General features: G+C 53.9%; 54 protein-coding genes (2 of these 54 running past the window's edge). 18 read left to right on the plus strand and 36 right to left on the minus strand.

From position 1 onward, the window contains the following. Together ruvC and aspS are read right to left on the minus strand one after the other, a co-directional pair. Window positions 1-502, minus strand: partial view of a crossover junction endodeoxyribonuclease RuvC gene (ruvC, locus tag DS878_RS05520; protein WP_113814981.1) — the 5' portion only. The gene continues 26 nt to the left of window position 1, outside the view; only the first 502 of its 528 coding nucleotides appear in the window; the start codon lies at window positions 500-502; its stop codon lies beyond the left edge, outside the window. Between the two features lie 13 nt (window positions 503-515). Then, on the minus strand, window positions 516-2,318 hold the full coding sequence (aspS, locus tag DS878_RS05525; protein ID WP_113814982.1) for an aspartate--tRNA ligase: 1,803 nt from the start codon (window positions 2,316-2,318) through the stop codon (window positions 516-518). A gap of 287 nt (window positions 2,319-2,605) precedes the next feature. Between aspS and fabR the strand changes: the two genes are divergently transcribed. After that, window positions 2,606-3,229 carry an HTH-type transcriptional repressor FabR gene (gene fabR, locus DS878_RS05530; protein ID WP_113814983.1) on the plus strand — a complete coding sequence of 208 codons (624 nt, stop codon included), beginning with the start codon at window positions 2,606-2,608 and terminating at the stop codon, window positions 3,227-3,229. A 21-nt stretch (window positions 3,230-3,250) separates the two neighbouring features. Here fabR and DS878_RS05535 read toward each other — a convergent pair whose 3' ends face one another. Genes DS878_RS05535 through tadA form a run of 4 tightly spaced genes read right to left on the minus strand, consistent with a single transcriptional unit; the run spans window position 3,251 to window position 6,590 of the window. After that, complete coding sequence (locus DS878_RS05535) at window positions 3,251-3,682, minus strand: HIT domain-containing protein (RefSeq protein ID WP_113814984.1); 432 nt, start codon at window positions 3,680-3,682, stop codon at window positions 3,251-3,253. Window positions 3,683-3,701: 19 nt separating this feature from the next. Continuing rightward, entirely contained in the window at window positions 3,702-5,045 is a 1,344-nt protein-coding gene (locus tag DS878_RS05540; RefSeq protein WP_113814985.1) for a UDP-glucose dehydrogenase family protein, read from the minus strand. A gap of 39 nt (window positions 5,046-5,084) precedes the next feature. Beyond that, window positions 5,085-6,080, minus strand: a complete 996-nt coding sequence (galE, locus tag DS878_RS05545; RefSeq protein WP_113814986.1) for a UDP-glucose 4-epimerase GalE — start codon at window positions 6,078-6,080, stop codon at window positions 5,085-5,087. 6 nt (window positions 6,081-6,086) lie between these two features. Then, the gene (gene tadA / locus DS878_RS05550) at window positions 6,087-6,590 is read right to left on the minus strand and encodes a tRNA adenosine(34) deaminase TadA (RefSeq protein WP_113815430.1); all 504 of its coding nucleotides are present in this window, start codon (window positions 6,588-6,590) and stop codon (window positions 6,087-6,089) included. 245 nt (window positions 6,591-6,835) lie between these two features. Between tadA and DS878_RS05555 the strand changes: the two genes are divergently transcribed. Further along, complete coding sequence (locus DS878_RS05555; protein WP_113814987.1) at window positions 6,836-7,867, plus strand: zinc-dependent alcohol dehydrogenase family protein; 1,032 nt, start codon at window positions 6,836-6,838, stop codon at window positions 7,865-7,867. Between the two features lie 532 nt (window positions 7,868-8,399). On the opposite strand, the gene DS878_RS05565 is transcribed toward DS878_RS05555, so the two are convergent. The 15 genes from DS878_RS05565 to DS878_RS05635 form a co-directional block, all read right to left on the minus strand. Next, window positions 8,400-9,086, minus strand: a complete 687-nt coding sequence (locus DS878_RS05565; RefSeq protein ID WP_113814989.1) for a response regulator — start codon at window positions 9,084-9,086, stop codon at window positions 8,400-8,402. A 1-nt stretch (window position 9,087) separates the two neighbouring features. Continuing rightward, window positions 9,088-10,536: an ATP-binding protein gene (locus DS878_RS05570; RefSeq protein ID WP_222837441.1), complete on the minus strand. Its 1,449-nt coding sequence runs from the start codon at window positions 10,534-10,536 to the stop codon at window positions 9,088-9,090. 20 nt (window positions 10,537-10,556) lie between these two features. After that, on the minus strand, window positions 10,557-12,296 hold the full coding sequence (locus tag DS878_RS05575) for an FAD-binding protein (RefSeq protein WP_222837442.1): 1,740 nt from the start codon (window positions 12,294-12,296) through the stop codon (window positions 10,557-10,559). Window positions 12,297-12,319: 23 nt separating this feature from the next. Next, window positions 12,320-12,535 (minus strand): ferredoxin family protein, encoded by a 216-nt coding sequence (locus DS878_RS15720; protein ID WP_113814992.1) that lies wholly within the window; start codon window positions 12,533-12,535, stop codon window positions 12,320-12,322. Window positions 12,536-12,558: 23 nt separating this feature from the next. Beyond that, window positions 12,559-13,941 carry a ferric reductase-like transmembrane domain-containing protein gene (locus DS878_RS05585; RefSeq protein ID WP_113814993.1) on the minus strand — a complete coding sequence of 461 codons (1,383 nt, stop codon included), beginning with the start codon at window positions 13,939-13,941 and terminating at the stop codon, window positions 12,559-12,561. Window positions 13,942-14,159: 218 nt separating this feature from the next. Then, window positions 14,160-15,545: an efflux transporter outer membrane subunit gene (locus DS878_RS05590; protein ID WP_113814994.1), complete on the minus strand. Its 1,386-nt coding sequence runs from the start codon at window positions 15,543-15,545 to the stop codon at window positions 14,160-14,162. A gap of 9 nt (window positions 15,546-15,554) precedes the next feature. Further along, the gene (locus DS878_RS05595; RefSeq protein WP_113814995.1) at window positions 15,555-17,516 is read right to left on the minus strand and encodes a MacB family efflux pump subunit; all 1,962 of its coding nucleotides are present in this window, start codon (window positions 17,514-17,516) and stop codon (window positions 15,555-15,557) included. A 3-nt stretch (window positions 17,517-17,519) separates the two neighbouring features. After that, on the minus strand, window positions 17,520-18,740 hold the full coding sequence (locus DS878_RS05600; protein WP_113814996.1) for an efflux RND transporter periplasmic adaptor subunit: 1,221 nt from the start codon (window positions 18,738-18,740) through the stop codon (window positions 17,520-17,522). 87 nt (window positions 18,741-18,827) lie between these two features. After that, on the minus strand, window positions 18,828-20,231 hold the full coding sequence (locus DS878_RS05605; RefSeq protein ID WP_113814997.1) for an ATP-binding protein: 1,404 nt from the start codon (window positions 20,229-20,231) through the stop codon (window positions 18,828-18,830). A 9-nt stretch (window positions 20,232-20,240) separates the two neighbouring features. After that, window positions 20,241-20,924 (minus strand): response regulator transcription factor, encoded by a 684-nt coding sequence (locus DS878_RS05610; protein WP_113814998.1) that lies wholly within the window; start codon window positions 20,922-20,924, stop codon window positions 20,241-20,243. Window positions 20,925-21,024: 100 nt separating this feature from the next. Then, the gene (locus DS878_RS05615; RefSeq protein ID WP_113814999.1) at window positions 21,025-21,654 is read right to left on the minus strand and encodes a DUF6515 family protein; all 630 of its coding nucleotides are present in this window, start codon (window positions 21,652-21,654) and stop codon (window positions 21,025-21,027) included. Between the two features lie 13 nt (window positions 21,655-21,667). After that, entirely contained in the window at window positions 21,668-22,240 is a 573-nt protein-coding gene (locus tag DS878_RS15725; RefSeq protein WP_113815000.1) for a glycine zipper 2TM domain-containing protein, read from the minus strand. A gap of 233 nt (window positions 22,241-22,473) precedes the next feature. Next, window positions 22,474-23,181, minus strand: coding sequence for a metallophosphoesterase (locus DS878_RS05625; protein ID WP_113815001.1), 708 nt, complete (start codon window positions 23,179-23,181; stop codon window positions 22,474-22,476). Between the two features lie 21 nt (window positions 23,182-23,202). After that, the gene (locus DS878_RS05630; RefSeq protein WP_113815002.1) at window positions 23,203-24,111 is read right to left on the minus strand and encodes an ATP-binding protein; all 909 of its coding nucleotides are present in this window, start codon (window positions 24,109-24,111) and stop codon (window positions 23,203-23,205) included. A gap of 185 nt (window positions 24,112-24,296) precedes the next feature. Beyond that, window positions 24,297-25,091: an AraC family transcriptional regulator gene (locus tag DS878_RS05635; protein WP_113815003.1), complete on the minus strand. Its 795-nt coding sequence runs from the start codon at window positions 25,089-25,091 to the stop codon at window positions 24,297-24,299. 108 nt (window positions 25,092-25,199) lie between these two features. Here DS878_RS05635 and DS878_RS05640 point away from each other — a divergent pair, with 108 nt between their 5' ends. Continuing rightward, the gene (locus DS878_RS05640) at window positions 25,200-25,703 is read left to right on the plus strand and encodes a 6,7-dimethyl-8-ribityllumazine synthase (protein ID WP_113815004.1); all 504 of its coding nucleotides are present in this window, start codon (window positions 25,200-25,202) and stop codon (window positions 25,701-25,703) included. A 103-nt stretch (window positions 25,704-25,806) separates the two neighbouring features. On the opposite strand, the gene guaA is transcribed toward DS878_RS05640, so the two are convergent. Further along, window positions 25,807-27,384, minus strand: coding sequence for a glutamine-hydrolyzing GMP synthase (gene guaA / locus DS878_RS05645; RefSeq protein WP_113815005.1), 1,578 nt, complete (start codon window positions 27,382-27,384; stop codon window positions 25,807-25,809). Window positions 27,385-27,446: 62 nt separating this feature from the next. Next, a complete protein-coding gene (gene guaB / locus DS878_RS05650) occupies window positions 27,447-28,910 on the minus strand; it encodes an IMP dehydrogenase (RefSeq protein WP_113815006.1) in 1,464 nt (487 codons plus the stop codon). 220 nt (window positions 28,911-29,130) lie between these two features. Here guaB and xseA point away from each other — a divergent pair, with 220 nt between their 5' ends. From xseA to DS878_RS05665, 3 genes are all read left to right on the plus strand, one after another. Then, a complete protein-coding gene (gene xseA, locus DS878_RS05655) occupies window positions 29,131-30,489 on the plus strand; it encodes an exodeoxyribonuclease VII large subunit (RefSeq protein ID WP_410003455.1) in 1,359 nt (452 codons plus the stop codon). Between the two features lie 34 nt (window positions 30,490-30,523). Next, the gene (locus DS878_RS05660) at window positions 30,524-32,494 is read left to right on the plus strand and encodes a propionyl-CoA synthetase (RefSeq protein ID WP_261977683.1); all 1,971 of its coding nucleotides are present in this window, start codon (window positions 30,524-30,526) and stop codon (window positions 32,492-32,494) included. A gap of 132 nt (window positions 32,495-32,626) precedes the next feature. Then, entirely contained in the window at window positions 32,627-32,836 is a 210-nt protein-coding gene (locus DS878_RS05665) for a cold-shock protein (protein ID WP_113815009.1), read from the plus strand. A gap of 80 nt (window positions 32,837-32,916) precedes the next feature. Here the strand turns inward: DS878_RS05665 and leuA are convergent, their stop codons facing one another. Beyond that, window positions 32,917-34,611: a 2-isopropylmalate synthase gene (leuA, locus tag DS878_RS05670; protein ID WP_113815010.1), complete on the minus strand. Its 1,695-nt coding sequence runs from the start codon at window positions 34,609-34,611 to the stop codon at window positions 32,917-32,919. Between the two features lie 148 nt (window positions 34,612-34,759). On the opposite strand from leuA, the gene DS878_RS05675 reads away from it, so the two are divergent. Next, window positions 34,760-35,257 (plus strand): Lrp/AsnC family transcriptional regulator, encoded by a 498-nt coding sequence (locus DS878_RS05675; RefSeq protein WP_113815011.1) that lies wholly within the window; start codon window positions 34,760-34,762, stop codon window positions 35,255-35,257. Between the two features lie 99 nt (window positions 35,258-35,356). Then, window positions 35,357-37,084 (plus strand): proline--tRNA ligase, encoded by a 1,728-nt coding sequence (locus DS878_RS05680; protein WP_113815012.1) that lies wholly within the window; start codon window positions 35,357-35,359, stop codon window positions 37,082-37,084. A gap of 48 nt (window positions 37,085-37,132) precedes the next feature. Here the strand turns inward: DS878_RS05680 and murB are convergent, their stop codons facing one another. The 9 genes from murB to DS878_RS05725 form a co-directional block, all read right to left on the minus strand. Next, a complete protein-coding gene (gene murB, locus DS878_RS05685; RefSeq protein WP_113815431.1) occupies window positions 37,133-38,149 on the minus strand; it encodes a UDP-N-acetylmuramate dehydrogenase in 1,017 nt (338 codons plus the stop codon). Window positions 38,150-38,169: 20 nt separating this feature from the next. Then, window positions 38,170-38,649 (minus strand): low molecular weight protein-tyrosine-phosphatase, encoded by a 480-nt coding sequence (locus DS878_RS05690; RefSeq protein WP_113815013.1) that lies wholly within the window; start codon window positions 38,647-38,649, stop codon window positions 38,170-38,172. Beyond that, window positions 38,646-39,461, minus strand: a complete 816-nt coding sequence (gene kdsB / locus DS878_RS05695; RefSeq protein ID WP_113815014.1) for a 3-deoxy-manno-octulosonate cytidylyltransferase — start codon at window positions 39,459-39,461, stop codon at window positions 38,646-38,648. The genes DS878_RS05690 and kdsB overlap by 4 nt, the downstream gene beginning before the upstream one ends. 26 nt (window positions 39,462-39,487) lie before the next feature. Further along, window positions 39,488-39,676 carry a Trm112 family protein gene (locus tag DS878_RS05700; RefSeq protein ID WP_113815015.1) on the minus strand — a complete coding sequence of 63 codons (189 nt, stop codon included), beginning with the start codon at window positions 39,674-39,676 and terminating at the stop codon, window positions 39,488-39,490. A 19-nt stretch (window positions 39,677-39,695) separates the two neighbouring features. Continuing rightward, window positions 39,696-40,733 carry a tetraacyldisaccharide 4'-kinase gene (lpxK, locus tag DS878_RS05705; RefSeq protein WP_113815016.1) on the minus strand — a complete coding sequence of 346 codons (1,038 nt, stop codon included), beginning with the start codon at window positions 40,731-40,733 and terminating at the stop codon, window positions 39,696-39,698. Continuing rightward, window positions 40,730-42,508, minus strand: a complete 1,779-nt coding sequence (msbA, locus tag DS878_RS05710; RefSeq protein WP_410003456.1) for a lipid A export permease/ATP-binding protein MsbA — start codon at window positions 42,506-42,508, stop codon at window positions 40,730-40,732. Before msbA ends, lpxK begins: the two co-directional genes overlap by 4 nt. Beyond that, window positions 42,505-42,930 (minus strand): ExbD/TolR family protein, encoded by a 426-nt coding sequence (locus DS878_RS05715; RefSeq protein WP_113815017.1) that lies wholly within the window; start codon window positions 42,928-42,930, stop codon window positions 42,505-42,507. Before DS878_RS05715 ends, msbA begins: the two co-directional genes overlap by 4 nt. A 5-nt stretch (window positions 42,931-42,935) precedes the next feature. Next, a complete protein-coding gene (locus DS878_RS05720) occupies window positions 42,936-43,562 on the minus strand; it encodes a MotA/TolQ/ExbB proton channel family protein (protein WP_113815018.1) in 627 nt (208 codons plus the stop codon). A gap of 72 nt (window positions 43,563-43,634) precedes the next feature. Further along, a complete protein-coding gene (locus DS878_RS05725) occupies window positions 43,635-46,070 on the minus strand; it encodes a DNA internalization-related competence protein ComEC/Rec2 (protein ID WP_113815019.1) in 2,436 nt (811 codons plus the stop codon). An 81-nt stretch (window positions 46,071-46,151) separates the two neighbouring features. Between DS878_RS05725 and DS878_RS05730 the strand changes: the two genes are divergently transcribed. Continuing rightward, window positions 46,152-46,700, plus strand: coding sequence for a DUF2062 domain-containing protein (locus DS878_RS05730; protein WP_113815020.1), 549 nt, complete (start codon window positions 46,152-46,154; stop codon window positions 46,698-46,700). Here the strand turns inward: DS878_RS05730 and lolD are convergent. After that, the gene (lolD, locus tag DS878_RS05735; RefSeq protein WP_113815433.1) at window positions 46,688-47,377 is read right to left on the minus strand and encodes a lipoprotein-releasing ABC transporter ATP-binding protein LolD; all 690 of its coding nucleotides are present in this window, start codon (window positions 47,375-47,377) and stop codon (window positions 46,688-46,690) included. The two genes, DS878_RS05730 and lolD, sit on opposite strands and share 13 nt — an antisense overlap. Before the next feature lie 13 nt (window positions 47,378-47,390). Beyond that, on the minus strand, window positions 47,391-48,632 hold the full coding sequence (locus DS878_RS05740) for a lipoprotein-releasing ABC transporter permease subunit (protein WP_113815021.1): 1,242 nt from the start codon (window positions 48,630-48,632) through the stop codon (window positions 47,391-47,393). 121 nt (window positions 48,633-48,753) lie between these two features. Here DS878_RS05740 and DS878_RS05745 point away from each other — a divergent pair, with 121 nt between their 5' ends. The 9 genes from DS878_RS05745 (at window position 48,754) to infA (ending at window position 55,677) form a co-directional block, all read left to right on the plus strand. Continuing rightward, window positions 48,754-49,341: a PilZ domain-containing protein gene (locus DS878_RS05745; protein WP_113815022.1), complete on the plus strand. Its 588-nt coding sequence runs from the start codon at window positions 48,754-48,756 to the stop codon at window positions 49,339-49,341. Between the two features lie 104 nt (window positions 49,342-49,445). After that, window positions 49,446-49,748, plus strand: a complete 303-nt coding sequence (locus tag DS878_RS05750) for a hypothetical protein (RefSeq protein WP_113815023.1) — start codon at window positions 49,446-49,448, stop codon at window positions 49,746-49,748. A 109-nt stretch (window positions 49,749-49,857) separates the two neighbouring features. After that, entirely contained in the window at window positions 49,858-50,910 is a 1,053-nt protein-coding gene (locus tag DS878_RS05755) for an agmatine/peptidylarginine deiminase (protein ID WP_187298744.1), read from the plus strand. Then, on the plus strand, window positions 50,907-51,842 hold the full coding sequence (locus DS878_RS05760; protein WP_113815024.1) for a carbon-nitrogen hydrolase: 936 nt from the start codon (window positions 50,907-50,909) through the stop codon (window positions 51,840-51,842). Before DS878_RS05755 ends, DS878_RS05760 begins: the two co-directional genes overlap by 4 nt. Window positions 51,843-51,849: 7 nt before the next feature. Further along, the gene (locus DS878_RS05765) at window positions 51,850-52,761 is read left to right on the plus strand and encodes an AAA family ATPase (protein ID WP_113815025.1); all 912 of its coding nucleotides are present in this window, start codon (window positions 51,850-51,852) and stop codon (window positions 52,759-52,761) included. A 142-nt stretch (window positions 52,762-52,903) separates the two neighbouring features. Then, window positions 52,904-53,857 (plus strand): thioredoxin-disulfide reductase, encoded by a 954-nt coding sequence (gene trxB, locus DS878_RS05770; protein ID WP_113815026.1) that lies wholly within the window; start codon window positions 52,904-52,906, stop codon window positions 53,855-53,857. Window positions 53,858-53,878: 21 nt separating this feature from the next. Further along, the gene (aat, locus tag DS878_RS05775) at window positions 53,879-54,592 is read left to right on the plus strand and encodes a leucyl/phenylalanyl-tRNA--protein transferase (protein WP_113815027.1); all 714 of its coding nucleotides are present in this window, start codon (window positions 53,879-53,881) and stop codon (window positions 54,590-54,592) included. Beyond that, a complete protein-coding gene (locus DS878_RS05780; RefSeq protein WP_113815028.1) occupies window positions 54,593-55,306 on the plus strand; it encodes an arginyltransferase in 714 nt (237 codons plus the stop codon). Window positions 55,307-55,458: 152 nt separating this feature from the next. Then, entirely contained in the window at window positions 55,459-55,677 is a 219-nt protein-coding gene (gene infA, locus DS878_RS05785; protein WP_096781506.1) for a translation initiation factor IF-1, read from the plus strand. A gap of 92 nt (window positions 55,678-55,769) precedes the next feature. Here the strand turns inward: infA and clpA are convergent, their stop codons facing one another. Beyond that, window positions 55,770-57,671: the 3' portion of an ATP-dependent Clp protease ATP-binding subunit ClpA gene (gene clpA / locus DS878_RS05790; protein ID WP_113815029.1), read on the minus strand. 369 nt of this gene lie beyond the right edge of the window; 1,902 of the gene's 2,271 nt are visible here — the last part of the coding sequence; the start codon falls outside the window, past its right edge; its stop codon occupies window positions 55,770-55,772.

The following is a 57,671-nucleotide window of genomic DNA, read 5'->3' on the forward strand; positions in this document are numbered from 1 at the left end:
GAGCCTTACCCGCACCACCGGCTACTCTCAGAATGCTTTGATTCATGTGCGCATGGCACAGAGCGATTGCCAGAGCATCGGCTGCATCTGCCTGGGGTTTGCGGGAGAGTGACAGCAACACCTGAACCATGTGCTGCACCTGAGACTTGTCGGCACCGCCCTTTCCTACCACAGCCTGCTTGACCTGCCGGGCCGAGTATTCATGGACAGCCAGCCCACTGGTGGCAGCACCAACTATCGCAGCACCCCGAGCCTGCCCAAGCTTGAGGGCTGAATCGGGATTACGTGCCATAAAAACCTGTTCTATAGCGAATTCTTCTGGCCGGTATTCACCAATCAGACTAACCAGGCTCTGAAATATGATTCGCAGGCGCTCCGCCATGGGCTTTTCACCCACGCGGATGCACCCGCTGTCGATATATTCTATGTGCCGACCTTCAGCGCGGACAATACCGTAACCGGTGATCCTTGAACCCGGGTCAACACCCAGAATAATCGCCACATCACTGCCCTTTTTACTTTTCGCCGGTGTCGGACGTGTTACCTTCTGCTGTCTTTACGGGCTTGCGAAGACGGATATGCAGTTCACGCAGCTGTTTTTCATCCACAGCACCTGGTGCCTGAGTCATCAGACAGGTCGCGCTCTGGGTTTTCGGGAAGGCAATCACATCGCGAATCGAGCTGGAACCGGTCATCAGCATAATCAAACGATCCAGACCGAAGGCCAGGCCGCCGTGAGGCGGGCACCCATACTTGAGCGCATCAAGCAGGAACCCGAATTTGGCGCGGGACTCTTCCTCACTGATGCCCAGAATGCGGAACACTTCCTCTTGCATCTGTTCGCTGTGAATACGAATGGAACCACCACCCAGCTCAGTACCGTTCAGAACCATGTCATAGGCACGGGACAAAGCCTTTTCCGGGTTTTCAGCCAACTCTTCCGGGGTGCAACTTGGCGCCGTGAACGGGTGATGGATGGCAGTAAGACCTCCATCCGGCAGTACTTCAAACATCGGGAAGTCTACGACCCACATCGGAGCCCAGTCGCAGGTCAGCATATTCAGGTCGTGACCAACCCGAATACGCAGCGCTCCCAGGGCTTCGTTAACGACGGTGGTCTTATCCGCACCAAAGAACACAATATCGCCGTCTTCAGCACCCGTACGCTCCATGACCGCCATGGCCACATCGGCACCCAGGAATTTGACGATTGGCGACTGCAGGCCTTCTACGCCTTTCGCCAGTTCGTTCACCTTGATGTAAGCGAGACCTTTCGCTCCATAGACACCAACAAATTTGGTGTATTCGTCAATCTGCTTGCGGCTCAGCTCACCACCTTTTGGAACACGCAGTGCTGCTACGCGACCTTTCGGGTCCTTCGCCGGGCCGGCAAATACTTTGAAATCGACACCGGCGACCAGATCCCCAACATCCTGCAGCTCCAGCGGAATGCGCAGATCGGGCTTGTCACTACCGAAACGATCCATGGCTTCGGAATAAGGCATACGCGGAAAGGCCGGAAGTTCCACACCCATGACGTCTTTGAACAAAGCGCGAATCATGCCCTCATTGAGGTTCATGAGATCTTCTTCATTGATAAATGAGGCTTCGATATCTACCTGAGTAAACTCAGGCTGACGATCAGCCCGCAGATCTTCATCACGGAAGCACTTGGCAATCTGGTAGTAGCGATCAACACCTGACACCATCAACATTTGCTTGAAAAGTTGAGGCGATTGCGGAAGCGCGAAAAAAGAACCTTCATGGGTACGACTCGGCACCAGGTAATCACGGGCACCCTCTGGTGTCGCGCGGGTCAGGATGGGGGTTTCCACATCCATGAAACCGTTACTGTCGAGATAGTTGCGGATGTAGCTGGTCACCCGTGAACGGAAACGCAGGCGGTTGAGCATTTCCGGCCGACGCAGGTCTACAAAGCGATAGCGCAGACGCACATCCTCGCCCACGTCCACATGCTCGTCCAGCGGGAACGGAGGCGTAGCGGCGGCGTTCAGGATTGTAACTTCCTTACCGAGCAACTCAACCTGGCCTGTCGGCATGTTGTTATTCTCAGTGCCCTCCGGGCGACGACGCACGCGCCCTGTGACCTTTACAACAAATTCACTGCGCACTTTTTCGGCAAGCGCAAAGCTTTCAGGGGTATCCGGGTCTACCACAACCTGGGATATGCCATCCCGGTCTCGCAGATCCAGGAAGATAACCCCACCATGGTCACGGCGGCGGTGTACCCATCCGCAAAGTGTAACTTCCTGATCGATGTGGGATTCATTGATCCCACCGCAATAGTGACTGCGCATACCGGTTCCCGTTGTATCTGGTGTCTGATGTTTACGTAACTGTCTGAAAAAACTGGCAGGTGCCTAGGCACCCAGGCCGACTCACTGCCAATTCAAATCTGGCCCGCCAAAGAAGCAGGAACCATACTGGAAAAGCGGCTTATTATAAACATAATGGCAGCGAAAATCAGGCTTGTTTACCATGGGACAAGGGCCAGGGATAATCTGGTTGCAACTGCCATCAGCGGTTCCCTCCCGGGTAACAGACCGCTAGACTATCGCGCTCACGCCTTATCGGAGCCGCCACATTGCCAACCAGAGCTGAGCAGAAACGCCTCACCCGCCGTACTTTGATGGACGCCGCACTCGGCCAGCTGAGCGCTGACCGGGGCTTCGGAAGCCTGAGCCTGCGCGAAGTGGCGCGGGAAGCCGGTATCGCGCCAACGTCATTTTACCGCCACTTTGCTGATCTCGATGAGCTGGGGTTGGTGCTGGTTGATGAGGGTGGCGTTGCTTTGCGCCAACTCATGCGGCAGGCACGCAAGAGAATCGCCCGGGATGGAAGCGCTATCTCAACCTCAGTGGAGACATTCATGGAATATCTTGGCAACAATGCCAACCTGTTCCGGCTGATGCTCCGGGAACGGACCGGCGGCTCCAAACCCTTCCGTACAGCCATTAAAGCCGAGATTGATCATTTCGTAACAGAGTTGGCTGACGACCTTCGGCGCTTTGCGGAAGAACAGAACAAACCTTTGTCTGATGCACGAGTCGTTGCCGAAGCTATGGTCACGCTGGTATTCAACCAGGGCTCAGACGCGCTGGATGCCACGCTCAAAGAGCGGGAGGAGCTGAAAGCCAAACTGAAAACCGAACTCAGGATGATCCTGATCGGCTCCCAGATGATGGCCAAACATGCCTCAATCCGGTAATCAGCACTGACGAAGAAGGGCTCAGGCAATAATCAGTTGTGACAGCACAGGTGCCAGAGATCGTTTGACCTCCGCCAGCCCGGCTTCATCATAAGGAACTGGCGGCTGCTTACCCCATACAGGGCCTGGCCATGCAGGATCACCCTCAAAACGGACAATATGGTGCAAGTGCAGCTGGGGAACCATGTTTCCCAGCGCCGCCACGTTCATCTTGTCGCCGCTAAATACTTCCATCATCCCACGACCAAGCGCGGAGGATTCCTGCACCAGCTGGCTCTGCTGCTCCGGGTTCAGTTCGTAGATTTCACGAATGCCGGCGAGTGCCGGCACCAGCAATACCCAGGGCCAGGTTTTATCATTCATCAGCCGGATTTCACATAAGCGACTCCGGCCCAGACTGATCGTATCTGCAGCCAACCGCTCGTGAAGACAGAATTTCTGACCCTGAGTCATGGTCGCACCCTGTTCTCGTTCAATCACAGTGGAACTGATTACGGCCGCGACCGATGGCGTAATAAATCAGACCGTGACGTTCGAGCATCTCCGGTTCATAAAGGTTACGCCCGTCAAATACTGCTGGCTCACGCAATGTTGACGCGATAGCCGCAAAATCAGGTGAGCGGAACTCTTTCCACTCTGTACAGATTACCAGTACATCCGCACCCCGAAGCGCCTGCTCTTTTGTACCACAAAGCACAAGGCCTTCGCGGTCGCCGTAAATACGCTGGGTCTCTTCCATGGCTTCCGGATCGAATGCCTGAACAGACGCGCCAGCACTCCACAAATCTTCCATCAGTGTCCGGGCCGAAGCTTCACGCATGTCGTCGGTATTTGGCTTGAATGCCAGCCCCCAGACTGCTACCACCTTGCCCTTAAGATCACCGCAGAAATAATGACTGACTTTGTCGAAAAGCACATGCTTCTGGGCGTAGTTAACTGTCTCTACAGCATTCAGCAAATGCGCTTCGTAGCCACAATCACTAGCCGTGCGCGCCAGAGCCTGCACATCCTTGGGGAAACAGGAACCACCGTAGCCACAGCCCGGGTAGATAAAGTGGTAGCCGATACGCGGGTCGGAACCTATACCACGTCGAACCGCCTCAATATCGGCACCCAGGCGCTCGGCGAGGTTCGCAATCTCGTTCATGAAGCTGATTTTAGTGGCCAGCAACGAGTTTGCAGCGTACTTGGTCAGTTCTGCTGACCGGATGTCCATGAAAATCATGCGGTCATGGTTACGATTGAACGGGTAATAAACTTCACGAAGTACGTCCGCCGCTCTGTCGCTGTCGGTTCCGATGATGATGCGGTCCGGCTTCATGAAATCGTTGATCGCCGCGCCTTCTTTAAGAAACTCAGGGTTGGAGACCACATCGAACTCAAGCTCCAGACCACGATGATCGAGCTGGGCCCGGACTGCCGCCTTGACCTTGTCGCCAGTGCCGACCGGCACCGTAGACTTATCTACGATGACCTTGTAATCATCCATGTACTGACCGATAGACTTGGCAACCGCCGTTACGTACTGCAGATCGGCGGAACCGTCTTCATCCGGTGGTGTGCCCACTGCGATGAACTGGAGAACCCCGTGCTGAACGGCTTCCTCTACATCCGTGGTGAATGCCAGGCGCCCTGCTTCAAACGTATGCTTTACGATGTCGTCCAGCCCGGGTTCGTAAATAGGGATCTGACCATTCTTGAGTTTGTCGATCTTGGCCTGATCAACATCCATGCAAAGTACGTCATGGCCAACGTCGGCCAGACAGGCCCCAGTCACAAGCCCGACATAACCGGTACCAAAAATCGTTATCTTCATCCTTTAAATCCCGATATCTATAATATTTAAAAAAAGTTTTTAGTGACTGCCCGCAGCTTTTTTCTTCTGCCAGATTGCTTCCCAGGCCAACGCAGTGCCGACAATCGTTTCCAGATCGTCGTAAACGGGCTGCCAGCCGAGAGTCTTTTTAATCAGTGTATTGTCTGCCATCAGGGCAGCAGGATCACCAGCACGACGCCCCGCTTCCTCTACAGGAAATTCAACCCCAGACTGCTTGCGCACCATGTCTATGACTTCCCGGACGGTAAAGCCACGACCATAGCCACAGTTCATGACTTTTGAGTCTCCGCCGCCGGCCATGTAATCAAGAGCCATTACGTGGGCGCTGGCGAGATCTTCCACATGGATGTAATCGCGAACACAGGTGCCATCACTGGTATCGTAATCTGTACCGAAAATGCTCATCCCGTCACGCTGCCCGGTCACACATTCACAGGCTACCTTGATAAGGTGGGTCGCTTCAGGGGTCGCCTGGCCAAGCAGTCCGTCGGGATTTGCGCCGGCCACATTGAAGTAGCGCAAAACAACGTAATTCAGGTTGGACGCAGCGGCGAGATCCATGATCATCCGCTCACTCATCATTTTCGACGCGCCATAGGGATTGATCGGCGCAAGCGGTAAGTTTTCAGTGAGAACCGTCTGCTCCGGCGTGCCATAAACCGCAGCGGTTGAGGAAAATACCATATAAGGCACTTTGAACTTCTCGACAGCCTTGAGCAGATTCAGCGTATTGCGAGTATTGTTGCTGTAGTACTTGAGCGGGTTCTCGACAGATTCCGGAACCACAATATTGGCAGCAAAGTGGAGAACCGCCTCGAACTGGTGATTTGAAAAGACCTGATCAATATCGGCTTCGTTCGCAAGATCACCGACAACCAGCTCTCCCGCCGTCACTGCCCAGCGGTAGCCAGTCGAAAGATTATCGAAAACGACAATATCATGTCCGGCCTCTGCCAGTTGGCGAACAACATGGCTACCAATGTACCCGGCCCCGCCGGTCACTAAAACTTTCACGCAGAATTACTCCTTCCCTGAACCTTGTTGTCGCCGCTGCCGGATCTCGGCCCGCCGGCGGCTGAAAAATTCGCTAAGCACCCGGCCGCAATCTTCCTGCAGGATGCCCCCGACCGCTTCTACCTGCCAGTTCAGATGGGGCTCATCCAATGTACGCCGGGTAGATTCAACCGCGCCGGATTTGGGTTCGCAGGCCCCATAAACAACCCGGCTGATACGGCTGTGAACAATAGCACCGACGCACATGGTGCAGGGCTCCAGCGTGACATAAAGAGTTGCTCCAGTCAGCCGGTAATTACCTACCCTTGCAGCCGCATCGCGCAAGGCACATATCTCCGCATGGGCTGTCGGATCACACCCGGAGATTGGCGAGTTAAAACCTGTCCCGATTTCTTTGCCATCACGCACAACAACGGCACCGACAGGGACCTCATCCTGGGATGCGGCCCGTTCCGCCAGAGTCAGTGCACGTCGCATCCAGTAATTATCGTCTTTGTCTAACCCTGGCATAACACGGCTCTGCTGAAAACTTCGGGAGGCGGATGGCCTGCTGGTGAGGCTTTGAAGGGGCATAAAAATACCATTATTCGCTTTTATTACCAAGCAACCCCGTAGACGCCCAACTCTTTTGTAAACGGCCCCGCCATCAAGTTTGATCTTGACCTGGGTCATGGAAACCATGCCCGGTCCATATCAAGTTGGGATAGCAACATATGAGGTTTGGCAGCTTTGTACCCTAAAGAGGAGAAAGTGACATGAAAGCATTGGTATATCATGGCCCGGGCAAGCGCAGCTGGGAAGACAAGCCTCAGCCTGCGATCGAGAAACCTACGGATGCAGTGGTTCGCATCACTCATACCACCATCTGCGGTACTGACCTGCACATTCTCAAAGGTGATGTCCCTGCAGTAGAAGAAGGCCGGATTCTGGGCCACGAAGGCCTGGGTGTTGTTGAGGAAGTCGGTGATGGCGTAAGCAACATCAAGGTTGGGGACGAGGTACTGATATCCTGCGTCACGTCCTGTGGTCGCTGCGACTACTGCAAACGTGGAGTTTACGCCCATTGTCGTGATGGCGGATGGATTCTCGGCCATCTGATCGACGGTACTCAGGCCGAGTATGTACGCATCCCCCATGCGGATAACAGCCTGTATGTGGTGCCCAAGGATATGGATCGTGCTGCGGCCGTCATGCTCAGCGACATTCTGCCCACCGGGCATGAAATCGGCGCCCTGAACGGCGAGGTCAAGCTCGGAGACACTGTCGCCATCGTCGGCGCAGGTCCTATAGGGCTGGCTGCACTGATAACCTCCCGTTTCTATTCCCCGGCGCGGATCATCATGATCGATCCGGACGAAAACCGTCTGGCCATGGCAAAAATGCTTGGCGCTACTGACACCATAGCCCGGGATCCGATTGAAGCGATAAAAGAGCTGACCAATGGTGAAGGCGTCGACGTAGCCATGGAAGCCGTAGGCATTCCTGAAACCTTTGATATCTGCCAGGATATTATTCGCGCCGGCGGCCATATCGCCAATATCGGCGTGCACGGCAAGAGCGTTGAATTCAAGCTGCAGGACTTGTGGATCAAGAACATCACCCTGCGCACTGGCCTGGTGAACACCGACACCATCCCTGTATTGATGCGGTTCGTTGAAAGCGGCGGCGTCAAGCCTGCAGACCTGGTGACCCACCGCTTCAAGCTAGACGATATCGAAAAAGCTTACGACATCTTCAGCAATGCGGCTAAAGAACAGGCGATCAAGATGCTGTTGACCGCCGAGTAAGGGATACCTGCATCCACTCGCATCCTGAACCGCGCGGGGGATTACCCGCGCGGTGTCATCAGGAACGGGATACATGCTCAATACCAGGGCAGTTTCGGCCGCTTACGGAATTATCCCGGTTTATTGGCCGGAACCATTCGGACCACCTTGCCTTGCTGGTGGCCGCCCTTCCGGAGCACAGGCCAAGCCTTCTTCATCCCGTGGTAAAACAATACACGACCCGCTTATTTCCTCACCGCGCCGACCAGCGAAGCTGCACTTATCCCCTTCAGAAAGGTCTGCACAGGCGTCAATGGCTTCAGCTGGTGGGCCTTGCGGCCTGGTACGCTCTCCTGAAGCCGTACATGATACGGATGCAAGTGCCATCGCCCCGAAAACAAGCGCTGTGAAAAATCTGGTCTTACCGTTGTTCGGTGACATGTCAAACTCTCTCCTGGTTTTGCTGTAGAGGTGCTCAGTCTGGCTAATAAGTAAGAAGGAACTATGGAGGAATTATGGAGAACTCATGGAGATTCAGACGCGTCAGTTTTCATCATTCAATCTTATAACCCACACCGTAGGTAGAATGAATAACCTCTTCATCCCCCATAGCCCGGGAAAGTTTTTTACGCAGATTCTTTATGTGGCTATCGATAGTACGATCACTGACGACCCGGTCGTCATGATAGCTTGACCGCATAAGGCTTTCCCTCGAATACACTCTGCCGGGGTGGGACAACAAGGTCTGCAGCATACGGAATTCCACCGGCGTCAGATCCAGCTCTTCATCCCCGACCTGGCACAGAAAGCGGTCGGGGAACAGAGAAATACCGCGATATTCAACTATGTCGCGGGTACCCGAAACCGGAGGCTGGTTCACCCGCCGAAGAATGGTACGCACCCGTGCAACTACCTCACGGGGTAAAAAGGGTTTGCAGACATAGTCATCCGCTCCCATCTCCAGGCCAAGCAACCGATCGATTTCATCCACCCGGGCTGTGAGCATCAGAATCGGTACAGAGGAAAACTGTCTTACCTCTCTGCAAATGCTTAAACCATCCTTTCCCGGCAGCATCAGGTCCAGTATTACAAATGCAGGGTTACCAGCCTTGATCACCGCGACGGCATCAGAGCCATCGTTCAATACACGGGTTTTAAAACCATCCTTCTCCAGATAGTCGACGAGTATCTGCGCGATCTTATCCTCATCTTCCACGATGATAATTGTCTGGTCAGTCATTTCATGTCCCGGCAGTGATTGGAAAAACCAACTCGATACACAAGCCACCCAGTTCAGACGGAGTCGCTGTAATGGTTCCTTGATGGGCTTCCACGATATTCCGGCAGATCGCCAGCCCGAGGCCCACCCCTGCAATACGACGACTGCGGGATACCTCATGACGATAGAGTGGCTCAAACAGCTTTTCGCATTCATCGACATCCACACCTGGTGGCGTGTCCTGAATTCTGACAACTATCCTGGTTCCCCTTCGGGCCAGCGTAATGTCTATTCGCCCCGGAGAATCTGTGTACGCCAGCGAGTTTTCCAGCAGATTGATGAACAACTGATCCAGGCGCTGACTATCACCACTTATCATTTTATCCGTCTCACCACTGACTTGCAGGTCGATGCCCTTATCAGTAGCCCGCCCGCGGATTCCATCAACCGCGGCGGTCACGCGCTGCATGAGATCCACCGGAGCAAATGAATAACGCAAGCCACCGATATCGGATACGGAGAGCTCATAAAGATCATCAATCAGACGACGCAGGCGTGAAACTTCCTGATCCAGCGAGAGAATCTGAGCCATATCCAGGGGCCGGATACCATCCTTCATGGTTTCAATCTCACCTATGAGTACCGTAACCGGTGTGCGCAACTCGTGGGAGATACTGGCAAGCCAGCGTTGGCGGGAGGACCTGCTTTCTTCCAGTTTGTGGGCCAGCCTGTCCAGATCACCCATCAACTGGCCTAACTCATCGGCTCTGTGCTCATTGAGCCGAACGGCATAATCACCACTCGATAACTGAGCAATAGCCGAAATCGCACGACGGATCGGAGCCAGCAGTACCCGGGTCAGCAACAATGAAACCACGAGCGCCAGCATCAGGGAGACAATCCCGATCAGGCCACTGGTTACCCACTGTTGCCGGGAAAATGCGGTTTCCTGCGGTAAGCTGAAGTGACGTCTGGGAGCACTGCGTAACTCACCTACCGGCTCGCCATCAACCAGCACCGGTACCCTGATGGGCCTGGTCTCGGCTGCAGACGGGAGAGAGCCTGCAATTAACTCTCCCTGAGTGGTATACAAGGCGGTGGGCGGCCCAAGTTCCCGGGCCCACTCCATGCCTGCGGGATACGAAGGCACTGTACCCGGAACCGACAACATCAAACCCCGTGGCGGTGGTCTGCCCATGCTTACTGCTTCTTCCAGATTGGCCGGCGCATGTTCCCACAGGATTCCCTCAAACCGTTGCCGGTTCATCCCGGACCAGGAGTTCCCGGCATCCGCATACTCCCGGGACAAGCTGGCCGCGACCAGCTTCAGTCGTGATTCCTCCAGAGCATTGACATAATCAAGGAACCCCTGTTCGAAGCTCCAGCGCGCAAGGCCAAGGGTTGATATCAGTATTACCAGGGTCAGCCCCAGAAACGACAGGATCAGTTTTTTCGAAATAGATAGCTTCATTCCAGCGGTCACAAAGTTATTCAAGCCTGATCCGGCCATCTGTCAAAGGGCTGTTTTTCAAGCTGCATATTACCGTCTGCATCTTTGTAGATATTAATCCAGGCCTGCCAGTTCTCGTCATCGATTTCAGGATAATCAAGCCGGTAATGACTGCAGCGACTCTCTTTGCGCATCAGTGATGCCTTTAATTTCATTTCAGCTGTGACAATCATATTACGGGTTTCATGGGCAAGCCTCAGGTGATGCCGGTCCTCCGCCAGCAACATGGGTACATGATGCTCTTTCAGTTCCTCCACATACGCCAGAGCACCATTCAGCATTCTTTCCTTTTTGATATACAGAACGAAGTTGGGGATCATTACCGCTTGCAGAACCTGTGTTACCCATGCGGGGCTGTAGCCTCTCTCCCGCTTCAGCGGAGCGAGAATCTCTTCATTGATTTGTTCCAGCCTGTTTTCTGGCATGGGGACACGTACAACACCGGCACTAGCCTTGGCTGCCGCCTCACCGGCAATAGCTCCCTGCACCGCTGAACCAGCCAGAGAACTACCGATCTGGGTATAGATACCGCCTGACATATAGGAACCCAGCGCATCCCCTGCTGCGTATAGTCCGGGAACCGTACTCAAACCAGTATCATCAATCGGGACAATACCTTCCGATTTGTGGATGGCCATACCTGCCGACGAACCCCCGACTGACTCGCCCCCCATTCCAGGAGGTCCACCGGGTTTGTTTTGCCTGAACAGAGACAGCAAACCCTGGTCCTGCGGTGGCGGTGGTGGCCCGCCAGCCTGACGGAATGCCAGAGGAACATAGGGACCGCCAGGAACTTCAGAAAATGTTTCGTTTTTGTGGCTGCCAGGCTTTGGAGGCCCCATTTCCACGGGACCACCGAGCCGATATGCACGGTAGTTAAGATCTACACCCAGATGGTGATTAATGCCTACTCCGGTGACACTTGGGCGTTCTTCAACCTGACCATGCCAGTTGTCATAACAGGAGCCGGAATTTTTTGCAGACGCCGGATGACCGTCATTCCATTCTTTGCCTGTTATTTTGGCACCAATATCGTAGGCCATAATGGAACCATCGTGGGTCAGGTCGCACACAGGGAAACCACTTGGCTTGAATCCACCCGACCCGGTACAGAGAACGACGGTTCTGGCCGAGAAGTGCAGTATGTCGTTTTCATCCAGGCTGAATCCCGAAGCGCCCACAACGCGACCTTTATCTTTCACAAGGTGCGTGATCATCACACGCTCAATTACCGGGATACCGCGCTCCTCAATGGGCCGCTTAAAGCTGTTGGCGTATAAGGCTGAGTCAAAGAATCCCCATGACTTCAGTTCCTGAACACGGTCATAGGAATGTTCTGCAAGCTGCCGGGTGAAAACCGGATTGTTGGTGCCTATGGCAGATTCCGAAACTCCGGCAACAAAATCGTCGATGCTCATCGAGGCATTCGACTTGTCGTAGCTGAAAATGCCCTTGGCAAATGGCGTCAGACCAGAACTTCCCAACCGGCCCTTCGCGACCATGGTGACTTTAGCTCCGGCGTCATGCGCTTTAACGGCCGCAAACAGAGCAGCCATACCGCCGCCAATCACAAGCACATCCGTTTCCTGCGTACTCTGCCTGAACTGGCTGGCGTTTATTTTGGGTCTGTTTACAACAGGTTCGGCACCAAAGGCCATCGAAGCAAAAGCCGCCGCACCAACAACACCGGCAGTAGCCCCCATAAATGTACGTCGCGACATTGTTTTATCGGAACACATAATCGCTACCTCCAGGAGACCATAACCGGAATACTTTTTTCCGGTGTGATCGTGATCGCATCAACGGGGCAATAAAGACGGCACAGATGACAGATCTGGCAGTCCTCAGGGTAAGCAATCACGGCCTTTTTACTTTCTTTGTCAAACTGAATCACATCGGTCGGGCAAGTGGAGATACAGGTTTTACAACCGATACAACCAGATATCTGATGGATTGGCATAGCCTTACCTCTTCGACTTATGTTTAGAAAGAAAGTTGCTCATAGTGAATATTCGCCTCCGGAATCCCCAGGGATCTCAGATTTTCTGTCACCGACGAGATCATGCCTGGAGGGCCGCACAGGTAAACTGCCCAGTCTTTGGCAAGCTCAGGATCTATGGCGTCTGCAACGCAATCCTTCACTATAACGCCCTGGCGAACACCGGGAACCTTTGTCGGGTTCTTGCACACCAGTTGCTGCCGGAAGTCAGGCATGGTTTTTTGCAGAGATTCAATTTCTCCCTGCAATACCATCTGCTCATAATCCTTATTGCCATAGATCAACCGTATCGGGCGTGGATCTTGATTTGCCGCCAGCTCCCTCAACAGGCTTAACATCGGGCCAATACCCGCACCGCCAGCAATCAACGTAATGCCCCGGGCTGCTTCACTGTCACGCAAACTCATACTTCCATAAGGCCCGTCCACATAGACTTTCTGGCCAATGGTTAAGCTGTCGAGCTGCGAGGTGTAATCTCCCAACTCCCGAATTACCAGCGTAATTTCCGGTAGTTCTTCGCGGCAGGATGCGATAGAAAACGGATGCTCATTCATACTGTGGACGGAGCCGCTGGTATTCATCCAGATAAACTGTCCCGCCTCAAAACTGAAATCCTGTGATGAGTCATTGCGAAGCTTGACCAGCCAGTCTCTGCTGCTACCTCTGGTGATACTGATCAGGGTAAATGGTGACTTTTTCAGCCTGGTCTTTTTGACCAACTGGTTATACAGAACAATCCCGACAGACATTGCGCACAAACCCCACCAGAGGATATTGAATTGCTCATCAAACTGCCCGTGACGGCCAACGCTGGTTATGTGCAAAGTGGCAAGTACACAGATAACAACAAAACCGAGCAAGTGGGTCAGATGCCAGGTTTCATAGCTGATCCTGAGCCTGTCTTTGAAGATGGCAGACAGAACCCACAGGATCATCACAACCCAGGCAATCAACCCTGTCAGCAATTGCGGAGACGTGATCGCTTCAGCCAGGCTTGTCATACCATCGTCAAACGAGACCAGAAAGCGCGGCGCCAATATCAACATCGGATGGAGTAAAAAGACGAAGCCTATCCACTTTCCTGCCCTTTTGTGCTTCGACATGCTCCAGTCGATATTGGAAAACACAGGAAGGTGTTTGAAGCGCCCTGCCAGCGGGAACTGAGTAAAAAATGCCATCATGGCAACCGTGTTCAGAAACACTAGCGTTGCCGAATAAAACCCTTTGTAGTCGATATTCAGCGAAAAGGTGGCTAAATAAGGAATCAGCAGTATCGCGAGATAAGCAAGGACCAGATTGCTTTTTCTGATCTGGAATAGCCGGCGTACCGGACTGCTCAAGTTTACTGCCAATGAATGTTCACTCATCTCTCACCCAGCCCCGCATTGAAGCAATGTAAAATTCCGTCAGATCCAGCAGCCGCTGACAGCGGGAACAGACACTTAACCTGCCCCCACTCCACTAATCACAGAGTTTACAGCCAGATTGTGCAGAAAACGTGCAGATGAAATGGATATCCCGGGGATTCGGAATCAGAAGTCACCCTGCTGTTTTCAGGGAATGGCGAATTCCTGTCCGGTCACACTCAACGAACAATGTCTTCGCCTCCCAGTGACTGATAGAGCCGGGCCTGAACCACAAACTGGTTATAGCGGCTCTCCAGCAGGGATGACTCAATGCCACGACGGGATTCCATAGCATTGAGCCAATCAGTGATGTCGCTCTCGCCATGGGTGTACCTGCTCTGGTAAAGACGCTCTATCTCCCGGGCATTACTGAATTGCTCTTTATAGATACCACTCTGATAGTCATAGTGTTTTTTGGCGGTCAGCAGGTTATCCACTTCTTCAAAGGCCTGGTAGATGGTATCCCTGTAATCCACCACAGCCATCTGGTAATCGACTTCGGAGATCTCCTTGTTCAGCTGCATCTCACGCCACTCCAGAAAAGGCAGGACTATGCCGCTCCCCAGCTTGGCCACCGGATTCTGCAGCAACTCCACCAGGCTGGAGGATGACGTATTGAGTGCTCCGGTCAGAGTGATGGTTGGCAGGTAACTCGCAGCCACGGCATCTTTTGAGGCAAGTGCGGATTTCAGCTGATACAGGCTGGCCCTGATATCCGGTCTGCGCAGCAGCAGATCCGCCGGCAGTCCCGCGGCGATGTCCGGTACAGGCTGGTCGGGCAACTGTTCAATGGCTACACCCGTCTCCTGAAGCGGCTGGTCAAGCAATATGGAAATCGAATTCCGGGCTTCTGACAGTTCCTGCTGCAATTGGCTCAGCTGCAGCTGCAGATCAAACACGGCCTGCTTCGACTCAACCACCTCCAGCTGCGTGTTGGAGCCATTCTCATGTCGTAACCGGGTCAGCTCCGCAATGCGTTCGCTGTCCTTCAGGTTGTCACTGACCAGAGCGATCCTCTGTTCGAGATAGCCAACATTCCAGTAGAGGGTGGCCGTAGTAACCACCAGGTCCTGGGCCAGACTCTCCCTGTCTTCATAGCTGGCTCTCGCAGCCAGCTCACTGGCGTCCGCCAGGGCATTGATACGATCCCACAGGTCCAGCTCATAACTCAGGGACAGGCTCGCGCCGTAACTGGTATCCGATGACCCGGAATCCAGATCCCGCTGGTAGGAAGAGTCCTGTGCAAACCCCAGCCTGGGGAACTTGTTGTTTTCACTGACACCCGCCTCCAGCAAGGCTTTTCTCAAGGTCAGCGTTGCTTTTTCCAGATCGCTGTTGGATGCCAGCACCCGTTCTATCAGGCTATTGAGTGCCGGGTCCTGAAACCGGGTCCACCACCGCTCAGGCTGTGCAAGGGCCGCGCTGCCCTGCTCCTGTGCCCCTGCCTGAGACCAGCCCTGGGGGATATCCAGCTGTGGTTGCTGATACTCACTGCGCATGGCGCTGCAGCCAGCCAGTAACATGACGCACAGGGCCGCAGCTGAAGTCTTTATCATCAGATTCATTGTGTTCTCCTAGTCTCTGGAGAGTGCATCAATAGGGTTAAGCCGCGCGGCGTTACGGGCCGGGAAATAGCCAAAAATAATACCGATCAGGGTCGAGCACACAAACGCAGCAACTATCGACGCCGTCGAATAGATCATCTGGTAGTCGCTGCCCGTATAGGTGATGACAGCCCCCAAAAGATAGGCAAGCGCAACACCCAGAATGCCGCCACAGAAGCAGACTAATACAGCTTCAATCAGAAACTGACGCATGATGTCTCCCTGCCGGGCCCCCACAGCCATTCGTATGCCTATCTCGCCCGTCCGCTCCGTAACCGAAACCAGCATGATATTCATCACGCCGATGCCTCCCACCAGCAGTGAGATAAAGGCGATAGCGGAGATCAGCAGGGTCATGGTTTCAGAGGTCTGTTCGATGCTCTTGCGTATGGTGTCGGTGTTGATGGTGAAGAAATCCACAATACCGTGGCGGGTGGTCAACAGGTCAATGATTCCCTGCTCGGCCACTTCTGTGGACACATTGTCACTGACCCGGACGGTGATATCGCTGACATAGTTCTGCCGGTAGATACGCCCGGACACAGTGGTATAAGGCAGCCAGACATTCAGCTCATCACTACTGTCGGTGACACTGTCTATGTCATCGGTGACGCCAATGACCCGCACCGGCAGACGGCCAAGAAAGATCACACTGCCCAGCGCCTCCCCGTCGGGGAACAGCTCTTCTTCGGTGTTCGGGTCAATGACCGCCACCTGCTCCAGCGCTTCTACGCTCTCTTCATCAAATGACTGCCCCTGTGCCAGGGTATAACCGCGCACCCGGAAGTACTCGGTACCCACCCCCTGCACTGAACCGGTTACCGTTTCATTGCCGTAGCGGATCGCCACATTGGCTCTGACCGTGGGTGTCACACTGTCCACATAGGACAGATTTTTCAGGGCACCGGCATCACCGGCCGTCAGAGTGCGCACACGATCGGAACGACGGTCCCCCCGACCGGTGCCGGGTTTGATCTCAATGGTGTTGGTTCCCATGGAGGCAATCTGATCCATAATCGACTGCTGCGAGCCCGCACCCAGGGCCACCACAGACACCACGGAGGCAATGCCGATAATAATACCGAGCATGGTCAGAAAGGTGCGCAGACGGTTATTGGACATGGCGATCACCGCCATTCTGAAGGCTTCAAGATAACGGGACCAGTTCAGAGCAGGCCTTACCTTACGGGTTTTGCCTTCCATATCCCCCCGTACTGCAATTGGCACGCGGCTCTCTGGTACACCAGGGTTCGGCTGATCACGGATAATCTCGCCGTCTTTGATCTCGATAACACGGTCAGCAAACTCCGCGATGCCCGGATCGTGGGTAACCAGAATAATGGTGTGACCATCCTGATGCAGTTCCCGCAGCAGTTTCATCATTTCTTCGCCGCTGCGGCTGTCCAGTGCCCCCGTGGGCTCATCCGCCAGGATTACATCACCACCGTTGATCAGAGCTCTGGCCACACTGACCCGCTGCTGCTGACCACCACTGAGCTGGTTAGGCTTATGGTCCAGACGATCCTCCAGCCCGAGCCTGGTGAGCAGTTTTTTTGCTTTTTTTTCGCGCTCATGGGGACTGTCATTGGCATACAAAGCAGGTACTTCAACGTTCCCCAGTGCCGTGAGGTCACTGAGCAGGTGGTAACGCTGAAAAATAAAACCGAAATGTTCACGACGCAGAGCGGCCAACTCATCGTCATGCATCCTGGACGTATCCTGGCCATTTATGAGGTAACGGCCCCGGGTTGGCTTGTCCAGACAACCCAGGATATTCATCAGTGTGGATTTCCCCGACCCGGACGCGCCGATAATGGCAACCATCTCGCCACGATGAATTTCCAGATTGATGTTCTTCAGTACCGTCAGTTCCTGTTCTCCGGCACCAAAACTACGGTATACATCCACAACCTTCAGCAGAGCTTCAGACATACCCTAGAACCTCATGCCGCCGCCCACACCGGGGCCGCCGAGCCCGGGACGCCCACCCATAGGGAGGCCCGCATCGGCCTGATCACTTCCGGAGGACTGGCCAATAACGATCTCATCACCTTCCTCCAGTCCGGACAGGATCTGAGCGTAAATCTTGTTGTTGATGCCCACTTCCACATCGCGAGGTTCTGCGTGGTCGCCCTGCGTCACCAGCACCTGCCAGAAATCACCGCGGCCAGGCTTTCTGACCAGCGCCTGGGCTGGCACCAGCAGCGCATCCGCTGCGTTTTCCAGGACGATGGATACCTGCGCGGTCATGCCAAAGTGCAGTTCGTTATCCGGGTTTTCCACATCAAACAGGGCGTTGTAATAAATCGCTTCATCGTCGCCGATGGTCAGAGTCGTATCATCCCCGGTGAGGAGCGTCGGGCCGGGCTCAATGGACCGCAGAACGCCCGGATACCGTTTCCCCGTCGAACCCAGAATGGTGAAGTACACCTCCTGCCCGGGATGTACATGAATTATGTCGGCTTCAGACACCTGGGCTTTGACAGTCATGACGTCCAGCTGAGCCAGTTCAATAATGCTGGGGGTACTCTGATTGGTGTTTACGGTCTGCCCTTCTTCAACGGAAACATAAATAACGGTACCGTCCATTGGTGAAGAGATGGTTGTGTAGCTAAGGTCAAGCTTGGCATCATCAACGCTGATAACCGCTTTCTCCTTCTCGGCGCTGAGCTGATCCAGTTCTGCCCGGTAAACCGCCAGAGTGGATTCAGCTTCATCGTATTCTGCCTGCGAAGTGGCACCATCTTTCAGCATGTTTTTCTTGCGGATAAACTCAGCCTCGGCAGCCTTGATCTGCGCCTGCTTGGCCACATACTGGGCATTGATACTCTTGAGGGATGCCTGGGCTTCTTTAAGGGCGTTCTGCTGAGCAAGATTATCGATCTGGGCAATCAGGTCACCCTCCTTGATGTAGTCGCCAACCTCTACATCCATTTTATCGATCATGCCGGATACCTGAGCCCCGACGCTGACCAGCTTCGAGGGATAAAGCACCCCGTTTGCCAGTACCACGTTTTCAATGTTCCCCTTTCTGACGGTATCCGTAATGAAGGCGGGCGGAGCCGTTCCCGTCATTGTGTATTGGTAGCCTACAGCGGCGGCAATTCCGACGACGATCAGCAGAATGATAAAAGGAGACAGGATTTTCCGGTTCATGGCCCAATACCCACAGCGATTATGGTAACGATTCGATGAGTCACCGTAAGTCTATCGATCAGGCTCCGGACACGAGTGACAATGTTGTCATTTAACGACTGGCAGAGATAACTTCATCAAAACAATATCCTGTGAGCCTGGCTCCAGAGTCAGATCCCCCCCGTGGGCACGGGCGATTTCCCGGGACAGACTCAGACCAAGACCACTACCGGACACCCCCCGGGTGTGCTCTGGCTCACCACGATAAAAGCGGTCGAACAGATGCTTCCTGACATCCGCAGACATGGGAATGCAGTAATTGCTGATCAGTACTTCTATGGAAGATCCGTTTCGACAGGCCTGAATCGTCACCCCCTTCTCCGGAAGGCAGTAACGCATCACATTAGCCAGCAGATTATTCAGCAACTGCCTCAGTAACACCAAATCCGCTTTGGTGATCAAATCCCGCTCAATATCACGATGAATCACCAGACCATCCGACAACAGCTCCATATCGGCTATCAGTTCGTCCAGTAACTCGCTGATGTTGACCCGCTCCAGATGCAGCGCCATGGAGCCAGAGTCCGCCTGTGACAGAAGCAGAAGCTTACGGGTGATGGCAGATAACTGCCCCACTTCGTCCAGAATAGCGTTCAGATCCAGCTGCGAGGAGTCTTCAGCGAGCACCGCCTGCTCCAGCTTCCCCCTTAGCACAGTAAGCGGTGTTTTCAGCTCATGGGCCGCATCAGCAGTGAAGCGGGAAATCTGCTGAAAACTGTCTTCCAGCCTGTCCAGCATGGTGTTATAGGCTTCGATCAGCACCTGGAATTCTTTGTCTTCTTTATGTCCGGACAAGCGGTGGCTGAGATCCTTCTGCGTCACCAGCCCCATGGCCTGCTGCAGGTGGCGTACCGGGCGGATGGTGTGACTGGCAATCAGCCATGCCCCCAGAACGCTGAGCAGCAAAGAGATGGGAATCACAACGATCAGCGCCTGCTGCAGGGTGCTTTCCAGCTCGCTGGTAGTAGCGGACAGGTTCACCGCGATAAAGCTGGTTTTGTCTTCATTCTGAAAGAAGCCGGCCCGCCACGGATTCTGCTGATACTCAAAGGAGGCCAGCCGGCACCGTTCGTGGGGCTGCCCCGCGTTGACCCAGTCCAGCCGGTCAATTAACTCACGGGTACCGGCACCTGTCGTTTCTATCAACAGATTGTGTTCAGCGGATTCGATTCGGAGCATCAGTTGTCCGGAGGAGGCTACCCGTAACTTGTCAACCAGATCCTCAAGCAACGGCGCCAATGCCACATCGGTAGTTCCTGGGGTCGCCAGATTACGGGGAAAGCCGTTTTCATCAAAACGGGGAATGGTGCGCCTGGTTTCCATGCACAGGCGATCATCCAGACGCCCCAGCTCCACCTGCACAATGCGTGACCAGCTAAGAATGATCACAGTCGCGAGCACCGCACTCACCGTCAGGATGGATATGGCAAAAATTCGGATGCGGAAATGCATGCAACAGCCTCAGCGGGGACTCAGGCGGTATCCGGTACCCCGCACGGATTCGATAACACCCGCCATTTTGCCCGCGCTATCAAGCGAGTCAATCTTGCGGCGGATTCGTTTGATACACACATCAACAACATTGGTGCAGGGATCAAAATCGTAGCCCCAGACATGTTCCAGCAGCTGTCCCCGTGTGAGAACCTGACCGGGGCTGCGCATCAGGTACTCAAGCAGGCTGAACTCCCGGCTACTGAGTTCAGTAGTCTGTTCCTGACAGCAGAGAGTCCGGTTAATGCAGTCCAGTTCCAGCGACCCTACCCTGACCAGATGTCGGGGTGTACCGCCGTGCCGTCTCAATACGGCCTGAATCCGGGCATTCAGTTCTTCCACGTAGAAAGGCTTGGCGAGGTAATCGTCAGCACCCATTTCCAGCCCCTGAACTCGATCGCCCAACTCATTGCGGGCGGTCAGGAGAATGACAGGAGTATCAATACCAGCCTGCCTGAGAGAGCGCAGAACGTCCAGGCCATCACGGCCCGGCAGCATAATATCGAGAATGATGACATCGAAAACATTCTGACTCGCCGCCTCATAGCCCCGATGGCCATCGGCACAATGGGTTACCGTGAAGTTCCTGGCGCGCAATCCTTCACAGATAAAATCCGCAATTTTCTGTTCATCTTCGACAAGCAATATGTGCATCAGGATTTAGGTTGAGGCTCCGTCTATTACGCTTACTGTCTCTATCGATGAATTATCACATAAAAACAATAAATTGCCTTCCTCCCGAACAAATCACTGCTCAACGCACGCTATAGCCACGCGCTTCCAGACAGGCGGTCATCGCCCGCAAGTAATCACTGCGCCGCTCAGCACGCACCTTCTCACTGACTCCACCGCCATCCCGAGTCGGATCGTAGCCGGTCTGATCGCTCGCCCACTCGTGGCACTCAAAGCGGTCGCTGGCCTGCTGCTCTGCGCTTTGTGAATCGCGCGGATAGACGAACAGCTCTTCCGATGCCGGGTTTGAGACTACCGTCGCGTCAGCCGGGGGCTCGACCACCCTGTAACCATCTTGCTCATGCCGGTAATAGACGTCTCCATAGCGATAATAAGGCACTCCACCGATGGTCAGTATGATTGCTCCCCTCGGCAGGACAGGCACCACCAGGCCGACCGGGGGCGCCACTACCATGAATCGATTACCCAATGGCCGAAACCAGACACCATCGTGATAGTGGTAGGAATGACCCCGATAGTTATACACTTTGTGCCCCCGCGGTATCCGGTCAACCACCGCCCCGCGCGAAGGATGGAGAATGGCCTCCTGCCGGGAAACACCCGGATCCCGCCCAGAGGCGGCTTGTACAGGCTGCAGACTACTCAACGACAAAACAGTCACTATAGCTAGGTATCGGATTAGCTGTTTCATACTCATCTCCTGGTCAGCGAACGCTATAACCACGTGCATCAAGACACGCCGACAGGGCGCGTCGATAGGACTCAATACGGCGGTTCTCCGCCTCGACAACGCTGGCAGCATAGCGGGACTGGGCTGCTTCGGCGCGGGCCTGCTGGTCTGCATCCACGCTGGCTCCGGCCAACGCCCCTACCACCGCACCAATTACCACACCAGCACCCTGATGGCGTGGTCCCGATGCCAACGCGCCGACTGTAGCTCCAGTGACAGTGCCCGCTACCGTCGCGGCGCCTGCGGCTGGTTCAGGCACAACCTCAGGCACGGCCTCTGCAGTGTCGGTCTGAGCTGCCGGGTCATAACCGCTCTGGCGTACTGCCCACAAATAGCATTCATAACGATCCTGGCGAACCTGGCGTTCACTCTGGCCGTGTAGTGGATAGGCAACCACTTCGGCAGTATCGACGGACGGCGGAATGCTCTGCACGCTGGCGCGTGGCGCGGCACAACCGGCCAGCATTATTACGCCAACCCAGACCGGCACCATGGATGTGCCAAACAGTGCCATGAACCATTTAAAGGTTTTCCGATGGATTAACATCTTGTACTCCTGACCAGACCTGCCGGCTCTCATCATCAATCTCCGGATAATGCCGGAAAGGCCACACCGGTAGACTGCCTGCTTCGTTAGTCAGAAAGTTTACAAACGCATTGTGCAAAAAGTGTGCAGATGGAGTGGATATCCTGGGGAGTTGGTATCTGAAGTTATCCGCCAAAAACACAAAAGCCCATGAGGACATGGGCTTTTGCACGGCGACTACCTGCCAGTAATCATTACTGTCTATGATTACTTGATGGACTACTACACCTGTTAAAAGTGTAGATGCGATCCTCCTCAACAGCGTAGAAAGCGAGAGCACCGTCGTTTCCCCCCGTGCAGTCAAGGGCAAGATAGTTGCCCAGCCGCAGTGGTGCCGGAACTCTGGTATGGCCCGCGCAAACACGCCATACATCATGAACGCCTGACGCTATTGCCTCTCTGACCCGCTTCCGGCTCCAAAGCGCGTAATGTTTCGTTTCATCGTTGACCAGGTCGTCCCTGAAATCGGACCACCCCATCCCGACAGGAACGTCGGCATGAACTATCCCGATTATCCCCTGCTCAGATTCCAGTTCGATCGTAACCGGAAGAGATTTGAGTCGCTGGACGATCCGGAGGCGGGACCGCTGATCGATCAAATCCCACCAGGCCGCCCCTCCTGCAGGAGAAGATCCGCATGGATCATTGTCGTACGCCTGAATGAGCATCTGCTCATGGTTGCCCATCACCATGTGAAACCAGGGCTCGTCCAATAGCTTCAGTCCACCTGCCGGATCGGGGCCCCGGTCGACCAGATCCCCGACAGAAACAATACGATCATGCGCAGGGTTAAAATCAAGTTTGTTAAGGCCATGGAAAAAGTCGGGCATTTTGAAGTGTATATCGCCGACAATAAAATCACGGCCGCCCGTATTCTTGCTCAGCTTCAGAAAATCGCTCATCTCGCATTGCCTGTCGGAGCCTTACAATGGCAAAGCGCCGGAAAATTGTCCGGCATAGTCACGGGCAAATTGCGCCGCAATACGTCCGGAACGGGAGCCTCTCTGGGTTGCCCAGCGGTTTGCATGTATGACCGCCTCTTCATACGCCTCATCCGGTACCCCGTACTCTTTAAGCCAATGCCTGACGGCTTCAAGATATTCATCGGGCGAAAAGCCATAGAAGGATATCCAGAGCCCGAACCGCTCGGACAGGGAGATCTTTTCTTCGATTTCCTCACCGGGATGGAGTCTGTTGTCTGCACCCCGGGTCATATTCAGATTATCTGACATACGCTCGGCAATGAGGTGGCGACGATTGGAGGTGGCGTAGATCAGGATATTGGTGGCTTGTCCGGCTATGGAGCCATCCAGGGCAGTTTTGAGGCGCTTGTAGCCTATGTCACCCTCTTCAAAAGACAGATCATCACAGAATAATATGAACCTGCCCTGCTGGCCGCTCAGAATATCGATGACTTCCGGCAGATCGCCGATGCTTTCCTTGTCGACTTCAACCAACCGAAGACCCTGACAGTGGAATTCATGGAGACAGGCCTTCACCAGCGAAGACTTGCCCGTGCCCCGTGAGCCTGTCAGCAGCACGTTATTGGCAGGCTTGCCTTCAAGAAACTGAATGGTATTTTGCCGAATGAGCTTCTTCTGTCGATCTACCGACTTCAGTTGATCAAAGCTGATCAGTCCGGGGTTCGGAACGGGAAGCAAAACCGCTTTCCTTCCCCCTTGTGTCAGACGGTACTGCCACTGAAAGGCGATGACATCGGGGTCCAGTTGCTGATCGGGCTCCTTGGGATATGCCCGCTCCAGAGCATCTGCAATCCGAGTTAACTGTTTCAGCAGCTCGTGCTGGAGTGGCATAGATTGATTGGCGCTCATTGCTTGTAACCAGGGTTATCGTGGGGGATTAAGCTTGCCAACACCCGCCACCCCCGTCTAACGATGGATAGACCCCGATCGTCGATTAATGGACATTTTCGGATGAATTACGCGTTATTGGCAGACGGGAAAACAGACTGGCCCGGCTGAACCCATAAAGCCCCCCATTTAGCTATTCCGGGGCATCAATCAGACGCTTTGTGCTGGGACCTCTGGAAAGCCGTTGGCGCGATACCGAACTCACGGCGGAACATTGCGGTAAAGGCACTGGGATTGGAGTAACCAGCCTCCAGAGCGACATCAAGGATGCTTCGTCCCAGCGCAAGCTCTTCCAGTGCAACGAGCAACCGGGCCTGCTTTCGCCATTTTCCATAGGTGATACCGAGTTCACGGTCGAACCACCGCTGAATGGTCTTTACGTTGACGCCCAGGTGTGTGGCGCATTCGGCCAGCCCCCAATCCAGAGTGCGCGTAGCTACGAGGCGATGGCACAGGTCGCGCAGCGGGCCTTTCTGAGGAAGCGGCAAAAAAACCGAACCGGTTTCAGCCCGGGACAGCTCTTCAAGCAGCAAACTGAACACAAGCTCGTTTCGCCGATCCGGGTGTTCGCTTCCATCAACCTGTGACGCTGCGATCATGAGCTCTTTGGTTAACGGTGTTATTTCCAGCACCAGGCAGTCGCTGCCCAGGTTGATCGTGCGCTCGTCAAGGTAGACACTTTTGATGCTGACGGCGCCAAGTGTTCTGGTGCGGTGCCGAACTCCGGGCGGTATCCACAACGCATAGTTGCTTGGCACTATCCAGCAGCCACTCCGGGTGGTGACCATCAACACCCCTTGGGTGGAGAGCAGCACCTGTGCCTGCTGATGATGGTGCACGTCGATATCGATACCATCGTTGAGATCCAGAGCGAGGGTCGATACACCGCTTGCCGCTGCAGCCAGGCTATCGCTGGATGGCAAATGCTTTGAGATGTCCATAATTCAATGACAGATGCCCTTTAGTCGTTAGACGGACTTCAGCGGATCGTAGCATTATGACTCAGGTGATGCACACAAAGATTAAACTCAACTTGTAACGAGAAATTTATGAGTCAGTCTGTTTCAGATAAAACGCCAGACACTTTGTTTTTAGACAATCTACAAAAGATCGCGATTGTTTCTTCCGGCTGGCATAAGTCCATAGTTGGAAATGCCGTAAAGGCGTCCAAGGAGTATTTTGAAAAACATGGAGTTATTGGCGATAAAATCGCCCTTTATGAGCTGCCTGGCGCATTTGAGCTGCCCTTATACGTCAAAAAGCTCATTCAAAGGGGAAAGTTTGATGCAATCATTGCCTGTGGTTTCGTTGTAAATGGCGGTATATACAAGCAAGAATATGTCGCGTCTGCTGTCATTGATGGCCTTATGAGGGTCCAACTGGAATCAGGCGTGCCTGTATTCTCTGCCGTGCTTACTCCACATTATTTTCACGAACACGAAGACCATATAGACTTCTTCTCGCAACACTTTATTAAAAAAGGAACTGAGGTAGCAGAAGCCTGTATCCAGACTCTGGAAAGTCTTTACAAGCTAGAGAAAAACTGCGCTTAACAAGCAGGTGTTAATCGGTAAAAAAACAAAAAAGCCCATGAAAACATGGGCTTTTTATTAACCAACTAGTAGCAGTCAGTGCCAGCGAGCACCTGTCGCGGGGTCATTCCCACTCAATGGTCGCCGGGGGCTTGGAAGAAACGTCGTAGGTTACGCGGGATATTCCGCTGATTTCATTGATAATACGGTTGGAAACCGTTTCAAGCAGTTCATATGGCAGATGAGCCCAACGAGCTGTCATGAAATCAATGGTTTCAACGGCACGAAGTGCAACAACCCATTCATACCGGCGAGCATCACCAACTACGCCCACAGACTTGACTGGCAGGAACACCGCGAATGCCTGGCTGGTTTTGTGGTACAGGTCAGCCCTGTGCAGCTCCTCCAGGAAAATGGCATCGGCACGGCGCAGAATATCAGCGTATTCTTTTTTCACTTCGCCCAGAATCCGCACACCAAGGCCTGGCCCCGGGAACGGGTGACGGTAAACCATATCGTATGGCAGGCCCAGCTCAAGCCCGATGCGGCGGACTTCATCTTTGAAAAGCTCGCGCAACGGCTCTACCAGCTTCATTTTCATGGTTTCCGGCAAGCCGCCCACATTGTGATGAGACTTGATTACGTGGGCTTTTCCGGTCTTGGAAGCGGCCGATTCAATCACGTCCGGATAGATGGTGCCCTGAGCTAACCAGTTCACATCTTTAATACGCGCCGCCTCCTCATCGAACACATCAATGAAGGTGTTGCCGATAATCTTGCGCTTTTTCTCGGGGTCGCTAACGCCTTTGAGGTTCGTCAGAAAGCGCTCTTCAGCATCTGCACGAATGACTTTTACGCCCATGCTGCTGCCGAACATATCCATTACCTGATCGCCCTCGTTCAGGCGAAGCAGGCCATTATCCACGAATACACAGGTCAACTGGTCGCCAATGGCTTTGTGCAGCAATGCAGCAGTAACAGAGGAATCTACACCGCCCGACAGACCCAGCAGTACTTTGTCAGTACCCACCTGCTCGCGGATCTTCTGTACAGCGTCGTCAACAATCTTCGCAGGCGTCCACAGGGCTTCACAGCCACAGATAGACAGCACAAAGTGCTCCAGAATACGTTTACCCTGCAGGGTGTGGGTTACTTCCGGATGGAACTGGAGGCCGTACAGGTTACGTGACAGGTCCTGCATGGCTGCAATCGGAGCGCTTTCAGTAGACGCCAGCAGCTCAAAACCCTCAGGCATGGCCACAACCTTGTCACCATGGCTCATCCACACATCCAGCAGGGACTCACCGGTAGCGGTCAGATGGTCCGTAATGTCCTGTAGCAGAGGTCCCTTTGCGCGCACTTTTACCTGCGCATAGCCAAATTCGCGCTTTTCAGAGCTGGCAACACGCCCTCCCAGCTGTTCCGCCATGGTCTGCATGCCATAACAGATACCAAGCACGGGGATACCCAGGTCAAACAAGCCTTCAGGAGCACGCGGCCCGCCAAGTTCGGTAACGGATTCAGGGCCACCGGCCAGCAGAATGCCTTTGGGGTTAAACGCCTGCAGTTCTTCATCTGTGATATCAAAAGCACGTACTTCGCAATACACACCAACTTCGCGCACACGGCGGGCGATAAGCTGGGTGTACTGGGAACCAAAATCCAGAATCAGGATACGGTGGTCATGAATATTTTGGGCCATGGAATCCTCGGGAAAAATAAGCTGTGCGACTCCGGTCAGAGCCGCACCCGGGCTGTCTGCTCTTAGCTGACGCGGTAGTTTGGTGATTCTTTGGTGATGGTTACGTCGTGTACGTGGCTTTCACGCATGCCTGCACCGGTGATACGGACAAACTTGGGATTGGTGCGCATTTCCGGCATGGTTGCACTTCCGGTGTACCCCATAGAGGCACGCAGACCACCGATCAGCTGATGGATGATATTGCGCATTGGCCCTTTACAGGCAACACGCCCTTCAATTCCTTCGGGCACAAGCTTCTCGATACCCTTGCTGGCGTCCTGAAAATACCGGTCACTGGAGCCTTGCCCCATTGCACCCAGTGAACCCATGCCGCGATAAGCTTTATAACTGCGGCCCTGATACAGTTCAATTTCCCCGGGCGCTTCATCAGTACCCGCCAGCAGGCTACCAATCATTACACAATGGGCACCGGCCACAATGGCCTTGGCAATATCACCGGAAAAACGCACGCCACCATCCGCAATCAGGGGAATATCACGATCTTTAAGGGCTTCTGCGACGCTGGAAACCGCTGAAATCTGGGGAACCCCGACACCAGCAACAATGCGGGTAGTGCAGATCGAACCTGGGCCAATGCCCACTTTCACTGCATCTGCCCCGGCATCAGCCAGTGCGATCGCCGCTTCGCCTGTAGCGATGTTGCCCCCGATCACTTGCAAATCGGGGTAGTGCTCCTTGATCCAGCGTACCCGGTCAAGCACACCGCGGGAGTGGCCGTGAGCGGTATCCACCACAATCACATCCACGCCTGCGTCTGCCAATGCAACAACACGCGCTTCGGTATCACCGCCGGTACCTACCGCGGCACCCACACGCAAACGCCCCTGGCTATCTTTGCACGCCAATGGGTAATCCTTGGATTTCTGGATATCTTTGGCGGTAATCAGACCGCGGAGCTGGAAGTCATCATTAACCACCAGAACTTTTTCGATCCGGTGGCGGTGCAGCAGTTCTTTAACTTCATCAACACTGGCACCTTCTTTCACTGTGACCAGCTTTTCTTTCGGCGTCATTATCTGGTGCACCGGCGTATCCATACGGCTTTCAAAGCGGATGTCCCGACCGGTGACAATTCCAACCAGCTCGGAGCCATCAACAACAGGAAGGCCAGAGATGTTATTGGCCATTGTGATTTCTACAAGTTCACGCACTGTGTGTTGAGGGCTTACAGTAATCGGGTCTTTGACAACACCGCTTTCGAACTTCTTGACCTTGCGTACGGCTGCGGCCTGCTGCTCGGCGTTCATGTTCTTGTGCATGATGCCAATGCCGCCTTCCTGAGCCATAGCTATGGCCAGTTCAGACTCTGTCACTGTATCCATCGCCGCTGACACCAGCGGTATGTTCAGGGTAATAGTCCGGGTGAGTCTGGTGCGCAGGTCTGCCTCGTGGGGCAATACCTCGGAATAACCGGGAACCAGCAAAACGTCATCAAATGTGAGAGCTTCTTCGGCAATTCGCAGCATTGGGATAGGCCTTTTGAACGTGCTAAATTTGAACCTTCCGTGCGGCACCTGTAGGTAAAGAGGGTGCAGCCGCAAAGTAAAATGCGTAATCGGACTATTATAAAGAGGTGTCGCAGGTCAGTAAACTGCGCTATTTCCTGTCAAAAACCGCATGCAGTTGAAATTCAAGCAATTTACACTCATATTTTTCGGCTTTTGCGTATAAGCCGGTCAGGAGCTTTTGGTGAATGACGTGTTTCAGGATACCCGGCCCAGAGCGCTGACCGTCAGCGAGCTGAACCATCAGGCCAGACATCTGCTGGAATCCAGCTTCATGCAAGTGTGGGTTGAAGGTGAGTTATCGGGCTTTTCAAGACCTTCGTCCGGGCATTGGTATTTCTCTCTGAAAGATTCAAAGTGCCAGGTGCGCTGCGCCATGTTCCGGGGCCTGAACCAACGTATCCGCGCCATTCCAAAGGAAGGCGACAAGATACGCATCCGCGGTAAGGTTACCCTGTACGAAAACCGGGGCGATTTCCAGATTATTGTTGAACATATGGAGCCCGCTGGCCTTGGAGCACTGCAGCAGGCCTTCGAAGAGTTAAAGCGCAAGTTGCAGGCTGAAGGCCTGTTTGGGGCAGACCGCAAAAAACCGGTTCCAGCATTGCCTGCGCATATTGGCGTCATTACCTCGCCGACCGGCGCAGCCATACATGACATCCTCACTGTTCTGGCGCGTCGCTGCCCTGCCATACCGGTTACTCTTTACCCCACGACCGTTCAGGGTCAGCCCGCGACGGCTGAGATCGTAAAGGCTATTGAGCTGGCCCGGGCGCATGGAGTAGCTGATGTCCTGATCATCGGCCGCGGAGGCGGATCCCTGGAAGACCTCTGGTGTTTTAACGAAGAGGCCGTTGCCCGGGCCATCGCCGCCTGCCCTATTCCGACGGTGAGCGCCGTCGGCCACGAAACAGATGTAACTATTGCTGATTTTGTGGCCGACCTGAGAGCACCCACACCGTCTGCAGCTGCGGAGAAAGTTTCGCCCGACCAAAGTGATCTGCTACGCCAGATCACTGATCGCGAATTCCGGCTGGCCAATGCTGCCAAAAGAGCCCTGCAAAGACTGACTATAAAGCTGGAACACCTCTCCGCACGCCTGCGTGACCCAAGGCGGGAATTGCTGGAAAAAGCCCAGAGACTGGATGATCTGGAACTGCGGCTGGATAAATCCATACAGCAACGCCTTGAGCGTTTGCAGATCCGGAGCACCCATCTGGCGCAACGACTGGCCATGCAATCCCCTCGCAAACAGCTCGCGGACAGCCGTGAAATGCTGGATCGTTCAGCGTTGCAGCTCAACAACGCCATGCAGAGAACCCTGGCACGGCTTCAGGACCGGCTGGAGCACACTGCCGGAACTCTCAACGTTGTCAGCCCCCTGGCCACACTGGGACGTGGGTATGCCATCGTTCGTGACAGCCACGGAAACATCGTCCGCAAATCGGTTGATGTCGTTGCCGGCGACAGGATTTCAGCGCACGTAGCACATGGGACCATCACAGCAAAAGTGACCTCGGTCAAAGGTGATGAAAACTAATACGAAAAATCCCGCGAACTAATCCTATGGTCTACTGGATCACTGTCTCAAAGGGCCTAAAGTTGGAAGATACGGATATCACAATAACAACTGGCAGAACGAGGCAGAATGTATGGATTACCACTCAGAGTTCCGGAGATCGATCGACAAGCCGGAAGATTTCTGGCGTGAACAGGCAGGCAAGATTGACTGGACGCAACCTCCAGAGACCATCTGGCGAGCCACAGACAACGGCCATGGCCAGTGGTTTCCAGACGGCACACTCAATACATCCGACATAGCACTGGACGCCAATGTCCGGGCTGGCCGGGGTGATCAGAAAGCTCTTATATACGATTCACCGGTTACGGGTGCAAAGCGCACCTATACATACAATGAGCTGACTGACGAAGTTGCCCGTTTTGCCGGAGCCCTGAAAGCCCAGGGGATCAACAAGGGTGACGTGGTAATCATCTATATGCCGATGATTCCGGAAGCCGCTATTGCAATGCTGGGCTGTGCCCGCATTGGCGCCGTTCACTCAGTCGTATTTGGCGGCTTTGCAGCCCATGAACTCGCAGTACGAATTGAAGACGCAAAACCCAAAGCGGTGATTACGGCGTCCTGTGGCATAGAAATCACAAAAGTAATCGAGTACAAGCCCCTGGTGGACAAAGCCATTGAGCAGTCCTCTCACAAACCGGACTTCTGCATTGTCTACCAGCGTCCGCAGGCTAAAGCCCAGATGCAAGCGGGCCGCGATTACGACTGGAGCGATCTGGTAGCCAGCGCCGAGCCGGCTGACCCCGTGCCGGTGAAAGCAACCGACCCTCTGTACGTACTTTATACTTCTGGCACTACCGGCAAGCCTAAAGGCGTTGTCAGAGACAACGGTGGACATGCTGTCGCACTCAAATACAGCATGAAGCTGGTGTATGACGCAAACCCGGGTGACGTTTTCTGGGCTGCCTCAGATGTAGGCTGGGTGGTGGGCCACAGTTATATTGTTTATGCCCCGCTGTTTGCTGGCTGCACAACGATACTTTACGAAGGCAAACCAGTCAGAACCCCCGATGCGGGCGCATTCTGGCGGGTGGTTCAGGATCATGGCGTAAACCTCCTGTTTACGGCACCTACCGCTTTCCGCGCTGTACGCAAAGAAGACCCGGAAGCTGATCAGCTATCACGCTATGACATCAGTTCACTCCGGCGCATTTTCCTTGCCGGTGAACGTCTGGACCCTCCAACCTATGAGTGGCTGCGGGAACACACCCGGCTTCCGGTACTGGATCACTGGTGGCAGACAGAGACAGGCTGGGCTATTTGCTGCAACCCGGTGGGAATCGAGACGATGGAAACCAAACCCGGCTCGGCAACTGTTCCCTCCCCTGGTTATAACGTGCAGGTTGTGAGCCTGGATGGCAGCCAGATGCCAGCAGGAGAGCAAGGGCAGATCGCAGTAAAACTTCCATTACCGCCAGGATGCCTGATGACAGTATGGGGCGATGATCAGCGCTTCCAGGACAGCTACCTCAAACCTATTCCAGGTTTTTACAGTTCCGGTGACGGCGGCTTTATTGACGAGGACGGATATGTTTTCGTAATGGGCCGAACCGACGATGTGATAAACGTGGCAGGTCATCGTCTCTCTACCGGTGAAATGGAAGAAGTGGTTGCCTCTCACCCCGCTATCGCAGAATGCTGCGTGGTAGGTGCGCACGACGACCTGAAAGGTCAGGTCCCTCTTGGCCTTGTGCTCATCAAAGACGGTGCCACCATCGACCACGACGAACTGGAAGAAGAGCTTGTTGAGATGGTGCGGGATAAAATCGGTGCAATCGCCTGCTTCCGGCGGGCTTTGGTGGTAGACCGACTGCCCAAGACTCGCTCAGGCAAGATCCTGCGCCGTGTTATCAGGCAGATTGCCGATGGTGAGGAATACTCGGTCCCAAGCACTATTGACGACCCCGCTATCCTTGAAGAGATCAGCGTACAGTTTGGTCGAGCCGCACCAAAAAAATCTTAACACATTGTTTATTAAAGGATTTAAAAGCTTTCAAAAAATATTGACGCCCCCCAAACTCGGTCTATACTGAAATTGCTGTGGAAAATCTTCAGTGCCCCGTGGGGGGAAATCTCAGAAATACAGGAAAGTTCAATGTCCGATACAAAGACAGGCAGCGTTAAGTGGTTTAATGAATCCAAAGGTTTCGGATTCATAGCTCAGGATGGTGGTAGTGACGTTTTTGTACACTATAGCGCCATTACCTCCAGCGGTTTCCGCACCTTGACAGAAGGCCAGCAGGTGCAGTTTACCGTTACACAAGGACCGAAAGGTCCGCAGGCGGAAAACGTAACCCCGATCTGAGGTTATTTTCCGCCCTCCGCCCCTCACGGGAACGAGAAGACAGAAAAAGCCGGCACATGTGCCGGCTTTTTCTATTCTGATTAAACAGTTACAGCACTTTCCTCACGATTTACTTCATTAATAGACTCACCAGCTGCCTGGGATACAGCAGAAAACAGCGCCTGCAAAGTCGCAGAGGTTGTATCCTCAGCCAGGGCTGCAGCACTACAATGCTTGCCACCAGCAGTCAGGCGTATGCAAGCCAGAGCATTGGCCCGGGTACCCTCACCCAACGCAAACTCGTCATAGGCTTCCACAGCTATCGCAAACCCGAACCGTTTTTGCAGAGCCGCAGAGACTGCTTCCACAGCCCCAAGCCCACGACCCTCAATGCGCACAGGAGCCTGCTCACTGCCAAAACTTACTTCGGCAAATACGCCCTGATCATCTCTGTGCAAGTCGTATGCGCGCAACGTCCAGTCTTCGTGGACTTTCAGATACCGCTGCTCGAACAGGCCATGAATAGACATTGAGTCAATCTCACCACCGTTGGTTTCTGCAGCTTTCTGAACCAGCTTGCTGAACTCAATCTGCAACCAGCGCGGCAGACTGATGTTGTAATCCCGCTCGAGAACATAGGCAACACCGCCTTTGCCCGACTGACTGTTGATACGTACAACCTCTTCGTATCGGCGCCCAAGGTCAGACGGATCTATTGGCAAGTAGGCAACATTCCACAGATCTCCTTCTTTTCTCCGCGCCAGACACTTGCGGATGGCGTCCTGATGGCTTCCGGAAAACGCTGTGAAGACCAGTTCGCCAGCGTAGGGGTGACGTGGATGGGTGGAAATTTCAGTACAGGCTTCAACAACCTCGGTGATTTCTGCCATGTTCGACAAATCAAGCATCGGGTCAATGCCCTGGGAGTACAGATTCATGGCCATAGTGACCAGGTCCATATTCCCCGTGCGCTCACCGTTACCCATCAAGGTGCCTTCTACGCGATCTGCACCTGCCATAACAGCAAGTTCCGCCGCAGCCACCCCGCATCCCCGGTCATTGTGGGTGTGGACACTGATACTGAGGTGCTCCCGATGGAGAATGTTGTCGGAGACCCATTCAACCTGATCCGCAAATACGTTTGGAGTAGACATCTCCACGGTAGCGGGTAAGTTGATGATAACCGGCTGCCCTTCATCCGGGCGCCATACATCAGTTACCGCATTGATAACCTCGACTGCAAAATCCAGCTCTGTGCCAGTAAAGCTTTCTGGTGAATACTGGAAGGTCCATTCAGTGCCCGGGTTACGAGCAGCCATATCCCTGACCATACGGGCACCGTTAACTGCAATTTCCAGAATGCCCGCCCGGTCGAGGCCAAACACCTGTTCCCGTTGCACTGTGGAGGTAGAGTTATATACGTGAACAATTGCCTGTTTGGCACCTTCAAGCGCCTCATAGGTGCGCGCAATCAGCTCGGGCCTGGCCTGGGTCAGTACCTGAATTTTCACATCATCAGGAATCCGGTCTTCTTCAATGAGCTTGCGGCAGAAATCAAAGTCCGGCTGACTGGCCGCAGGAAAACCGATTTCTATCTCTTTGAACCCCAGTTTTACGAGCAAGTCGAACATACGCTGTTTCTGAGCAACATTCATGGGCTTCACCAAGGCCTGGTTGCCGTCGCGAAGATCCACCGCGCACCAGGTCGGTGCTTTTTCGATGACTTCATCGGGCCAGCGGCGGTCCGTTTTTGGTATGGGCCGAAAAGCCGGGTATTTGCGATGATCGAAAGTCATGTCTGTATCTCTCCGCTGCATTGTTCGGGGGGTTGCATCAATAACGTTAAGCTTAACCTGTTCTCTGAAGCAGGTGATTGCTAACTCAAGGGTAAAAGCGTAATTTAAAGCTCATTAATTTCACCAAAATAATTTTTCAGGCAATTTTATGCCCATCAAGACCCAAACTCTCATACAAATTGATAGAACCGACCGGCGTATTCTGGCCCAGATACAAAAAGACGCCTCGCTGACCAACCAGCAACTTGCAGAAAAAGTGGGGCTATCTCCATCACCTTGTCTGAGGCGGGTGCGGGCTCTAGAGGATGCAGGCATTATTGTGCGTACGGTTACGATCCTTGATCACAAGAAACTGGGCCTGTCCCTGACAGCCATTATTCTGATAGGAATGGACAGGCACACACCCGAACGATTCGCAGCCTTTGAAGAACAGGTTGGCGAATACCCTGAGGTTCTGGAGTGTTATCTGGTCACCGGCCACGATGCCGATTACATGCTAAAAGTGGTGGTACCGGATATGGATCACTACCATCAGTTTCTGCTTAACCGGATTACCCGTATCCAGGGCGTCAGCGGCGTTCATTCAAGTTTTGTGTTACGCCGCGTGATTGACAGTACAGCACTTCCGCTGGGGTATTTGTCATGATGCTGCATTCGTCATCTGTACCTTGTGCGGCAGGCTCCGTACAATAACCAACACTTTTCGAAATACCCTTCTATGAAACACCAATGAACGGAAACCACGATGCGAGCAAGCCGTTATCTGATTGCAACCCAGAAAGAAACACCGTCTGATGCCGAGGTTATCAGCCACCAGCTGATGCTGCGTGCCGGCATGATCCGGAAACTGGCCGCAGGCCTCTACACCTGGCTGCCCATGGGCCTGAGAACACTGCGTAAAGTTGAGCGGATTGTTCGCGAAGAAATGGACAAAAGTGGTGCACAGGAAGTTCTGATGCCTTCCGTTCAGCCAGCAGAACTCTGGCAGGAATCCGGGCGCTGGACCCAATACGGCGGAGAGCTGCTGAGAATGAATGACCGCCATGGTCGCGAGTTCTGCTTTGGCCCCACCCATGAAGAAGTCATTACCGACCTGGTCCGGAATGAGCTGAAAAGCTATAAAGAACTTCCTGCCAACTTCTACCAGATCCAGACCAAGTTCCGGGATGAGCGCCGCCCCCGCTTCGGCGTAATGCGCGCCCGGGAGTTCATCATGAAGGATGCCTATTCGTTCCACGTGAACGCAGAGTCTCTGGATGAAACCTATCAGGTAATGCACAGGACCTACTGTGCGATTTTTGACCGCCTTGGGCTGGATTACCGCCCTGTACAGGCAGACTCGGGCGCGATTGGCGGCAGTGCATCCCATGAGTTCCACGTACTCGCCTCCTCAGGCGAAGACGACATAGTATTCAGCACTGGCAGTGATTATGCGGCCAACATTGAAAAAGCAGAGGCTGTGGCACCATCAGGCGAACGCGCTGCACCCTCTGAAGACCTGCAAGAAGTCGCAACTCCGGATCAGCGAACCATTGAAGCTATCTCGCAGTTCCTGAATATTGAAGCCACCCGAACGGTAAAAACCCTGTTGGTGAAGGCGCAGGCTGACGACGAAGGTAATGCCGGGCTGATCGCACTGGTTCTGCGTGGCGACCATACGCTGAACGAGATCAAGGCAGAAAACCTCGAAGGCGTAGCTGAGCCGTTAACCATGGCAACCGACGAAGAAATTGAGTCGGCGGTTGGCTGTAAGGCCGGATCTATTGGCCCGGTAGGCCTGAAGCTGCCAGTTATAGTGGATCGCAGCGCAGCTCATCTGGCAGACTTTGTCTGCGGTGCTAACCGGGAGGGCTACCATCTGACCGGAGTAAACTGGGAGCGGGATTTGCCGCTGGGCCGTGTTGAAGATATCCGCAATGTTGTTGAGGGCGACGCCAGCCCCGACGGTAAAGGTACGCTGGAGATACGCCGGGGTATTGAAGTCGGCCATATTTTCAAGCTTGGAAACAAGTACAGCGCTGCCATGAACGCTACCGTACTCGATGAAAACGGCAAGACGGTAATCATGGACATGGGCTGCTATGGAATTGGCGTCTCCCGTATCGTGGCTGCTTCAATAGAGCAGAACCATGATGAGAAAGGTATCATCTGGCCTGATTCCATTGCACCCTTCCAGGTGGCCATTGTTACGCTCAATGCCCATAAAACACCTTCTGTAGCAGAAGCCGGTGAGAGACTGTACGAGCAGTTGAAAGAGGCTGGTTATGATGTGCTTCTGGACGACCGCAAAGAACGTCCGGGTGTGAAGTTTGCTGATATGGAACTGATCGGAATCCCGCACCGGTTTGTTATTTCTGATCGCGGACTTGCTGCCGGTACGCTGGAATACAAGGGTCGCAGGGACGCTGACAAGCAGGATATCGCCATCGAAGAAGCACTACCGCTTCTGACCAAGGCATCGCCTCTAAAATAAAGAGCTATCGCTCGCCAGACAAGCGGCAGGGTGTCCAGTCATGGACACTCAGCCGCCTACAATTCCTGGCTCCATATCGAGATTCACCCCAAAACGCTTCTGCACCGACTGGCGAATATCCGAAGCCAGCTCAAGCACATCCTGCCCCGTTCCACCAGAATGATTGATCAATACCAGGGCCTGACGATTGTGGACACCTACCCGAAGGTTGCGATACCCCTTCCATCCGCATTGATCTATAAGCCATGCTGCCGCCAGCTTTACTGAATCTACCTGCGGGTATCCCACGACATCCGGATGCGCAGACTTCAATTCAGTGAACTTTTCCTCAGGCACAACAGGGTTTTTGAAAAAACTCCCGACGTTGGGAATAATCTCCGGGTCCGGCAGCTTCCGGCGACGGACCGCCATCACTGCCTCGGCGACTGCCAGAGCATCCAGATCAGGAGAAACTGCTTCGCCCAGATATTCTTCAAGATCCCGGTAGCCGAGCTGCAAAGGCTTATCACGGGACAGACGCAATCTGATCTCGGTAATAATGTAGCGACCAGGCGACTGCTTGAACACGCTGTCGCGGTATGCAAATCCACATTCCGCATTATCAAGCTTTACCAGCTCGCCGGATTCCAGGTCCAGAGCTGTAACAGAAAGCAGCGTATCGCACAGTTCAACTCCATAAGCCCCTATATTCTGCACAGGGGCGGCGCCCGCCGTACCAGGTATCAGTGCCAGGTTCTCAACGCCCCTGTACCCTGCCCTTGCAGCGTACAGAACCGCCTGATGCCAGTTCTCACCGGCACCTAACACCAGGGTTGCACCTGTACCGTCAACCTGCTCCCACCTGCGCGAAGCCATTCGCATACGAATAACGAGGCCATCAAAATCTCCGGCAAATACCAGATTGCTGCCGCCGCCTAGCACCAGTATTTTTTGGCCATTAGCCTCCGCCCATGCCAGAGCACCGCGCAAATCATCCAGGCTATCGACATCCATGTAGAATCTTGCCGCTGCGCACACGCCCAACGTATTGAGCGCCGAAAGTCCGACGTTCTCCTTTAACTTCATCGGGAATCCCGTACGCTGGCTCACGCCATACGCTCCTGAATATCACCAAGCAACCCTTCACCTGCATCTTCAATCAGGTCAAGCACCCGCTCAAACCCGTCCTGGCCACCAAAATAAGGGTCGGGAACTTCAACAAGATCCGATTGGCCATACTCAAGAAAGAGGGTCGGCCGTGTACCACCGTTCTGGTGCCAGATATCTTTCACATCCGCCAGGTTCTGGCGATCCATCACAACCACATAGTCGAAAGTGTCCAGGTCCCGTTCAGTAAACTGGCGTGCCCTGAGCATACTGATATCAATTCCCCGCTTTGCAGCTGCTTCCAAAGACCGAGGGTCAGGTCCTTTGCCAATATGCCAGCTGCCTGTACCGCAGGAATCAATCTCTATTTGCTCCAGCAGCCCGGCCTTCTCTACCAGCTTTCGGAATACCCCTTCAGCCGTGGGCGAACGACAGATGTTCCCCAGGCACACGAAAAGCACACTGAAGCGCCGGCTCATGCCCCGTATTCTCCGGTTTTAGTGGCTTTGGCCATCCAGGCCCTGACTCGCTGCAAATCTTCTTCAGTATCAACACCGGCTGGAGGTGTGCCAGCGGCCACCTCAACGTGAATCCGGGCACCGTTATATAAGGCCCTAAGCTGTTCCAGTGATTCAGCCTGCTCTGTCGGCGCTGGAGGCCAGGCCACGAAGCGGCTGAGTACACTGGCCCGGTATCCATAAATACCTATATGGCGGAAATATCCGGCTCCATCATTCAGGGCTGCGCCGGCATTGGGCGCTGAAAGGTTGTCCTGTCCTATATCGCGCCAGTAATCCCGCGCCCAGGGAATAGGTGCCCGGCTAAAGTAATGAGCCATCCCTTCAATATCAAAAACAACTTTTACAACGTTGGGGTTGAAGACCTGCTCCATGTCGTGGAGGCGCTCGCAGAGCGTTGCGATAGCTGCTTCAGGGTAGAGATCGAGATTCTCCGCAACCTGGTCTATCAGACGAGGCGGAATCAGGGGCTCATCGCCCTGAACATTAACAATGCGATGATCCGGGTCGAGCCCTAGTTTGCGCACAACTTCTTCCAGCCGGTCGGTACCGCTGACATGATTGGGCGACGTCATAACCACTTCGGCACCAAATGCCTCACAGGCAGACTGAATACGTGGATCATCTGTTGCTACAACAACGCGGCCAGCCCGGCTTTCAGATGCACGTTCACAAACGTGCTGAACCATAGGCTTGCCGGCAATATCCAGCAGTGGCTTACCAGGTAATCGGGTGGAGGCGTAGCGGGCTGGAATCACAACCGTAAAAGACATGGGTTTCGATCCTGCAAGGAACTGAATCAGTTTTTGTGAAGGCGTTCGTCTGTGGAGAGTGTACGGGCCTCAGAGGCCAGCATGACAGGAATACCTTCCCGAATGGGAAATGCCATGGCGTCCTGATAGCAAATCAGCTCGGTTTTGCCTTCATTGAGCTTCAGGTCACCTTTACATACGGGGCAGGCCAACAGGCCCAGGAGCTTTTTATCCATAATACATTCTCACTGACAGTTAAGAGGTTGACGGCCCGGAACAGGCGCGTAGTTTTTCAAGAACAGCCTCTGAAAACGCCTTTGGCAACTTTGCTTCGACATACAGCACCCAGGAATTATTGGGCGCAAAGCCCCGGCACTTAACCCCATCCTTGGCCGTCATAACCAGCATCTGGTCAGAATCGGCACCCAGATCTTCCAGGCGAAAATGATGGTGATCGGGAAAAGGCACGGCAGTCACCTCTGCCCCCAGTCCTCTGAGTGTATCGAAAAAACGGCCCGGATTACCGATACCGGCCACCGCGCGAACCCGTTTGCCCTGCAGACTTTCAGGGGTTCTGTTTTCCCCGCTTTTAAGGTTGACCAGACGGGTTGGCACCAGATTCATCGTGTACATATGTGGATGCGAAATGTCCGCAAGACCCTGCTGCAAAACCCTGCCCTGTTCATCGGCTGGCGCAGCACCGTTCACAATAACAAAGTCCACACTCTCCAGGCGGCTGACCGGCTCCCGCAGGGGCCCTACAGGAATAAGGGCTCCGTTTCCGATACCTCGGGCACCGTCAAACACGGCCAGTTCAATATCCCTGGGCAAGCGATAGTGCTGAAGCCCGTCATCGCTGATAAGCACGTCACCCAGAGCATTGTCGAGAGCAAAAGCCGCACCCCGGCAGCGGTCGGGATCAACCACTACAGGCACACGGGCTGCCTGAGCGAGCATGACCGGCTCATCCCCTGCAAGTGATGGCAGAGTATTCTCTGTTACCAGCAGCGGATAACCGGATGCTTTACCACCATACCCACGACTAAGAATAACCGGGCGCCAGCCTGCAGCACGGATTTCATCTACAAGCCAGGCGGTTAACGGAGATTTACCGGTACCACCTGCAGTGATATTACCAACGACCACAACGGGTACCGGCAACGTCCGTGCGTGCATATTCAACGCTTTGCGCCGCTTCGATTCAGCTATAGCCCGGTAAAGCCAGGAAAGCGGGGCTAAAATAGTGAGCGGGCGGCCTTTACCGTACCAAAAACGCTCTACAACAGATGTCATGACTGTTCACTGAACTGCATCTGATGCAGTTGGGCGTAAACACCGTTTTTGGCAAGAAGGTCCTTATGAACCCCTGATTCTACAATACGTCCATTATCCATAACCAAAATCCGGTCAGCCTTCTCAATGGTCGAAAGTCTGTGGGCAATCACGAGTGTAGTCCTGCCCTGGATAACCGTTTCAAGCGCTTCCTGAATATGACGTTCTGATTCAGTGTCCAATGCAGAAGTTGCCTCATCCAGAATCAGGATCGGTGCATCCTTAAGCAAAGCTCTTGCAATCGCAAGACGTTGGCGCTGACCGCCCGAGAGCATCACACCGTTGTCTCCGATCATGGTATCCAGACCATCCGGCATGCGATCAATAAACTCCAGTGCGTGAGCTTTTGCTGCAGCCTCACGAATTTCTTCCCGGCTACAGTCCCGGAGCGCGCCATAGGCAATATTGGCTGCAATCGAGTCGTTAAACAGCACAACATTCTGGGTAACCAGTGCGATCTGGGACCTGAGCGCCTTGAGAGAAAAATCCTCGAGTGAACGGCCGTCTATAAGGATTTCGCCATCGGTATATTCATAAAATCTTGGCAGCAGGCTTACCAGTGTTGATTTCCCACTGCCCGAGCGCCCGACCAGAGCTACGCTCTGCCCGGCAGGAATTTCAACAGATATACCCTCCAGCACATTATCGAGTTGATCCCGGTAACGGAAAGACACTGAGTCAAACTCGATGGTTCCCTCAACACGCTCGGGCGCATAGGTTCCGGGATCCTGTTCCGGAGCCTCGTCCATGGTTTCAAACACATCAGACGCAGCTGCGACACCTTTCTGGATTTTGGAATGAACGGACGTCACCTGGCGAATAGGTTTCGCCATGGTCGTAGCGGCCGTAATAAAAGCCACCAACTGCCCAGTTGTCATCTCACCTCGGATCTCCGGCGAAAGCATGGTCCAGACAAGCGCAGCAATGGCAACGGCCACCAGAGTCTGAATTACAGGGACACTGATTGCCTGGGTTGATGCCATCTTGAGACTTTGCTTCAGGTTCTGGTCATTAACCTTCTGAAAACGCTGCTTTTCATACTCAATGCCGCCAAAGGTACGGACGACCCGATAACCAGCAATCGATTCAGATGCCACATGAGTTATATCGCCCATGGAGCCTTGAATACGCTGACTGATTTTGCGAAAGCGCTTGCTCGCGTAACTGACAACAGCTGCGATCAAAGGCCCAACCGCCAGAAAAACCAGAGTCAGCTTCCAGTTGGTGTAAAGCATAAACCCGAGCAGGCCCAGAATTGTCAGGCCCTCTCTCAAGGTTATGGTTATGGCGTTAGTTGCGGCTTCGGCTACCTGCTCTACGTTAAAGGTAAGCTTGGATACCAGCCTTCCGGCAGCATTATCGTCAAAGTAACGGGAGGGAAGTGTCATCAGCCGGTTAAACACGTCATTACGGAGCGCATTGATAACCTTTCGCCCAACATAACTGATGAAATACTGACTCATGAAGGTGCCAACGCCACGGAACGAAAACACTGCAACAATCAGAAAAGTTAATAACAACCGGTTCTGATCGGTAGGGTTTTCAATGGCAGCGATGACATATTCCATGGCTGCGGCCATACCAGTGGAAGCCGCAGCATAGATTACGTTACCAACTACAGCCAGCGAAAATGCCATCCAGAATGGCTTTACATAAGTCAGCAGGCGCTTGTAGGTTGGCCAGGTCTCGCCAGGTTTGACGTGTTTAGGGTCAGGTAGCGGTCCGGCTTGACTCACTGGCTCTCGGCCTCACGCTCAGTAGTGATACTCAGCCGCGAGAATCCCAGACGACCAGCAACGTCCATGGCCCTGACTACGTACTCATGAGGGGTTCTCGCATCAGCCGTGATGATAAATGGCAGACCCGTATCGCCTTCGGCGAGCTCGCTAACTCCGCGTTCCAGCGTCTCACGACGGTTATTAACCAAAGCCTTGTCATTAAGAAGGTACTGGCCCTCTGCGTTGATAACCACGTCAATCTGTCTGACTTCCGCTGGTGAAGCCGGCTCACCACTGGCTTCAGGCAATTCCACCTGCAAATGGCTTTCCCGTGTAAAGGTCGTGGAGACCATAAAGAAAATCAGCAACAGAAAAACCACATCGATCAGTGGTGTCAGATCGACCCCGACTTCCTGACTTCTCTGGCGTGTGAACTTCACAGCAGTCAGGCCCCTTCCACGTCGATTTCGCGATCACCGTGTACAACTTCAACCAACTTGATGGCTTCCTGCTCCATACCAACCACAAGCTCGTCTACCCGCCGGATAAAATAGCGATGGCAGATCAATGCCGGTATCGCGACACTCAGGCCCGCAGCGGTAGTAATCAAAGCCTCGGAGATGCCGCCGGCAAGATTGCCAGCATTACCCACTCCGGCAAGCTGGATTTCAGCAAACACCTTGATCATACCTATGACAGTCCCGAGGAGACCAAGCAAAGGAGTAATCGTCGCGACTGTACCCAGTGGATTCAGAAAACGCTCCAGGTCATGGATAACCTGACTGGCTTCATGCTCGATACTTTCTTTCATGATCTCACGACCATGCTTCGCATTCATCAGGCCGCCGGCGAGAATACGGCCCAGCGGTGAAGAAGCTTGAAGCGCCTTCAGCTTGCGGCCATTAAGTTCTTTTTTCTTGATCCAGCGCCACAACTCATTAGTACTCTGAGGCGGCGCGACACGGGATACTCTCAGCGTCCAGAAACGCTCCAGAATGATCGCAAGTGCCAGAATGGAACAGGCAACAATCGGCACCATAAGAATGCCACCAGCTTTCAACAACTCGAACACGCTTGATCTCCCTGATTGTTTACAAGCCGCGCTACTTTAGCATAGCTGTCGTCATAGGCCACACCCAGTATGTCACGGTATTTGACACTGGTCTCTGGCAAGGCCCGGACCACTGATCCAGAAGGGACTTTGGTGTCGCGACTCGCGGATCTGGACAGCTCCATCTGCCACAACCATCGCAAGAGCGCCTGAGCATGCAGTGTTGTGCGCCTGAGCCCCTTGCCGACGATAACGAGCCGTTACACCTGGATGAGGATGACCATATCTGTGCCGATATCCTGCCGTGTAGATCACCCGATCCGGATCAAGAGTGCTGACCCAGGTATCGGAAGACGACGTTTTGCTGCCGTGATGAGGCGCAATCACAACCAGTTCCCGGGGAGGATCCGCCAACAGTGTACCCTCGATGGCTTCAAGGTAGCCGGGTTCAACAGAAGCGGTTATATCCCCTGGCAAGATCCATGCAACATCTGAATTCTCATACCTGACTGTCAGCACACAGGAGGCATCATTGCCTGTCCGGGCTCCGTTTGCTTGCCAGAAGGACAACAACACCTCATTTGACAACTTGCCTTTACCAGCGCAGCTCCGGATATTGACCTGCCTGCGCTCCGGTTTCTCCTGCTGCTGTAAATCCAGTTTTTCACGAATAGCCTCTGGCTCACCCGTCACTATGCTGCCTACCTGAAATTTATCCACGAGCAAAGCAATGCCACCGGAGTGATCGTTATCGGCATGACTCACAACCAAGGTGTCAATTCGCCTGACACCCAAGGCCCTGAGGTTAGGCAGAATGACCGATTCTGCCGCCGAAAAGACGCCTTCCACTTCAGGCCCGGTATCGTACACCAGCACCCTGTTACCTTCCCGCAACATCGCTGACAGGCCCTGACCTACATCCCAGACCCATACTTCCGGACTGGCGACCCGCGGGTTGCCGCTCTCAACGGGAGTCATGGCCCCCATAACCCAGACCAATACAACAACGGAGGCCACAACGCGAAACGTTCTGACAGGCACAGTGATAACCAGGAGAACCAGCAAGCCGAAGCCGAATATTTCCGGGAAACCGGCTTCGAGCTCAGGCCAGTTTATACCCGCAACCCACCCCAGAAAACGCCACATCACACCAAGAGCCGCATCCATTATCTGTATAACAAGGGTCGAAAGCTGAGGGATAATGGCAACTGCTACCCCGCCGACAATCAGTACGGGCATCACCACAATAGATACCCAGGGAATTGAAACAAGGTTAGCAAGCAAACCAGCAACAGGCTGACCCTGCCCTATCAGCTCAAGCAAAGGCCAGAGCGCCGCGAACACGGCACCCTGAGCGAGAACAAGGGCTTTGAGCCATCCGGTACCACCCAGCCGACCCGCATAAATACAGATCAGAATGGAAACCGCCCCGAAAGACAGCCAGAAGCCCTGATCCAGGGGAGCAAAAGGATCGAACAGCAGAACCAGCCCAAGCGCGACAACCATGGCATGCCACGGCGAAACCTGTCTCGCCATCAGAAGTAGCCAGCCGCCAACGGTGACCATCACAAGAGCTCTCCGGGTAGGTACGGTAAAACCGGCAGCCAGCGCATAGAGCGTGCAGCACAGGATAATCGTCAAAAAGGTTGCAAGACGCACGGAATGCTCACTCATGCGATAGGAAGATATTGCCAACAGTAGCCGGCGAGACACAAAACCGGCGCCCAGCGCCACCAATCCGAGATGAAGCCCCGATATAGCAACCAGATGAATGGTTCCGGTAGCCTTGAAGACATCCCAATGTCCGGAAGACAGGTGCCCCCGGTTCCCGATCAGCAGAGATGCAATTAATGGATGGTGCACGGCATCTGCGAATTGTCTGTCAACCCACCGGGCCAGCCCAATGTGATAACGATGATACTGACACTGCAGCGAACAGAATACCGACGGATCCGGAACAACAGTGCGTACACTGCCGGTTGCCCGGTACCCTTTACGGAACAGCCAGTCCTCATACCGAAAACCTTCAGGGTTAAGGTTTCCATGAGGTCTTTTCAGCACCACTTCCAGGCGTAAACGGTGCCCGGGAAGACCATCAGCAGGCACGCCATACCAGGCCAGGCGCAACCTTTCCGGCAGGGGTTCTCCGGAGATCGATGAATCCCCGTACCATCGGGTTACGCAGAAACTGAACCGAAGACTGTTGAAGTTACCGGATACAGGAAGCTCACACAGGTATCCTGAAACAACTGTTTTTTCACCCTCAAGGCCTGCAGGGAGGCGCTGCTCAAGACGTTCGTGAGCCCACAGGCCCGCCCAGGCAACACCCAGGGCAAGCCCGAAAGAAAGAACCCGAAGTAACCGGAAGAGCTGCCTTCGTATTGGTAAAAACCACGACAAAGTTGGAACTACAAGCCCAAGCAGCCACACTGGAGGTGGTAACACCGCCAAGCTATAAAGTAAGATGACGCCGCAGGAAAAAGCGAATATGCCCAGTACTGCAAAGCGTGCTGAAGAGTTTCCGGACAATCCTTGTCCTCCCGATGATCCAACCCGTCGGCGATATCCTTGGCGCCGGAGTTTCATTCGACTTGAAAGTAGAGCTTCCCAATGCCGAAGAAGTTCATGAAACGTTATCTGCCATCACCTGAGAAGGTGCAAGCGATGCAATCGCTTGGTTTTCTTGGCGAGATAGTTAATGAACCGAACCTCTGGCATATCAACCGTCACAGTGTCGCCCGGGCGTTTCTGATCGGTGTCTTTTTCTGCTTTATCCCGATGCCCTTCCAGATGCTGGCTGCAGCCGTTTTCGCCATCTGGTTTAATGCAAACCTGCCTTTATCTGTGGTGCTGGTATGGATCAGCAACCCCATTACCATGCCACCCATGTTTTACTTCAATTACAAGGTAGGGGCCTGGGTTCTGAACCGGCCGGTGCTGAGCTTCGATTTCCGGCTTTCGTGGTCATGGATCAGCGAGCGACTACTGGATATCGGCATCCCCCTGTATCTTGGCTCACTGATCGTCGCCACTGTTTCCGCTTGCCTGGCTTATCTGATAATACAATTTATCTGGCGCCGGAAAATCCGCACGGATTGGCAACTCCGCCTCCGTGCGCGAAAAGCTCTCCGGCGCCAATCCCACGATCAGGCTTCCTGAACCAGCCTTCCCTGCTCCAGCCTCAATACCCGCCCAAGACTTCGAGCCATCTTCATATCATGGGTAACCATCACAAATGCAATTCCCAACTGGTTACGCAAAGACTCAATGAGGTCTCGCACGCCCTCACCCGTGTGTTCATCAAGATTACCGGTGGGTTCATCCATCAAAACACAATCGGGTTCATTAACCAGCGCACGGGCTATAGCAACACGCTGACGCTCGCCGCCAGAAAGTTCACCAGGTTTATGGGCCAGACGCTCAGCAAGCCCGACCTTCTGCAAAATTGTCTGCGCCCGCGATCTGGCTCCGCTAACGCCCATACCCCCAAGCACACAAGGCATCATGACGTTCTCAAGAGCGGTGAATTCAGGCAACAGGTGGTGAAACTGGTAGACAAAACCGAGATGCCGGTTTCGAAAACGCGCTCGCCCCGCCTCTGACAAACGATGAATGTCCTTACCACAAATGGAGATATGCCCCGACGAAGGCTTGTCCAGCCCCCCCAGAAGGTTCAGCAGGGTTGTTTTACCTGCTCCGCTGCTCCCCACGATCGCGACAGTCTCACCCGCAGTAACCTCAAGCGAGATATCAGAAAAGATAGTCAGTTTTTCCGGCCCCTGAGTATAGGTCCGGGTAACCTGACGACAATCAATTACCAGGGAATCATCCGTCATGGCGCCCTTTTCCTTATTCATAACGCAGAGCCTCCGCAGGATCCACCCGTGACGCTTTCCACGCCGGATATATGGTCGCCAACAGGCTCAGCGCAAGGCCGGCGCCACTGATGATGGACACGTCCTGCCACTGCAACTGAGAGGGCAGATAACTGATAAAATAGACATCGGCACTCAGAAACTTGTGGCCAAGCACCCCTTCAAGCCATGAGATAAATGCACTGATATTAAGCGCACCAAGAATACCCAAGCCTGTACCTATCATTGTTCCGAAAACCCCGATGACGGCACCCTGGACAATAAAAATCCTCATAATGCGCCCAGGCGTTGCGCCCATAGTACGAAGAATGGCTATATCCGCAGTTTTATCAGTCACCACCATGACCAGGGTAGATACAATGTTGAAGGCTGCAACTGCCACAATAAACATGAGCAAAAGCCCGATCATGGTTTTTTCCATGCGGATGGCCTGGAACAAGTTGCCGTGGGTGCGTGTCCAGTCTGAAATATAGTAACGACCCGAAAGTGCTCTGGCCGCCTCTTCTGCGACCTTTGGTGCTGCAAAAAGATCATCCACAAGCAACCTGACACCCTGGGCTTTGCCACCGGTTCGCATTAATTTGGCAGCATCATCCATGTGGATAAGCGTGTAGTTGCCATCCAGTTCGGCGCCCACGCTGAAAATGCCCTTCACCGTAAATCTTTTCAGCCTGGGCAAAACCCCGGCCGGCGTCACTGAGGCTTCCGGCAGCACTACGGTCACTTTATCGCCCAACTGCAAACGCAGACTGGCGGCCATGGTTCGGCCAACGATGATCCCGAACTCACCCGCAACCAGATCGTCCAGCTTGCCTTCAATCATATGGTCTTCAATGATTGAGACTGTGCGTTCCTCCTCCGGCAGTACACCGTTAAGCAAGACTCCACGCACATCACCACCTCCGGTAATCATGCCCTGCCCCTGAACAAACGGAGCTGCAGCGAGAACCCGGGGATGTTCCTGCACCTGAGCATCCACCGTCTCCCAATCCTCCAGCGGCCCGCTGCTCTGGATAATGGCGTGAGGGACCATTCCAAGGATTCTCTCCTTGAGCTCGCGATCGAATCCATTCATCACAGAAAGCACGATGATCAGCACTGCAACACCAAGCATCAGCCCGATCATGGATGTGAGCGAGATAAACGAGATAAAGTGGTTACGCCGTTTGGCTGCGGTATAGCGCAGGCCGATACAAAACGATAAGGGTCTGAACATGAAGAGGTGCCTGTTGCTACCTTCGGGTCAATCGTGGTCTGAAATTCCCACCTGCCTTTCAGCACGGAGGGAAACTGCTAAACTTTTGATACTGGCCAGAACCCTCATTACGGAGTCCTGAATGCACATTCAAGATACGCCATCCGAACCGGCAGATTATGTGCCTGAGCGTCGGGAGTTTTACCGCATCGCAGACCGGATTGGCCTGGAAGTCCATAAGCTGTCGCCATCAGACAGCCTGAACGAGAACGTTTTTAACGACGACCACCTCAACAATCTTGAGGCCGAACTCAGACGCCTGGACCTGGACATCAAATCCCAACTTGCAATCCTGGCTGATCAGGATCGCCTGCTCACAGGGCTCATAAAGTCCCTTAACAGCAAGCTGGATATACTTGCGCGCATTATGGCCTTTCAGCAAAATCCCTTGCAACCTGAGGACTGGCAAGAGGTAACCCTGAGCGAAGGCGGCCTGGCATTTTGCGCAAGCCCGCAAGCGTGGCAGACTGGCGACAGGCTCAGCGTTCGCATGACGCTGCCACCAGAGCTTTCCCAACCCCGGGCCGTCGCAGAGGTTCTGGACATTCAGGTTGATGAAACAGGCAGGGCAAGGGTTCATACCGGTTTTATCCAGATTCAGGAAAGCGATCGGCAGCAAATCGCCCGACATGTGATGCGATATCAAATTCGCCAGCGACAAAAAGAGTAGACTGGCGAAAACATGTGACTTTTACCCGAATTTCTCGGATATTACGTTTTATCCATGTCCCCGGAACACGTGCCGGAGACCCAAGTATCAGTGGAGAACCATAAATGACAGTAAAGCGAGCCCTGACGGGTACACTGGCAACGGCAATACTACTTACCCTGACCCCGGTTTCCGGTGCATTTGCCGAAGAGCTTCGCGTTCCCGTTGGCAGCCAGGCAGACAGAAGCCAGGAAAAAATGCCCCGTACCGGACTGACACAAGCGTCGGTGCGAGCATCATGGGGTGAGCCGGCTAAAGCTGAAGGCCCGGTTGGACAACCCCCGATCAGTCAGTGGCACTACGATAATTTTGTGGTCTATTTCGAAAATGACCGCGTCATACACTCAGTGCTGAAACACAAGCGCTGACATTTTCAAGTATGGTGTTTCCCCGCCCGTCAGCCTGAACACACATTCTGACGGCATGCCGCCCTTTGTAAAAAATGGCGGCTTTTTGCAATTTTAAGGTGACGGTAAAGTGACATCCTTACGCGTGTTGCCCGCCGAGTGGGCTCCTCAGAGTGCCATTGTGCTTACTTGGCCCCACCCCGGTACCGACTGGGCAGGTAGCCTCGACAAGGTGGAGCCGGTATTTCTTGAAATCGCCCGTTCGGTCCTGCGCTTTGAGCACCTGGTTGTCAGCTGCGAACACGTTGCCAGGCTGCAGGATCTTGACCGGGAGCTGAATGCATGGGCCATGCAGCAAGGCCTGCCAGGGCGCGTGCACGCCGTGCCGGCTCCCGCAAATGATACCTGGGCCCGCGATCACGGCCCGATTACGGTAATCACCAATCAAGGGCCTGCCCTGCTGGATTTCCGCTTTAACGCCTGGGGGGGCAAATTTCCCTGGGAGAAAGACGACGCCCTGAATCGCCACCTCGCCAATTTCGGAGTGTTCGGCGCCACTCCCATGCAGACCGTGGACTTTGTGCTGGAAGGCGGCTCCATTGAATCCGATGGACAAGGAACCCTGCTCACCACCAGCGAGTGCCTGCTGACCCCTTCCCGCAACGCCTCCATGGATCGTGGTGCTATCGAGCAACGACTGTCTGAGGTGCTGGGTGCAGACCGGATCCTCTGGCTTAACCACGGTTACCTTGAAGGGGACGATACGGACAGCCACATTGATACATTAGCCAGGTTCTGCGCCCCGGATCATATCTGTTACGTAACCTGTCCGGACGTCGCTGACGAGCACTACAGCGCACTGGCAGCCATGGAAGAGGACCTGCAGGAATTTCGCCAGCGTGATGGTTCGCCATACAAACTGACAGCCCTGCCCTGGCCTGACCCCGTCTTCGGTGATGAAGGCGAACGCCTTCCGGCTACTTACGCTAACTTTCTGATCATTAATGGTGCTGTATTATTACCAGTTTATGATGTGCCCCAGGATGAAGATGCAATCAGAATCATCAGCCGGATATTTTCCAACCGGGAGATTATCCCTATAAATTGTCGGGCACTGGTGCAACAACATGGCAGTCTGCACTGCGTCACCATGCAAATTCCGGAAGGAGTAGTTTCTTCATGAGCCAGAACCCTGGCACGCATCCGGTTTCGGATCAGCTTGTGATCGCCGCCGTTCAGCAGGCATGCAGTGCGAATAAATCTGCCAGCCTGGCAACAACAGAAGTACTCGTTCGTGAAGCAGCGGCAGGCGGAGCTCAACTGATCATTCTGCAAGAGCTACATGCGACCCAGTACTTTTGCCAGACTGAAGACACCAGCATATTCGATCTCGCAGAGCCAATTCCCGGCCCCACAAGCGAACGACTATCGGAGTTGGCCCGGGAACTGAAAGTGGTTATCGTAGGCTCCGTTTTCGAGCGCCGCATGAATGGCGTTTACCACAACACGGCTGTTGTCATCGAAAACGACGGTTCCATCGCTGGCCTGTATCGCAAGATGCATATCCCCGACGATCCGGGCTTCTATGAGAAATTCTATTTCACTCCCGGCGATGCCCAATTCAACGATGGCCGCAGCGGGTTCTCACCCATTGAAACCTCAGCAGGCAAGCTGGGCGTTCTCGTATGCTGGGATCAATGGTACCCGGAAGCAGCACGACTGATGGCACTGGCCGGCGCAGAGATACTGATCTACCCTACGGCGATCGGCTGGGACACGACCGACGATCAGGATGAGCAGGCACGCCAGCTGGAAGCCTGGGTAACCGTTCAGCGAGGCCATGCAGTTGCCAACAACCTGCCTGTTGTTGCTCCCAACCGGGTTGGTATCGAACCCGACCCGACAGGCCTCTCCTCCGGCATTCGCTTCTGGGGAAACAGCTTTATCTGTGGCCCTCAGGGGGAATTTCTGGCCCGGGCCGATGAAAGTACCGAGTGTATACTGACTGTCACCCTTGACCGCCAGAGAAGTGAATCGGTTCGCCGCATCTGGCCGTACCTGAGAGACCGGCGCATCGACGCCTATGGCGATATTCTCAAAAGAGTAAGGGACTGAGCCCGGAATGAAAAACCTGGTAGATACTGTTGTTACGGAACTGAACCAGATCCTGCTGGGCAAGGAGCGTCAGGTTCGCCTGGCCCTGTGCGGCCTGCTTGCCAAGGGCCACCTGCTGATTGAAGACATCCCCGGCATGGGCAAAACAACACTGTCCCACGCATTGGCCAGGGTCATGGGGCTCAGCTATCAGCGTATTCAGTTTACCAACGACCTGTTGCCTGCCGACGTACTGGGTTATTCCATGTACGACAAACAGGCCGGCAGTCTGTTATTCCATCCAGGGCCGATTTTTGCCCAGGTTGTACTGGCGGATGAAATAAACCGCGCATCGCCGCGAACCCAAAGTGCACTACTTGAAGCCATGGAAGAGCGCCAGGTGTCCATTGAGGGCGAAACCCGCCCGTTACCACACCCGTTCTTTGTGATTGCTACACAGAACCCCACCGAACAGGGAGGGACTTACCCTTTACCTGAGTCCCAGCTCGACAGGTTTCTGATGCGTATACGGCTCGGCTACCCCGATCCCAGAGCCGAGCGCGAGCTTCTGGAAGGCGAAGATCGCCGGATAATGACTGACCGGCTCAGCACATTGCTGTCCGAAGCCAATCTCGCAAAACTACAGGATGAGGTAAATCGGGTAACCGCCAGCCCCGCGCTCCTGAACTACATTCAGCGCCTGCTAGAACAGAGCCGCCGTATGCCAGGACTGCTCTACGGTTTATCACCCAGGGCCGGGCTTGGATTACTCAGGGCTACTAAAGCCTGGGCGCTTATGGAAGGGCGCCACCATGCCCTGCCGGATGACATTCAGGCGGTATTCCCATCGATCGCTGAACATCGCCTTGAACAGGGTGAATCCGGAAAAAGCGCAGAACGAGTGCGACAGTTGCTGGCCACTGTCTCTGTGCTTGAGTAAACGGGTACCAATAGTAAAGCTTTATTAATGGAATTGACCAAAACAGAATGGCAGCCAGCTGCTTTCGTGATAGCCTTTTCTTCTTCCTCGCATTACTGGCCCTTAAAAAGCCTGACACGTACCGATTTAGTGAGAGACACCGATGAGCGAAACCAAACATTCCCGGCTGATCATCCTCGGCTCCGGCCCTGCCGGATACACCGCAGCAGTTTACGCAGCGAGGGCCAACCTTAACCCGACACTGATCACTGGAATTGAAGTCGGCGGCCAGCTCACGACCACCACCGACGTAGACAACTGGCCCGGCGACAATGACGGCGTTCAGGGCCCTGAACTCATGCAACGCATGCAAAAACACGCTGAGCGTTTTGAAACCAATATCGTTTACGACACCATCAACGAAGCCGATTTGCAGAACCGCCCCTTCCGCTTGAAAGGTGATAGCGGTGAGTACACCTGTGATGCCCTTATCATCGCCACAGGTGCGTCTGCCATGTATCTGGGCCTTGAGTCCGAAGAACGTTTTAAAGGTCAGGGCGTATCCGCCTGTGCCACCTGCGACGGTTTCTTCTACAAAAAGCAGAAAGTGGCCGTCATTGGCGGTGGCAACACCGCTGTCGAAGAAGCCCTGTATCTGTCCAACATCGCAGCGGAAGTCACTCTGGTTCACCGCCGTGACAGCCTGCGCGCCGAGAAGATTCTGCAGGACAAACTCTTTGAAAAAGCCGAAAACGGTAACGTCAACATCGTCTGGGACCATACTCTCGATGAGATCCTGGGTGACGATACCGGCGTAACCGGCATGCGCATCAAAAGCATGAAAGATGGCTCCACACAGGATATTGACCTTGCAGGCGTGTTCATCGCCATCGGACACAAGCCAAACACCAGCCTCTTCGAAAGTCAGCTGGAAATGGAAAACGGCTATCTCAAGATCAAGTCCGGCCTGCAAGGCATGGCCACTCAGACCAGCATTCCCGGCGTATTCGCGGCCGGCGATGTAGCCGATCACGTGTATCGCCAGGCCGTCACTTCTGCCGGCTTCGGTTGCATGGCTGCGCTTGATGCCGAAAAATATCTGGATCATCAGGATTGAGTTGAGCCCGGGAAAGACAGGATGACCTCACTACCCTGGCTAGACCCCGACCAATTGTGGTTCCCTCCAGCCGAAGAAGCCCTCGACGACCCCGATGGCCTCCTCGCCCTGGGGGGCGACCTGTCCACAGAACGCCTGATCCTGGCCTATCGCAGCGGAATCTTTCCCTGGTACAGCGACGACCAGCCCATACTCTGGTGGTCTCCGGATCCGCGTTGCGTTCTTTTCCCTGAAGACATTCACATATCCCGCAGTCTGCGCAGAACCCTCAATCAACAGAGATTCCGGGTAACCGGCGACCAGGCCTTCGGCCGCATCATCCGTCTGTGCGCTTCCACACGAAGCGAAGGCACCTGGATAACCGATGACATGATTGCCAGCTATTCCGAACTCCATCAACAGGGAATTGCACACTCCATTGAAGTCTGGAACCGGGATGGCGAGTTGGCGGGCGGCATGTACGGCCTGGCCATAGGGCAGTGTTTCTTTGGCGAATCCATGTTTTCCCTTGAAACGAACGCCTCAAAAGTCCTGATGGTTTATCTGGCCCATCAACTGCAGGACTGGGGTTATCGTCTGATGGATTGTCAGGTAGAAAGCGATCACCTTCTGACCATGGGCGCGTGCACCATACCCAGGAGCGAGTTTTTATCTATAATCGGTACATACGCAGACCGAAAACCGGATCAGACTGACTGGACATTCCGTTGGCAATGGCCCGGGCCGGAGGCTTGAATGAGTAGCCTGAGAACCTTGGTATTCTTTGCAACACCTGCTCACGACTGCAGCTATCTTGATGATCGTGAAGCGACAACAATGTTTGTCGATCCCCGCGCTCATATCGATAAGAAACTCTACACCCAACTGACATCACTGGGTTTCCGACGTAGCGGATCCCATTATTACCGGCCTCACTGTGAGGCATGCAACGCCTGCATTCCTGTCAGGCTGAACGTGAATGACTTCAGGCCAGATCGCAGCCAGCGCCGGGTTATGAAAAAGAACACTGATGTGGCCTGCAAACTTGTACCCGCAGCCTTCGATGAAAGTTATTACAGGCTTTATGCCAACTACGTGGAACTGCGGCATAAGGACGGTGATATGTATCCACCCTCACGGGAACAGTTCACATCGTTTCTTGTTGAAGGCGGAACAGACTCCTGGTTTCTGGAGATGCGGATAAACGGGGTTCTGGTAGGTCTGGCGGCCATAGACTTGCTGGAGGATGGGCTCTCAGCCATATACACCGTGTTTGACCCGGCCTATAAACAGAGAAGCCTCGGAACCTTCGCTGTTCTCTGGCAGATTGAAGAAAGCATCCGGCGTAGCCTGCCCCACCTTTATCTGGGTTACTGGATAAAACAATGCAGGAAAATGAATTACAAAACCCGCTTCAAACCAATAGAAGCACTGCAGAACGGCCAATGGCAAACGATAGAGATCGCTTAGTGCCAGTTTTTGGGTTGAAAATGGCCTGCCACAAACCAATAAGGCGCCTTTTCCCCGACTACGTACTAACCCGCTTTGCCAAATGGCTGAAAATCAGGCAGAATTGCGCAATTTAAAATTACGGAAAGTATTCCAAAAGAGGTTTCTACTGAATGGCGAAATCAGATGTCGTTGAAATGGAAGGGGTTATTCTTGATACCCTTCCGAACACCATGTTTCGGGTTGAGTTGAGCAATGGCCACGTTGTTACCGCTCACATCTCTGGCAAGATGCGTAAAAACTACATTCGCATCCTGACTGGCGACAAGGTTAAAGTTGAGCTGACGCCTTATGACCTGAGCAAAGGCCGGATTGTTTACCGCGCCCGCTAAGGCAAAAGCGACATCCGGAACACATAAAAAAACCGCTGCATCAATGCAGCGGTTTTTTTGTGGGCGAAGCTTATGTCCGGCCTGCACACCGGTTACACGGCTTCAGCAGGCTCATCCTCATAGTCGAAAACCAGATCATCATCCTTGAGATGGATAAATACATCACCACCCTTCTCGGACAAGCTGCCAAACAGGATCTGCTCAGCAAGCGGTCGCTTGATCTTATCCTGAATCAGGCGTGACATCGGGCGGGCACCCATAGTGACATCGTAACCCTTGTCAGCCAGCCACAGTTTCGCAGCTTCGTCCACGTGCAATACCACGTGCTTTTCATCCAACTGCGCCTGCAACTCGGTCAGGAACTTGTCCACAACATGGGTGATGGTTCCCCGCTGCAGGTCTCCGAACTGAATAATACCATCCAGACGATTACGGAATTCCGGCGTAAAGGTCTTGCTGATAATCTCCATACCATCAGAACTATGATCCTGTTCGCTAAAGCCCATGGAACGACGAGCCATGCTTTCAGCCCCTGCATTGGTAGTCATCACAAGAATAACGTGGCGGAAATCCGCTTTACGCCCGTTATTATCAGTCAGGGTCCCATGGTCCATCACCTGCAGTAACAGATTGAAGACCTCCGGATGAGCTTTTTCGATTTCATCCAGCAACAGCACGCAGTGCGGATGTTTGTTAACAGCTTCCGTTAACAAACCGCCCTGATCATAGCCCACATACCCTGGAGGGGCGCCAATAAGACGGGACACCGTATGCCGTTCCATATACTCAGACATGTCGAACCGAACCAGCTCAACCCCGAGGGCCTTGGCCAGCTGCTTGGTGACTTCCGTTTTACCAACACCGGTAGGCCCGGCAAACAAGAAAGAACCTTCCGGCTTCTCCGGAGCCTTCAAGCCGGCACGGGCCAGCTTGATGGCCATAGACAGGGATTCAATGGCCGGATCCTGCCCGAACACCACCATCTTGAGATCCCGCTCCAGATTACGCAGAAGATCCTTGTCGCTGGTGGATACATTCTTCGGCGGAATACGGGCAATCTTGGCAACCACCTCTTCGATTTCCTGAACATCAACCGTTTTCAGACGTTTGTCCTCAGGCATCAGACGCTGACGCGCTCCCGCCTCATCAATCACGTCAATCGCTTTGTCCGGCAGATGGCGATCCGTGATGTAACGCTCCGCCAGTTCCGCCGCCACACGTAAGGCTCTGTCCGTATATTTCAGGTCGTGATGCTTCTCAAAGTTTGGCTTCAGCCCTTTGAGTATCAGATAGGTATCCTCAACACTCGGCTCGTTCACATCTATCTTCTGGAAGCGGCGAGCCAGAGCGCTGTCTTTCTCGAAAATACCGCGGAACTCCTGATACGTGGTGGAGCCAATGCAACGGAGCTCTCCGGAGCTCAGCATAGGCTTGAGAAGGTTCGAGGCATCCATAACCCCACCAGACGCAGATCCCGCACCAATGATGGTATGAATCTCATCAATGAATAATATTGCGTGCTTTTCTTTCTTCAGGTCAGCAAGCAACCCCTTGAGTCGCTTCTCAAAATCACCACGGTACTTTGTGCCTGCAAGCAGAGCACCAAGATCCAGGGAATACACCACGCCATCGGCAATGATGTCGGGCACCTGGCCATCAACAATGCGTTTGGCCAACCCTTCTGCAATAGCTGTTTTACCTACGCCGGCTTCACCAACCAGCAGCGGGTTGTTCTTGCGCCGGCGCACAAGAATCTGCACTACCCGCTCAACCTCATGTTCACGGCCGATAAGAGGGTCAATGCGCCCCTGACGCGCCTGCTCATTCAGGTTGGTCGCATAATTATCAAGCGGCTTGGACTGAGCACCTTCTTCGGCAGTTTCATCCTGAGAAATCTGCTCGTGACCGTCCTGATCCTCGGTTCCCTGCACACGGGAAATCCCATGGGAGACAAAATTAACTACATCAATACGTGCAACACTCTGTTTTTTGAG

The sequence above is a fragment of the Marinobacter sp. F3R11 genome (assembly GCF_003318275.1).
In the GTDB taxonomy this organism is placed as follows: domain Bacteria; phylum Pseudomonadota; class Gammaproteobacteria; order Pseudomonadales; family Oleiphilaceae; genus Marinobacter.

Bases quoted from the DNA above. Each gene is read 5' to 3' on its own strand.
- DS878_RS05750 (WP_113815023.1), top strand. From the start codon at position 49,446: ATGACAGTAAAGCGAGCCCTGACGGGTACACTGGCAACGGCAATACTA.
- DS878_RS05745 (WP_113815022.1), top strand. From the start codon at position 48,754: ATGCACATTCAAGATACGCCATCCGAACCGGCAGATTATGTGCCTGAG.
- DS878_RS05630 (WP_113815002.1), bottom strand. From the start codon at position 24,111: ATGAGCGCCAATCAATCTATGCCACTCCAGCACGAGCTGCTGAAACAG.
- lolD (WP_113815433.1), bottom strand. From the start codon at position 47,377: ATGACGGATGATTCCCTGGTAATTGATTGTCGTCAGGTTACCCGGACC.
- DS878_RS05570 (WP_222837441.1), bottom strand. From the start codon at position 10,536: ATGAAGCTATCTATTTCGAAAAAACTGATCCTGTCGTTTCTGGGGCTG.
- DS878_RS05760 (WP_113815024.1), top strand. From the start codon at position 50,907: ATGAGCCAGAACCCTGGCACGCATCCGGTTTCGGATCAGCTTGTGATC.
- DS878_RS05635 (WP_113815003.1), bottom strand. From the start codon at position 25,091: ATGGACATCTCAAAGCATTTGCCATCCAGCGATAGCCTGGCTGCAGCG.
- leuA (WP_113815010.1), bottom strand. From the start codon at position 34,611: ATGACTTTCGATCATCGCAAATACCCGGCTTTTCGGCCCATACCAAAA.
- DS878_RS05740 (WP_113815021.1), bottom strand. From the start codon at position 48,632: ATGTTCAGACCCTTATCGTTTTGTATCGGCCTGCGCTATACCGCAGCC.
- infA (WP_096781506.1), top strand. From the start codon at position 55,459: ATGGCGAAATCAGATGTCGTTGAAATGGAAGGGGTTATTCTTGATACC.
- tadA (WP_113815430.1), bottom strand. From the start codon at position 6,590: ATGCCAGGGTTAGACAAAGACGATAATTACTGGATGCGACGTGCACTG.
- DS878_RS15720 (WP_113814992.1), bottom strand. From the start codon at position 12,535: ATGCCAATCCATCAGATATCTGGTTGTATCGGTTGTAAAACCTGTATC.
- lpxK (WP_113815016.1), bottom strand. From the start codon at position 40,733: ATGACATCTGTTGTAGAGCGTTTTTGGTACGGTAAAGGCCGCCCGCTC.
- DS878_RS05690 (WP_113815013.1), bottom strand. From the start codon at position 38,649: ATGAGCCGGCGCTTCAGTGTGCTTTTCGTGTGCCTGGGGAACATCTGT.
- DS878_RS05540 (WP_113814985.1), bottom strand. From the start codon at position 5,045: ATGAAGATAACGATTTTTGGTACCGGTTATGTCGGGCTTGTGACTGGG.
- DS878_RS15725 (WP_113815000.1), bottom strand. From the start codon at position 22,240: ATGTTAATCCATCGGAAAACCTTTAAATGGTTCATGGCACTGTTTGGC.
- DS878_RS05730 (WP_113815020.1), top strand. From the start codon at position 46,152: ATGCCGAAGAAGTTCATGAAACGTTATCTGCCATCACCTGAGAAGGTG.
- DS878_RS05640 (WP_113815004.1), top strand. From the start codon at position 25,200: ATGAGTCAGTCTGTTTCAGATAAAACGCCAGACACTTTGTTTTTAGAC.
- DS878_RS05780 (WP_113815028.1), top strand. From the start codon at position 54,593: ATGAGTAGCCTGAGAACCTTGGTATTCTTTGCAACACCTGCTCACGAC.
- DS878_RS05680 (WP_113815012.1), top strand. From the start codon at position 35,357: ATGCGAGCAAGCCGTTATCTGATTGCAACCCAGAAAGAAACACCGTCT.
- DS878_RS05610 (WP_113814998.1), bottom strand. From the start codon at position 20,924: ATGCACATATTGCTTGTCGAAGATGAACAGAAAATTGCGGATTTTATC.
- kdsB (WP_113815014.1), bottom strand. From the start codon at position 39,461: ATGTCTTTTACGGTTGTGATTCCAGCCCGCTACGCCTCCACCCGATTA.
- DS878_RS05665 (WP_113815009.1), top strand. From the start codon at position 32,627: ATGTCCGATACAAAGACAGGCAGCGTTAAGTGGTTTAATGAATCCAAA.
- guaB (WP_113815006.1), bottom strand. From the start codon at position 28,910: ATGCTGCGAATTGCCGAAGAAGCTCTCACATTTGATGACGTTTTGCTG.
- DS878_RS05600 (WP_113814996.1), bottom strand. From the start codon at position 18,740: ATGAACCGGAAAATCCTGTCTCCTTTTATCATTCTGCTGATCGTCGTC.
- DS878_RS05555 (WP_113814987.1), top strand. From the start codon at position 6,836: ATGAAAGCATTGGTATATCATGGCCCGGGCAAGCGCAGCTGGGAAGAC.
- DS878_RS05765 (WP_113815025.1), top strand. From the start codon at position 51,850: ATGAAAAACCTGGTAGATACTGTTGTTACGGAACTGAACCAGATCCTG.
- trxB (WP_113815026.1), top strand. From the start codon at position 52,904: ATGAGCGAAACCAAACATTCCCGGCTGATCATCCTCGGCTCCGGCCCT.
- DS878_RS05535 (WP_113814984.1), bottom strand. From the start codon at position 3,682: ATGACTCAGGGTCAGAAATTCTGTCTTCACGAGCGGTTGGCTGCAGAT.
- DS878_RS05625 (WP_113815001.1), bottom strand. From the start codon at position 23,181: ATGAGCGATTTTCTGAAGCTGAGCAAGAATACGGGCGGCCGTGATTTT.
- DS878_RS05675 (WP_113815011.1), top strand. From the start codon at position 34,760: ATGCCCATCAAGACCCAAACTCTCATACAAATTGATAGAACCGACCGG.
- DS878_RS05700 (WP_113815015.1), bottom strand. From the start codon at position 39,676: ATGGATAAAAAGCTCCTGGGCCTGTTGGCCTGCCCCGTATGTAAAGGT.
- aat (WP_113815027.1), top strand. From the start codon at position 53,879: ATGACCTCACTACCCTGGCTAGACCCCGACCAATTGTGGTTCCCTCCA.
- murB (WP_113815431.1), bottom strand. From the start codon at position 38,149: ATGAAGTTAAAGGAGAACGTCGGACTTTCGGCGCTCAATACGTTGGGC.
- guaA (WP_113815005.1), bottom strand. From the start codon at position 27,384: ATGGCCCAAAATATTCATGACCACCGTATCCTGATTCTGGATTTTGGT.
- aspS (WP_113814982.1), bottom strand. From the start codon at position 2,318: ATGCGCAGTCACTATTGCGGTGGGATCAATGAATCCCACATCGATCAG.
- DS878_RS05575 (WP_222837442.1), bottom strand. From the start codon at position 12,296: ATGTCGCGACGTACATTTATGGGGGCTACTGCCGGTGTTGTTGGTGCG.
- DS878_RS05595 (WP_113814995.1), bottom strand. From the start codon at position 17,516: ATGTCTGAAGCTCTGCTGAAGGTTGTGGATGTATACCGTAGTTTTGGT.
- DS878_RS05605 (WP_113814997.1), bottom strand. From the start codon at position 20,231: ATGCATTTCCGCATCCGAATTTTTGCCATATCCATCCTGACGGTGAGT.
- DS878_RS05585 (WP_113814993.1), bottom strand. From the start codon at position 13,941: ATGAGTGAACATTCATTGGCAGTAAACTTGAGCAGTCCGGTACGCCGG.
- DS878_RS05615 (WP_113814999.1), bottom strand. From the start codon at position 21,654: ATGAAACAGCTAATCCGATACCTAGCTATAGTGACTGTTTTGTCGTTG.
- DS878_RS05565 (WP_113814989.1), bottom strand. From the start codon at position 9,086: ATGACTGACCAGACAATTATCATCGTGGAAGATGAGGATAAGATCGCG.
- DS878_RS05590 (WP_113814994.1), bottom strand. From the start codon at position 15,545: ATGAATCTGATGATAAAGACTTCAGCTGCGGCCCTGTGCGTCATGTTA.